At 60.8% G+C, this 52,651-nt stretch carries 64 protein-coding genes and 1 tRNA gene (1 of these 65 only partly in view); 7 read left to right on the top strand and 58 right to left on the bottom strand.

Going from position 1 to position 52,651, the window contains the following annotated elements:
• Nucleotides 1-51: 51 nt before the first annotated feature.
• Nucleotides 52-354, bottom strand: coding sequence for a hypothetical protein (locus CLU93_RS26750; RefSeq protein ID WP_099764093.1), 303 nt, complete (start codon nucleotides 352-354; stop codon nucleotides 52-54).
• Here CLU93_RS26750 and CLU93_RS26755 point away from each other — a divergent pair.
• Nucleotides 353-598 (top strand): hypothetical protein, encoded by a 246-nt coding sequence (locus tag CLU93_RS26755; RefSeq protein WP_099764094.1) that lies wholly within the window; start codon nucleotides 353-355, stop codon nucleotides 596-598. The genes CLU93_RS26750 and CLU93_RS26755 overlap by 2 nt on opposite strands.
• Nucleotides 599-1,024: 426 nt before the next feature.
• Here CLU93_RS26755 and CLU93_RS26760 read toward each other — a convergent pair whose 3' ends face one another.
• The 5 genes from CLU93_RS26760 to guaB form a co-directional block, all read right to left on the bottom strand.
• Nucleotides 1,025-1,540 (bottom strand): FxDxF family PEP-CTERM protein, encoded by a 516-nt coding sequence (locus tag CLU93_RS26760; protein WP_099764095.1) that lies wholly within the window; start codon nucleotides 1,538-1,540, stop codon nucleotides 1,025-1,027.
• Nucleotides 1,541-1,602: 62 nt separating this feature from the next.
• Entirely contained in the window at nucleotides 1,603-1,803 is a 201-nt protein-coding gene (locus CLU93_RS26765; protein WP_143451833.1) for a hypothetical protein, read from the bottom strand.
• Between the two features lie 247 nt (nucleotides 1,804-2,050).
• The gene (locus tag CLU93_RS26770) at nucleotides 2,051-2,527 is read right to left on the bottom strand and encodes an Arm DNA-binding domain-containing protein (protein ID WP_099764097.1); all 477 of its coding nucleotides are present in this window, start codon (nucleotides 2,525-2,527) and stop codon (nucleotides 2,051-2,053) included.
• A 398-nt stretch (nucleotides 2,528-2,925) separates the two neighbouring features.
• Nucleotides 2,926-4,536 (bottom strand): glutamine-hydrolyzing GMP synthase, encoded by a 1,611-nt coding sequence (gene guaA, locus CLU93_RS26775; protein WP_071077664.1) that lies wholly within the window; start codon nucleotides 4,534-4,536, stop codon nucleotides 2,926-2,928.
• 66 nt (nucleotides 4,537-4,602) lie between these two features.
• Nucleotides 4,603-6,063 carry an IMP dehydrogenase gene (gene guaB / locus CLU93_RS26780; protein ID WP_099764098.1) on the bottom strand — a complete coding sequence of 487 codons (1,461 nt, stop codon included), beginning with the start codon at nucleotides 6,061-6,063 and terminating at the stop codon, nucleotides 4,603-4,605.
• A gap of 275 nt (nucleotides 6,064-6,338) precedes the next feature.
• On the opposite strand from guaB, the gene CLU93_RS26785 reads away from it, so the two are divergent.
• A complete protein-coding gene (locus CLU93_RS26785; protein ID WP_099764099.1) occupies nucleotides 6,339-6,653 on the top strand; it encodes a hypothetical protein in 315 nt (104 codons plus the stop codon).
• Nucleotides 6,654-7,052: 399 nt separating this feature from the next.
• Here CLU93_RS26785 and CLU93_RS26790 read toward each other — a convergent pair whose 3' ends face one another.
• Nucleotides 7,053-7,736 carry an SOS response-associated peptidase gene (locus tag CLU93_RS26790; protein ID WP_099764100.1) on the bottom strand — a complete coding sequence of 228 codons (684 nt, stop codon included), beginning with the start codon at nucleotides 7,734-7,736 and terminating at the stop codon, nucleotides 7,053-7,055.
• Nucleotides 7,737-8,115: 379 nt separating this feature from the next.
• Here CLU93_RS26790 and CLU93_RS28360 point away from each other — a divergent pair, with 379 nt between their 5' ends.
• The 3 genes from CLU93_RS28360 to CLU93_RS27990 are packed head-to-tail and all read left to right on the top strand — an operon-like array spanning nucleotide 8,116 to nucleotide 9,567.
• Nucleotides 8,116-8,505 (top strand): hypothetical protein, encoded by a 390-nt coding sequence (locus tag CLU93_RS28360; protein WP_143451845.1) that lies wholly within the window; start codon nucleotides 8,116-8,118, stop codon nucleotides 8,503-8,505.
• Nucleotides 8,489-9,010 carry a helix-turn-helix domain-containing protein gene (locus CLU93_RS26795; RefSeq protein WP_180287962.1) on the top strand — a complete coding sequence of 174 codons (522 nt, stop codon included), beginning with the start codon at nucleotides 8,489-8,491 and terminating at the stop codon, nucleotides 9,008-9,010. The genes CLU93_RS28360 and CLU93_RS26795 overlap by 17 nt, the downstream gene beginning before the upstream one ends.
• Nucleotides 9,010-9,567: a hypothetical protein gene (locus tag CLU93_RS27990; RefSeq protein ID WP_143451834.1), complete on the top strand. Its 558-nt coding sequence runs from the start codon at nucleotides 9,010-9,012 to the stop codon at nucleotides 9,565-9,567. Before CLU93_RS26795 ends, CLU93_RS27990 begins: the two co-directional genes overlap by 1 nt.
• Before the next feature lie 152 nt (nucleotides 9,568-9,719).
• On the opposite strand, the gene CLU93_RS26800 is transcribed toward CLU93_RS27990, so the two are convergent.
• From CLU93_RS26800 to CLU93_RS27010, 47 genes are all read right to left on the bottom strand, one after another.
• Nucleotides 9,720-10,232: a hypothetical protein gene (locus tag CLU93_RS26800; protein ID WP_099764102.1), complete on the bottom strand. Its 513-nt coding sequence runs from the start codon at nucleotides 10,230-10,232 to the stop codon at nucleotides 9,720-9,722.
• Nucleotides 10,229-10,693 (bottom strand): D-Ala-D-Ala carboxypeptidase family metallohydrolase, encoded by a 465-nt coding sequence (locus CLU93_RS26805; protein WP_099764103.1) that lies wholly within the window; start codon nucleotides 10,691-10,693, stop codon nucleotides 10,229-10,231. The genes CLU93_RS26800 and CLU93_RS26805 overlap by 4 nt, the downstream gene beginning before the upstream one ends.
• A complete protein-coding gene (locus tag CLU93_RS26810) occupies nucleotides 10,690-10,929 on the bottom strand; it encodes a hypothetical protein (protein ID WP_099764104.1) in 240 nt (79 codons plus the stop codon). Before CLU93_RS26810 ends, CLU93_RS26805 begins: the two co-directional genes overlap by 4 nt.
• Before the next feature lie 2 nt (nucleotides 10,930-10,931).
• Nucleotides 10,932-11,264, bottom strand: a complete 333-nt coding sequence (locus tag CLU93_RS26815; RefSeq protein ID WP_099764105.1) for a peptidase M48, Ste24p — start codon at nucleotides 11,262-11,264, stop codon at nucleotides 10,932-10,934.
• Between the two features lie 71 nt (nucleotides 11,265-11,335).
• Entirely contained in the window at nucleotides 11,336-13,348 is a 2,013-nt protein-coding gene (locus tag CLU93_RS27995; RefSeq protein WP_143451835.1) for a phage head spike fiber domain-containing protein, read from the bottom strand.
• The gene (locus CLU93_RS26830) at nucleotides 13,345-13,920 is read right to left on the bottom strand and encodes a DUF4376 domain-containing protein (RefSeq protein ID WP_099764108.1); all 576 of its coding nucleotides are present in this window, start codon (nucleotides 13,918-13,920) and stop codon (nucleotides 13,345-13,347) included. Before CLU93_RS26830 ends, CLU93_RS27995 begins: the two co-directional genes overlap by 4 nt.
• Nucleotides 13,917-16,928: a hypothetical protein gene (locus tag CLU93_RS26835; RefSeq protein ID WP_099764109.1), complete on the bottom strand. Its 3,012-nt coding sequence runs from the start codon at nucleotides 16,926-16,928 to the stop codon at nucleotides 13,917-13,919. The genes CLU93_RS26830 and CLU93_RS26835 overlap by 4 nt, the downstream gene beginning before the upstream one ends.
• Nucleotides 16,925-18,394 carry a hypothetical protein gene (locus tag CLU93_RS26840; RefSeq protein WP_099764110.1) on the bottom strand — a complete coding sequence of 490 codons (1,470 nt, stop codon included), beginning with the start codon at nucleotides 18,392-18,394 and terminating at the stop codon, nucleotides 16,925-16,927. Before CLU93_RS26840 ends, CLU93_RS26835 begins: the two co-directional genes overlap by 4 nt.
• The gene (locus CLU93_RS26845) at nucleotides 18,391-24,810 is read right to left on the bottom strand and encodes a phage tail length tape measure family protein (RefSeq protein ID WP_099764111.1); all 6,420 of its coding nucleotides are present in this window, start codon (nucleotides 24,808-24,810) and stop codon (nucleotides 18,391-18,393) included. The genes CLU93_RS26840 and CLU93_RS26845 overlap by 4 nt, the downstream gene beginning before the upstream one ends.
• 33 nt (nucleotides 24,811-24,843) lie before the next feature.
• A complete protein-coding gene (locus CLU93_RS26850) occupies nucleotides 24,844-25,107 on the bottom strand; it encodes a DUF1799 domain-containing protein (RefSeq protein WP_099764112.1) in 264 nt (87 codons plus the stop codon).
• A 47-nt stretch (nucleotides 25,108-25,154) separates the two neighbouring features.
• The gene (locus CLU93_RS26855; protein WP_099764113.1) at nucleotides 25,155-25,475 is read right to left on the bottom strand and encodes a phage tail assembly chaperone; all 321 of its coding nucleotides are present in this window, start codon (nucleotides 25,473-25,475) and stop codon (nucleotides 25,155-25,157) included.
• A gap of 112 nt (nucleotides 25,476-25,587) precedes the next feature.
• Nucleotides 25,588-26,229 carry a phage tail protein gene (locus tag CLU93_RS26860; protein WP_071076193.1) on the bottom strand — a complete coding sequence of 214 codons (642 nt, stop codon included), beginning with the start codon at nucleotides 26,227-26,229 and terminating at the stop codon, nucleotides 25,588-25,590.
• A 135-nt stretch (nucleotides 26,230-26,364) separates the two neighbouring features.
• Nucleotides 26,365-26,799, bottom strand: a complete 435-nt coding sequence (locus CLU93_RS26865) for a hypothetical protein (protein WP_143451836.1) — start codon at nucleotides 26,797-26,799, stop codon at nucleotides 26,365-26,367.
• 4 nt (nucleotides 26,800-26,803) lie between these two features.
• Nucleotides 26,804-27,154 carry a DUF3168 domain-containing protein gene (locus CLU93_RS26870; protein WP_099764115.1) on the bottom strand — a complete coding sequence of 117 codons (351 nt, stop codon included), beginning with the start codon at nucleotides 27,152-27,154 and terminating at the stop codon, nucleotides 26,804-26,806.
• Entirely contained in the window at nucleotides 27,154-27,612 is a 459-nt protein-coding gene (locus tag CLU93_RS26875) for an HK97-gp10 family putative phage morphogenesis protein (RefSeq protein ID WP_099764116.1), read from the bottom strand. Before CLU93_RS26875 ends, CLU93_RS26870 begins: the two co-directional genes overlap by 1 nt.
• Nucleotides 27,609-27,944: a phage head closure protein gene (locus CLU93_RS26880; protein WP_099764117.1), complete on the bottom strand. Its 336-nt coding sequence runs from the start codon at nucleotides 27,942-27,944 to the stop codon at nucleotides 27,609-27,611. Before CLU93_RS26880 ends, CLU93_RS26875 begins: the two co-directional genes overlap by 4 nt.
• Nucleotides 27,941-28,495, bottom strand: coding sequence for a head-tail connector protein (locus CLU93_RS26885; protein WP_099764118.1), 555 nt, complete (start codon nucleotides 28,493-28,495; stop codon nucleotides 27,941-27,943). The genes CLU93_RS26880 and CLU93_RS26885 overlap by 4 nt, the downstream gene beginning before the upstream one ends.
• A complete protein-coding gene (locus tag CLU93_RS28800) occupies nucleotides 28,492-28,605 on the bottom strand; it encodes a DnaT-like ssDNA-binding protein (RefSeq protein WP_306595314.1) in 114 nt (37 codons plus the stop codon). Before CLU93_RS28800 ends, CLU93_RS26885 begins: the two co-directional genes overlap by 4 nt.
• Before the next feature lie 16 nt (nucleotides 28,606-28,621).
• Nucleotides 28,622-29,308 (bottom strand): SGNH/GDSL hydrolase family protein, encoded by a 687-nt coding sequence (locus CLU93_RS26890; RefSeq protein WP_143451837.1) that lies wholly within the window; start codon nucleotides 29,306-29,308, stop codon nucleotides 28,622-28,624.
• Nucleotides 29,305-31,167, bottom strand: a complete 1,863-nt coding sequence (locus tag CLU93_RS26895) for a fibronectin type III domain-containing protein (RefSeq protein ID WP_099764120.1) — start codon at nucleotides 31,165-31,167, stop codon at nucleotides 29,305-29,307. Before CLU93_RS26895 ends, CLU93_RS26890 begins: the two co-directional genes overlap by 4 nt.
• 1 nt (nucleotide 31,168) lies before the next feature.
• Entirely contained in the window at nucleotides 31,169-31,342 is a 174-nt protein-coding gene (locus tag CLU93_RS28365; RefSeq protein ID WP_180287963.1) for a hypothetical protein, read from the bottom strand.
• 54 nt (nucleotides 31,343-31,396) lie between these two features.
• The gene (locus CLU93_RS26900) at nucleotides 31,397-32,584 is read right to left on the bottom strand and encodes a phage major capsid protein (protein ID WP_099764121.1); all 1,188 of its coding nucleotides are present in this window, start codon (nucleotides 32,582-32,584) and stop codon (nucleotides 31,397-31,399) included.
• Nucleotides 32,585-32,669: 85 nt separating this feature from the next.
• Entirely contained in the window at nucleotides 32,670-33,467 is a 798-nt protein-coding gene (locus CLU93_RS26905) for a head maturation protease, ClpP-related (protein WP_099764122.1), read from the bottom strand.
• Complete coding sequence (locus tag CLU93_RS26910; RefSeq protein ID WP_099764123.1) at nucleotides 33,464-34,774, bottom strand: phage portal protein; 1,311 nt, start codon at nucleotides 34,772-34,774, stop codon at nucleotides 33,464-33,466. The genes CLU93_RS26905 and CLU93_RS26910 overlap by 4 nt, the downstream gene beginning before the upstream one ends.
• Nucleotides 34,771-36,438, bottom strand: coding sequence for a terminase large subunit (locus CLU93_RS26915; protein ID WP_099764124.1), 1,668 nt, complete (start codon nucleotides 36,436-36,438; stop codon nucleotides 34,771-34,773). Before CLU93_RS26915 ends, CLU93_RS26910 begins: the two co-directional genes overlap by 4 nt.
• Complete coding sequence (locus tag CLU93_RS26920; protein ID WP_180287964.1) at nucleotides 36,435-36,911, bottom strand: terminase small subunit; 477 nt, start codon at nucleotides 36,909-36,911, stop codon at nucleotides 36,435-36,437. The genes CLU93_RS26915 and CLU93_RS26920 overlap by 4 nt, the downstream gene beginning before the upstream one ends.
• Nucleotides 36,912-37,072: 161 nt before the next feature.
• The gene (locus tag CLU93_RS26925; RefSeq protein WP_099764624.1) at nucleotides 37,073-37,465 is read right to left on the bottom strand and encodes an HNH endonuclease signature motif containing protein; all 393 of its coding nucleotides are present in this window, start codon (nucleotides 37,463-37,465) and stop codon (nucleotides 37,073-37,075) included.
• Between the two features lie 394 nt (nucleotides 37,466-37,859).
• Complete coding sequence (locus CLU93_RS26930; protein ID WP_099764126.1) at nucleotides 37,860-38,252, bottom strand: hypothetical protein; 393 nt, start codon at nucleotides 38,250-38,252, stop codon at nucleotides 37,860-37,862.
• Between the two features lies 1 nt (nucleotide 38,253).
• A complete protein-coding gene (locus tag CLU93_RS26935; protein WP_143451838.1) occupies nucleotides 38,254-38,613 on the bottom strand; it encodes a hypothetical protein in 360 nt (119 codons plus the stop codon).
• A 102-nt stretch (nucleotides 38,614-38,715) separates the two neighbouring features.
• On the bottom strand, nucleotides 38,716-38,862 hold the full coding sequence (locus CLU93_RS28370; RefSeq protein WP_180287965.1) for a hypothetical protein: 147 nt from the start codon (nucleotides 38,860-38,862) through the stop codon (nucleotides 38,716-38,718).
• Nucleotides 38,863-38,864: 2 nt separating this feature from the next.
• Nucleotides 38,865-39,110 (bottom strand): hypothetical protein, encoded by a 246-nt coding sequence (locus CLU93_RS26940; protein ID WP_099764128.1) that lies wholly within the window; start codon nucleotides 39,108-39,110, stop codon nucleotides 38,865-38,867.
• Nucleotides 39,111-39,112: 2 nt separating this feature from the next.
• Complete coding sequence (locus tag CLU93_RS28375; protein ID WP_180287966.1) at nucleotides 39,113-39,274, bottom strand: hypothetical protein; 162 nt, start codon at nucleotides 39,272-39,274, stop codon at nucleotides 39,113-39,115.
• Between the two features lie 86 nt (nucleotides 39,275-39,360).
• Nucleotides 39,361-39,558 (bottom strand): hypothetical protein, encoded by a 198-nt coding sequence (locus CLU93_RS26945; RefSeq protein ID WP_099764129.1) that lies wholly within the window; start codon nucleotides 39,556-39,558, stop codon nucleotides 39,361-39,363.
• An 85-nt stretch (nucleotides 39,559-39,643) separates the two neighbouring features.
• A tRNA-Gly gene (locus CLU93_RS26950) sits at nucleotides 39,644-39,717 on the bottom strand.
• Nucleotides 39,718-39,842: 125 nt separating this feature from the next.
• The gene (locus CLU93_RS26955) at nucleotides 39,843-40,187 is read right to left on the bottom strand and encodes a hypothetical protein (RefSeq protein WP_099764130.1); all 345 of its coding nucleotides are present in this window, start codon (nucleotides 40,185-40,187) and stop codon (nucleotides 39,843-39,845) included.
• Nucleotides 40,188-40,301: 114 nt separating this feature from the next.
• Complete coding sequence (locus tag CLU93_RS26960; RefSeq protein WP_099764131.1) at nucleotides 40,302-40,526, bottom strand: hypothetical protein; 225 nt, start codon at nucleotides 40,524-40,526, stop codon at nucleotides 40,302-40,304.
• Between the two features lie 209 nt (nucleotides 40,527-40,735).
• Entirely contained in the window at nucleotides 40,736-41,266 is a 531-nt protein-coding gene (locus CLU93_RS26965) for a zinc finger-like domain-containing protein (RefSeq protein ID WP_099764132.1), read from the bottom strand.
• A 72-nt stretch (nucleotides 41,267-41,338) separates the two neighbouring features.
• Entirely contained in the window at nucleotides 41,339-41,764 is a 426-nt protein-coding gene (locus CLU93_RS26970; RefSeq protein WP_099764133.1) for a hypothetical protein, read from the bottom strand.
• A complete protein-coding gene (locus tag CLU93_RS26975; protein WP_099764134.1) occupies nucleotides 41,761-42,273 on the bottom strand; it encodes an HD domain-containing protein in 513 nt (170 codons plus the stop codon). The genes CLU93_RS26970 and CLU93_RS26975 overlap by 4 nt, the downstream gene beginning before the upstream one ends.
• Before the next feature lie 88 nt (nucleotides 42,274-42,361).
• The gene (locus tag CLU93_RS26980; RefSeq protein ID WP_099764135.1) at nucleotides 42,362-43,435 is read right to left on the bottom strand and encodes a tyrosine-type recombinase/integrase; all 1,074 of its coding nucleotides are present in this window, start codon (nucleotides 43,433-43,435) and stop codon (nucleotides 42,362-42,364) included.
• Nucleotides 43,432-43,785 carry a hypothetical protein gene (locus tag CLU93_RS26985; RefSeq protein WP_099764136.1) on the bottom strand — a complete coding sequence of 118 codons (354 nt, stop codon included), beginning with the start codon at nucleotides 43,783-43,785 and terminating at the stop codon, nucleotides 43,432-43,434. Before CLU93_RS26985 ends, CLU93_RS26980 begins: the two co-directional genes overlap by 4 nt.
• 84 nt (nucleotides 43,786-43,869) lie before the next feature.
• Complete coding sequence (locus CLU93_RS26990; protein WP_099764137.1) at nucleotides 43,870-44,637, bottom strand: hypothetical protein; 768 nt, start codon at nucleotides 44,635-44,637, stop codon at nucleotides 43,870-43,872.
• The gene (locus CLU93_RS26995) at nucleotides 44,634-45,410 is read right to left on the bottom strand and encodes a hypothetical protein (protein ID WP_099764138.1); all 777 of its coding nucleotides are present in this window, start codon (nucleotides 45,408-45,410) and stop codon (nucleotides 44,634-44,636) included. Before CLU93_RS26995 ends, CLU93_RS26990 begins: the two co-directional genes overlap by 4 nt.
• A 34-nt stretch (nucleotides 45,411-45,444) precedes the next feature.
• Nucleotides 45,445-46,215, bottom strand: a complete 771-nt coding sequence (locus CLU93_RS27000; protein WP_099764139.1) for a hypothetical protein — start codon at nucleotides 46,213-46,215, stop codon at nucleotides 45,445-45,447.
• The gene (locus CLU93_RS28730) at nucleotides 46,212-46,343 is read right to left on the bottom strand and encodes a hypothetical protein (RefSeq protein ID WP_257225111.1); all 132 of its coding nucleotides are present in this window, start codon (nucleotides 46,341-46,343) and stop codon (nucleotides 46,212-46,214) included. The genes CLU93_RS27000 and CLU93_RS28730 overlap by 4 nt, the downstream gene beginning before the upstream one ends.
• Entirely contained in the window at nucleotides 46,340-47,527 is a 1,188-nt protein-coding gene (locus tag CLU93_RS27005; protein ID WP_099764140.1) for a DNA-methyltransferase, read from the bottom strand. The genes CLU93_RS28730 and CLU93_RS27005 overlap by 4 nt, the downstream gene beginning before the upstream one ends.
• A complete protein-coding gene (locus CLU93_RS27010) occupies nucleotides 47,524-47,997 on the bottom strand; it encodes a nuclease domain-containing protein (protein WP_218968367.1) in 474 nt (157 codons plus the stop codon). Before CLU93_RS27010 ends, CLU93_RS27005 begins: the two co-directional genes overlap by 4 nt.
• A gap of 71 nt (nucleotides 47,998-48,068) precedes the next feature.
• On the opposite strand from CLU93_RS27010, the gene CLU93_RS27015 reads away from it, so the two are divergent.
• Nucleotides 48,069-48,674, top strand: coding sequence for a hypothetical protein (locus CLU93_RS27015; RefSeq protein WP_099764141.1), 606 nt, complete (start codon nucleotides 48,069-48,071; stop codon nucleotides 48,672-48,674).
• Nucleotides 48,675-48,700: 26 nt separating this feature from the next.
• On the opposite strand, the gene CLU93_RS27020 is transcribed toward CLU93_RS27015, so the two are convergent.
• Nucleotides 48,701-49,126 carry a hypothetical protein gene (locus tag CLU93_RS27020; protein WP_099764142.1) on the bottom strand — a complete coding sequence of 142 codons (426 nt, stop codon included), beginning with the start codon at nucleotides 49,124-49,126 and terminating at the stop codon, nucleotides 48,701-48,703.
• Between the two features lie 35 nt (nucleotides 49,127-49,161).
• Here CLU93_RS27020 and CLU93_RS27025 point away from each other — a divergent pair, with 35 nt between their 5' ends.
• Nucleotides 49,162-49,497: a hypothetical protein gene (locus CLU93_RS27025; protein ID WP_099764143.1), complete on the top strand. Its 336-nt coding sequence runs from the start codon at nucleotides 49,162-49,164 to the stop codon at nucleotides 49,495-49,497.
• 2 nt (nucleotides 49,498-49,499) lie between these two features.
• On the opposite strand, the gene CLU93_RS28735 is transcribed toward CLU93_RS27025, so the two are convergent.
• From CLU93_RS28735 to CLU93_RS27045, 3 genes are all read right to left on the bottom strand, one after another.
• On the bottom strand, nucleotides 49,500-51,881 hold the full coding sequence (locus CLU93_RS28735; RefSeq protein ID WP_373629868.1) for a DNA cytosine methyltransferase: 2,382 nt from the start codon (nucleotides 51,879-51,881) through the stop codon (nucleotides 49,500-49,502).
• 86 nt (nucleotides 51,882-51,967) lie between these two features.
• The gene (locus CLU93_RS27040) at nucleotides 51,968-52,414 is read right to left on the bottom strand and encodes a MarR family transcriptional regulator (protein WP_143451839.1); all 447 of its coding nucleotides are present in this window, start codon (nucleotides 52,412-52,414) and stop codon (nucleotides 51,968-51,970) included.
• Nucleotides 52,411-52,651, bottom strand: the final stretch of a protein-coding gene (locus tag CLU93_RS27045; RefSeq protein ID WP_099764145.1) for a phage regulatory protein/antirepressor Ant. The gene runs 443 nt beyond the window's last position; the window shows 241 of its 684 coding nt (coding positions 444-684); its start codon lies off the right edge, out of view; it ends in the stop codon at nucleotides 52,411-52,413. The genes CLU93_RS27040 and CLU93_RS27045 overlap by 4 nt, the downstream gene beginning before the upstream one ends.

Raw genomic sequence — 52,651 nt, forward strand, 5'->3', positions numbered from 1 at the left:
CCGCTCGCTCGCACCTGCCACCAGATTCTGCCAGGTGATGACGCCTTCATTTCAGCATTTCAGCAATCGCACCACATCGAGACGGCCAGGGCTGAGGTCGCGTACGAACGGAATGCCGGACCCCACCTCGGCTTGGCTGGCGTATAGAACGAGGCTCAGGCTTTGGAGGTTGAGTCGCAGCATATGGCGCACGGCGCCTGGGAAAAAGAACGCAGCGAGGGAAAGGACCTGGTGCAGGAAAAGGAGCGCCTCGTTGCCGGTCTGGTCGAGGCGCAGGCCGCCGCTGGATTGGCGTCTGTGCGGGCGCAGGAGATAGAGCTCCGCGCTCTTGAGTTGCGAACGGAGCTCGACCATGCGCATCGAGGAACTGGCCACGCGCACGCTGCGTACCCGCCATCCCGGGCTGGCCAGTGAGTGGGATGCGCAGCAGCAGGCGCAGCGCTTGCACGAGCTGCTACAGGGCCAGAACGCGGAACAGCAGGGGCTTCGCCGCAGCTACTTGCCGCAATCCGCGCACGGTACCCGGCTGGGCCTGTCGCAGCATGGTCCATACGGCAGCCGCCAGGATCGCCAGGCAGCCAGCGGCGATATTCAATAGGACGATGGCATGCAAAGTATACATACCCCAAAGTGTGCTCTTGCCCGAGATATAGTCAGGGTTGGTGGAGACTCATCTTATGAAATCAGGTCCGGTTGAACGCTTGCTGAGTTGGACCGCCACGGTGCAGTGTCCTTGGCTTGGACGATGCGGGGGGGCTACCCGCACTGGTGGCAAACGCGGCGCAATAGTCACGCAATTGTGTTTGCTCGGGAAATCGGGACTTCACCTGACAAGTTCATGAATGGTATGCCACTGTTTGCCTGCAACGCGAGCAGCTATCGATAGCAATGCCTGAGGTCGGACGCCTAAGCCCATCCGATGACAGCATCGACGGTGGTCGCCGCAGCAGCGTCAGATTGTCAGTTGCCTCAGAAAAAAAGACGCCGAAGCGTCTTCGCGGCAGTGCCGGACGGCCTCAGTTGGTCAAGCCTGTTTGCGGCGGCGCGCGGCCATGCCAAGCAAGGCCAAGCCGCCGAGCAGCATGGCGTAGGTTTCAGGCTCGGGGACCGGGGCCGCCGCCATCAACACGTTGAGGTCGCCTCCGTAGGAACCGCCATCGGTGGCGTCGCCCCATACGCTCAGCGTAAGATTGCCGGCCGGAGCCAGGATGCTGGCCAGCGACCAGCGGTCGATGCCGGTCTGGGTGAAGGCGACGCCGTTCAATGTGGCGCCACCGAAGTAGATGATGGCGGCGCTGTCCAGGTCAATGCTGAACTCGGCGCTGGCCATGTTGCCAGACTTGTCCAGTCGCGTGAAGGTGAAGACGTCGGAGAAGATCCCCCTCGGGTTGTTGCCGAAATGGCCGCTGTATTGCAGCGGGTTCGTGCCGTTGGAGAGCAGGGGCACATCAGGCGTTGGCAGGCCATCGATGTTGCCCGCGTGGACCCCGGTAAATGACGCGGCCAGCGCGACCGCTAGCATGATTGTTTTTAGTTTCATATTTTTACACCCCGTAGGTACACCACAAACAACGAGCATACATCCAAATGCAATATAAATTATCAAATAGTAAAAAATATTGTTAATTCGTCATATGAAAGCGATATCGGGATTTGGTGGGCGGGCGCAGCTTGGCTCTTGGTTGGTGACACCGGAAGCAGGATCGTGACGACCTGCCCGCCGCCGTCGCGGTTGGCCATGGTGATGCGCCCTTCGTGGGCCTCGGCGATTTCGCGCGCCAGCGCGTCTCTGATCAGCAGCAACTCTACCGGCGTATCCTCGCACCGCCGCCATCCAGAGCCTGTGCGCCGCCCGCGAGCTAAACGGACTAGAGCCGGGGTCCGCCATTCCGACATCGCCTCAGCCATACGCAGTCTACAAACCTCTGCGTAATCTCAGTGCCGATGCGCATAGCTCACGTACCGTCTACCACATGACGCGACCACTACGCCTTGAGTTCGTCGGTGCTCTCTACCATGTTACTTCGCGCGGAGACCGGCGTGGCACAATTTACCGGGATGATACTGACCGCATTGCCTGGCAAGAAGTGTTGGCGCTGGTGCGCGCAATCTCATGCAGCAGGAGACTGCCAAATGGACGTTTCAGATCGCGTTCGTACACCGAGCGCCGCATATCCCGCGTCGACTCCGCCATTTTGTACTTTGTTAGCCAACGTTCGGCCCACACGCTGAATGGTTCTCCAGCGGCCAACTGATTGCGCGATTGGGCTTTGAGGCGCGACGGGGACTTGCCTTCCGATTGCGCTTTCTTCGCGTCCTGCAGGCGCTCCCTCGCCTCTTGCAAACTCAAGCCAACGGCCCCGTACCGTCCAAGCACCAAGGTTTCGTATCGGCCATTGACGCGGTAGTTATAGCGAAACGAGATCGTGCCGTTGGGGAGGACCGTCGCATACATGCCATCACGATCCGGCACCTTGTAGGCTTTCTCTGCTGGTTTCAGGTTCTTCAATTTCGTATCGGTCAGCATGGGTACCTCCCATTCATACTCAGTCTGTACTGGCACCGGATTCATTTCAAACAATCAATCACTTAGCCGAAAAAAAAGTTATATCGGCCGCCATTGACGAGGTCCAGATACCCTCGCCGCGACGAGTGTTCCCGAAATCGAAAATTATTTTTAAAATCAAATACTTAGCCTAAAAAATATCCTCACCGGTACCCTCGCCGAGGAGAATGGACAGTGGGATCCAAATGTTAAATATTCCAGGCAGCAAGTTGATTACCCATCAATATACCCACAAAAAAGCGTGCTTGGCTCTGCCGACGATTGCTTGCGTTTGCCAGACAAAATAAAAAAAGCCCCTGAAAAATCAGGGGCTTAGCTGTTCATTGACCCGGCGTTACCTTACGCTGCCGGGTTGAAAATTATTCCCATTCGATCGTCGCCGGCGGCTTGCCCGAGATATCGTAGACGACGCGGTTGATGCCGCGCACTTCATTGATGATGCGGTTCGATACCTTGCCCAGCAGGCTGTGCGGCAGGTGCGCCCAGTGGGCGGTCATGAAGTCCTGCGTCTGCACGGCGCGCAGGGCCACCACGTATTCGTAGGTACGGCCATCGCCCATCACGCCCACCGATTTGACGGGCAGGAAGACGGCGAAAGCCTGGCTCGTCGCTTCGTACCAGTTGGTCGGCACGCTGTCCTGATCGAAGCCAGGAACCACTACCGGCTCGTACGGCGTGTTGCGCAGTTCTTCGATGAAGATGGCGTCGGCGCGGCGCAGCAGGTCGGCGTAGTCTTTCTTGACTTCGCCGAGGATGCGCACGCCCAGGCCCGGGCCCGGGAATGGGTGGCGGTAAACCATGTCATGCGGCAAGCCCAGGGCCACGCCCAGCTTGCGCACTTCGTCCTTGAACAGTTCGCGCAAGGGTTCCAGCAACTTGAGCTTCATGGTGTCCGGCAAGCCGCCCACGTTGTGGTGGCTCTTGATGGTCTGGCCTTTCTTGCCTTTGCCCGCCGATTCGATCACGTCCGGGTAAATCGTGCCTTGCGCCAGCCATTTGGCGTTGACCAGCTTGCCCGATTCGACCTGGAACACTTCGACGAATTCGCGGCCGATGATCTTGCGCTTTTGCTCGGGGTCGGTGACGCCGGCCAGGTGGCCCATGAACTGCTCTTCCGCATCGACGCGGATGACTTTCACGCCCAGGTTCTTGGCGAACATGTCCATCACCATCTTGCCTTCATCCAGGCGCAGCAGGCCGTGGTCGACGAAGACGCAGGTCAGCTGGTCGCCGATGGCGCGGTGGATCAGGGCTGCGGCGACGGACGAATCGACGCCGCCGGACAAACCCAGGATGACGTCGTCGGTACCGACTTGCGCACGGATTTTTTCCACCGCTTCGCTGATGTAGTCAGGCATGTTCCAGTCCGACTTGCAGCCGCAGATTTCATGCACGAAGCGGCCGATCATGGCCTTGCCCTGCACCGTGTGCGTCACTTCCGGGTGGAATTGCACACCGTAGAACTGGCGCTCTTCGTCAGCCATGGCGGCGATCGGGCAGCTCGGGGTGTTGCCCATCAGCTTGAAGCCTGGCGGCATTTCCAGCACTTTGTCGCCGTGGCTCATCCACACTTTCAGCATGCCGTGACCTTCGTCGGTGACGAAGTCGGCAATACCGTTGAGCAACTTGGTGTGGCTGCGGGCGCGCACTTCGGCGTAGCCGAATTCGCGTACCAGGCCGTTTTCCACCTTGCCTCCCAGCTGGGCCGCCATGGTTTGCATGCCGTAGCAGATGCCCAGCACGGGCACGCCCAGCTCGAACACGGCTTGGGGCGCGCGCGGCGAATCGCCGTCCAGCGTGGAATTGTGGCTGCCTGACAGGATCACGCCGGCGGCGCCATAGTTGCGCACGAATTCGTCGCTGACGTCATACGGGAAGACTTCGGAAAACACGCCGGAATCGCGCACGCGGCGGGCGATCAACTGGGTGACTTGGGAACCGAAATCGAGAATGAGGATTTTAGAATGCATGATGGGGACTTTATCTGAGGTCATTACAAAACCGGCGCACTAGGCGCCGGTCTGGTCTGTCGCTAATTACTCTGAACGGTAGTTTGGCGCTTCTTTCGTGATCTGCACATCATGGACATGCGACTCGCGCATGCCGGCAGAGGTGATTTCCACGAATTCCGCTTTCTCGCGCAGTTCGTCGATGGTGGCGCAACCGCAGTATCCCATCGATTGACGCACGCCGCCCACCAGCTGGAAGATGATCGCCAGCACGCTGCCTTTGTAGGCCACGCGGCCTTCGATACCTTCAGGCACGAACTTGTCGGCCTTCATGGTGGCGTCCTGGAAATAACGGTCAGCCGAACCATCGGACATCGCGCCCAGCGAGCCCATGCCGCGGTACGACTTGTAGCTGCGGCCCTGGTACAGGATCACTTCGCCTGGCGCTTCTTCCGTGCCGGCAAACATGGAACCCATCATGACGGTCGAGGCGCCAGCGGCCAGTGCTTTCGAAATATCGCCCGAGAAGCGGATACCGCCGTCGGCGATACATGGCACGCCCGTGCCTTCGAGTGCTTCGGCGACGTTCGAGATGGCCGTGATTTGCGGCACGCCCACACCGGCGACGATACGCGTGGTGCAGATCGAGCCAGGGCCGATGCCGACCTTGACCGCATCGGCGCCGTATTCCACCAGCGCCCTGGCGGCAGCGGCGGTAGCGATGTTGCCGCCAATCACTTCCACTTGCGGGTACTTGGTCTTGATCCAGCGTACGCGATCGAGGATGCCTTGCGAGTGGCCGTGGGCCGTGTCGACCACCAGCACGTCGACGCCAGCGGCGACCAGCAGGTCGATGCGCTCTTCATCCTTGGCACCGACGCCGACGGCAGCGCCGACCAGCAGCTTGCCCTGGCTGTCTTTCGACGCGAACGGGTGGGAAGTCGACTTCTGGATATCCTTGACGGTGATCAGGCCGCGCAGCTCAAACGCGTCGTTGACCACCAGCACGCGCTCGAGGCGGTGCTTGTTCATCAGGCGCTTGGCTTCGGCCGTGTCAGCATCTTCATTGACGACGACGAGTTTTTCGCGCGGGGTCATCTTGGCGGAGGCTTCCGCGTCGAGTTCCTTTTCAAAGCGCAAATCGCGGTTGGTAATGATACCGACCACTTCCTTGCCCTTGACGACAGGGAAACCGCTGATGCCGTATTGTTCCGTCAGCGCGATCACGTCGCGGATTTTCATGTCCGGCGGAATCGTGATCGGATCGCGCAGCACGCCAGCTTCGAAACGTTTTACACGGGCCACTTCACGTGCCTGGTCCTTCGGATTCAAATTCTTGTGGATGATACCGATGCCGCCTTCCTGGGCCATCGCGATCGCCAGACGGGCTTCCGTCACCGTATCCATGGCTGCGGACAGCAAGGGAATATTCAGGGTGATATTGCGGGTCAGGCGAGTTTTGAGGGACGTATCGGCGGGCAGAACGTTGGAGTAGGCTGGGACGAGCAGCACGTCATCGAATGTGAGTGCTTTTTGAAGTAGACGCATAGCATTTCCTATTGGCGCAAAAGCAGATTATACAGAAATTCTTGATTCCTGTCTTAAACATTCGCAAACCTCCTTAGACATAGTAAGGATGCCGTTTTCGCCTCTTTCTAAATGTCTGGAAAAGTCTGGAAACGTCCACGTTTTCGCCCAAATTTCGCCCCTGTTTTGGCGGCTTCTTCGCCTCTTTCTGAGGCTGCACAAGATCAGGTAGGTAGGCGCCCAACATAATAGAAGGCACTGCCTTCTGTAAGCATAACCCAAAAGGAAAGATTGCAATGAAGCACTCGCTGGGCGCCCTCCTCTTGCTTGCACTGTGCAGTTGCACGTCCAGCGGCATTGTCGAACACCGCGGCGGCGATCTGATCGGGCTGGACAGCTTCGCACTCGCCACCCGCTACGGCACGCCCGCCAGCTACCAACACCAAGGCGAGTACCTGCAGCTCAACTATGGCAGCGCGGCCTTCGGTTGCCAGGTCATCGTGCTGGTCGACCAGCAGCAGCGTGTAGCCGGCTGGGCAACGTCAGGTGCTCGCTGCAACGGCGCTGGGCAAAATGGGAATGCAGAGCCAGACCTGGACGTACTGGACTAGTACCCCGTCTACTGTTTCGTTTTCATGCCCTTTGAGTATCAGGCCATCAGCATCCAAACGCTCCATCGTGGGATCAAAAAGCGGCCTACAAATGTTGGTCGAGCCAGCCGAGTTTGGCCGGCGCAACGAGGCAGAGCTATGGTGGCGCACGCATGCGCCCGTCCCGACGTGCTCGAAAACAAGCAGGCCGTCCAATGGCTCGGAGTCGAGCATTTCCTGGCGCGTAATTCGGCGCCCCTTCTTGCGCAGCATAATCACGCGGACAGGCATGCCCTGCCGCTCCTCCACTTTCGCCGGCCACTGATGCTTGTTTGTTGTGCCGTCCATAATGCAATCAATACACTGTATAAAAAGACAGTATATTGCCAAGGTTGGGAAACCAGAAGACGAAATTTGTAACTAGAAGAGCCCGCCCTGCTCCGCGCGCACAGCTGGTGCGGGTACTTTCGCCCGCGATCTCGGTTGCATGGGGTCGGGCTGCGCGACAAGCAGTTCCCCTGGATACTGCCGATAAACGTCCTCTTCGGTCACCAGCGAGCCGTCCAACCAGCCTTGGTACTGGTCCGGGTCCAGGATCATTACCATGCGCTTTTCATCGTCTGGCTTGTGGAAGCGCTGCATCAGCGGGTGCCCATCGGCGCTGATCGTCAGCATCGAGAACGACAACAGCTGATCCGCCGGGCGGTACTCCCATATGCCGGCGATCGCCACTGGCCCGCCGTCGGCGCGCTCGATGCGCCAGCGCACGGGCTTGCCGGTTTCGTAGTTGGGTTCGAAGAAATTGGCGGCTGGGATGATGCAGAACTGCCTGCGCTTCCAAGCGTTGCGGAAAGATGGCTTGCTGGCCACCGTCTCCGTGCGGGCGTTGTAGGTCTGGCGGGCCAGCTTGTGATCGGCCCAGTGGGGAACCATGCCGAACATAGCGGGAGCTACTTCCAGCTCGCCCGGAACCTTATGCGAGCCGCGCAGGATGGGGGCCATGTAGCCGGGCCAAGCCTCGGGCGGGAGGTCGAGCAGCGGGTATCCAGCCCGAAAGCTCTCTTCGATCTGCTCTTTGCGGCTGGGGGTGTAGTCGGCGCACATCAATGCATTCTACAAGCTGAAAATCACGTCGGAAGTTCTCAGTCTCGATAATGTCCTGTCAAAGCAACGTGGTCATAACGCTCACCTACAATGAGCCTGGGAATCGCTCATCCAACGAGCTGCCTCACTGCGTAAAATTTTACGTACTGGGCAAAAAATACATCGCTGCAGTCTTGTTCAAAATGCTTTTTTTGTCTCAAGCATGGCTGCTGCATCGCTACGGAGATCGATGACCACTAGCAGCGTTACATTTCGATAGTTTCCATGTCTTACATTCCCATATAATCATCTTTGCAACTTCTTGCGGCACATCAACTGTCGAGAGAGTCTTGTAACCAAACCGTACAACGCTACTAATGTATAATAAATTTATTATAAAATGAAATTTTCGATACACGACTATGTGAACAACAAGGGCGTCAACGAGTTTAAAAGGTGGACAGAGAGCTTGCAGCAAGTGCAGAGAGGCAAGCTACGTGAACGAATTGACAAGTTGATGTTGCATGGCGACACCCTATTTCCAGAGATGCTTGCCGGCACAAGTGTAGCGGGTGTTCAGAAGTTAAAAGTACATGGAAAAGTTCAATTACGCCCCCTCCTATGCAAGGGACCAATATACGTCCATCAAGAGTACACCATGCTGCTGGGAGCAAAAGAAGTAGGCAATGAATGGGAGCCAGGTGGCGCTCCTGAGGCCGCGAAAAGCCGAAAAAATGAGGTTGCAGCAGATCCCAAACAGCGGAGAAAAAGCCATGAAAGAGTTCGTTAAGGACTTAGTAGAAGAATTTGGCGACGCAGATTTTGCACATTCCTATATGCAAAGTCATGCAATAAGTCGCATTGCAGCGCAGATATACTCTCTTCGAAAACAAAGAGATTGGTCCCAATCTGAATTATCAAAGAGATCGGGAATCGCACAAGAGCGGATTTCGAAAATTGAAAGTGCTGATTTTGAATCCATAACCTTAAAAACACTACAAAAATTTGCTCGCGCTTTCGATATTGATCTCCGCATTACATTTTCAAGCTTCAGCTCAGGGATAATCGATGTAGTCAAATTGGATCCAAAACAGCTTGAGGTATTAGAAAGAGAAGTCGATTTAAAATATTTCAATCAACACGCCGAAAAAATCGTTATAACTCGGGAGCCAAGAACTGCAACCAGAGCGCAATCAATTAACACTGTTTCGACAGAAACCGTATCCATTGACGACATAAGTGTTTCCTATGGAACAGGACTTCGAGTCATATCAAAACAAACTCATTGTTTATAATGAACAAAATTACCGAAAAAGTACAGCCGCCCCTTACGTTGCGATCGATATACTTCCGTAGCGCCGAGAATAAAATATCTGACAATTTCGACCCACTCATTCCTGGTCAACGTCTCATAGGTCAGTTCATTACAACTCCAGATGACGCTCCCCAGCTCACTGAGGCGATGATCGGTAACGAATTACATTTAAAGACTGTTTCTTTCAATACAAAATTTAAGTTCAGGTACACAACTGAAGTAGAAAAAGCAAAATCAGGTGTTGAAATTGAAGACAGCGACGTAAGCGCATCTATATTTGCATGCATCATTGCTGATTACATAATAGACAAAGACTGGGAAGTCGATGGGGCATTTCTGGAGAGTTGGTCGCTAAGCGAAGTCATTAGTCATTCCTGGCCATATTGGAGAGAGTATTGCCACACCTCCTTACTAAAAATGGCTCTACCAAATACACACGTCCCTCAATTCAATACAAATAAAATGCCAAATGCACTGGAAGAGAAAAAGTCAGCCAGCAAAAAAAAGAGAAAAGTTAAATCTCCACCAGGGGAATAATTTAAAAAAATTCACTTGAATAAATACGAATAAATCCATTGATTCGAAAATACTTCAAATGGTTCGCTTTAGTCTCTTCCTCCTATGAATTTGAAAAATTCAAAGACGCTGATTGCCGCTGTGAATCCAGCGACAATCAGCGCTCTGCTGTCTTACATTCCCCTCACAAACGTTTGGCATGCCCTGCCCGTCGCAGCCACCTCTTCCGTCTGCAGGATCAAGGCTTGAATATCTCGCGCCACCGCGTCAGGAAGTAGCCCGCCGGCGGGATCGGCTGCAGCGCCTCCTTCGGCGCCGCTGGCACCGGCCGGGGCGGCAGGTCCAGCACTTGCACAGAAGGCGGGCTTGCGCATGCGCTCAGCAGCAGCAAGGCGAACGCTAATATCGTTGATTTCGTCATCGTAGACTTTCTTGATGGCCGCCGCTTTGGTGGCCTGTTGTCTGGCTCGCGCCAAGTTCTCGGCGGCGCGCTGCGCCACCGCATTCGTTTCCGCTGCCGCGCGGGTCTCCTTGTCGGCATCCCACAGCGCCTGCACTTCCGCCCGGCCCTGGGCGTTTCCGAGGAGGCGCTGGTACATCATGCCGGCGCTGGCCAGCACGTACAGCAGCACGGTAGCGTACAGCCAGCTCGGCACCTTGCCAGCGAGCTTGGACAGCGCGATCACGGCCGCACCTGCAAGATGCCGGCGCGCGTGCCGTGGCGGTCGATGGTGATGATGCGGTTGATCGGCTTGGCCACCATGCGCGTGCTGACATGCACCCAGGTCAGCTCGTTGATGATCTGGCCGATGCCGAACTCGTCTAATTTCGGCAGTAACGCCTGGCATACCTGGTAAGGCGTCATGCGCAACGCCTTGAAATCAGCAGCACAACCGCGCACGTGATCGCTGCCATCGCTGCTGCCGATGCCCCGATTCACCGGAATCGAGCGGTAGCCGCTGATATTGGTCAGCGGCGTATCGATGCCGGCGCAAGCCGTCAGGTAATTGCGGATGCGCTGCAGCAGCTCGGCCGTACGCTGCAGTTCGGCCAGCACGACGGCCGGCGGCGTGTTGTCGACGCCGTGACGCGCGGCCCAGTCGGAGGCGGTCAGTTCCTGCAGGGTAAAATTCTTGGTCAGGTTCATTTGGCACCTCGGCGATTGAACGTCATGTGCAGCGCCACGCCGGCGGCAATCAGCAGCTCGAACAATTGGCGGTCGGAGATCGCCGACATGATGCCTGCAGCTGCGCCGCACGACAGGGCAACGTGCCCCAGGCGCGCGACCATTGCTGTTCGCCGCGTCATCGTGTTCAGCTCGATGACACACAGGTACAAGACGTAGATCCAGATGACTGCCTGGACAATTGAAATCAGCGACATGGTTACTCCTTCGGGTCTGGTTGGTCGGGCAGCGTTGGAAGTTTCGCGTTGCGCGTGCGGTCGATCAGAGCAAAAAATACGGGCACAGCGCGCATGGCGCCTAGCCCCCAGAAAAACGCGATAGCACCGGCCAGCTCAGTCGGTGCATTCAGGTAGTGGATGGCCAGCGGCGTGGCCGCGCAGGCGACAGCGCTGCCGACCAGGAACGCCGTCATCGCCTGGCGCTTCGTCATTTCCTTGGCGTAGCTCAGCGACGCCGCTGAGCCGATAAATGCGCCGATCAGCACCGCGTAGGAAATGCCAGCCACGGTGCTGCCAGGTGTTTCAATTGCCATAGGGCCTCTCAGGTGGTGGAAATGAAAAAACCCGCCGAAGCGGGTTTGTGGTGATGCAAGCGGTACAGCGGTTAAAGCTCCTCGATCTCCAGCGGCATCGAGTAATTCTCGTAGTACGGAATGCTCATCGCCGAGACCGACGACAGCTTGCCGAAGATGGTGTGGTCGCGCTCGAGCTCCAGGTCGACCGATTCCGGGAACAGGCTGACCAGCATAGCGCCGGACATGCCATTGCGACGCACGATGCCGAACAGCGCCGTGCGGTCGGCCGCCGGCAGTGTGCTCAACTGCAAGGGCATCTTGCGCGAACGCGAGCCGGCGTCGGTCCACAAATCGCCAGCGCCGGTGCGGGTATGCGTGCTGGCGTCCATGGGCGTCACGGACGCGCCATAGTCCGGGTTATTGGTGGGCGACCAGTAAGCACCCGTCACCAGGCGACAGGCCTCGACATACCCTTGCAGATTGGCCGGGTCCTTGATGTCAATCGCCAGGCCCAGCGCCGGCATCTGCGCCGACAGCCAGTGACGCGCATAGGCGCCACCACCATTACTGTAAGCGCTGGCCGCCTGCAGGGGCGTGAAACCGTCGACCGCTGCGGCTGCGGCCGGACATGCCGGCAGCATGCCGCTGTCGTAGCTGTAGGCCTGCCAAGCGTCGATGTAGCCGGCGGGGCGCACGCCTGGCGCGGAGGGGGCGACGTCGGCTGCGCGCGTCACGGCGGCGGTCGTGGTCGGAATATATGAATCCGCATACAGCCCTACCTGGACCTGCCCGCAGGCGCACCATAAAGAATCGCCGACGAAGATGCCCTGTAGCCCAAAATAATGCACTGCGGTGGTGGCGGCCGTGTACGTGACGCTGTAGCGCGCCATCGGCGAATTGGCAGGAATTGTCGAGAACGCCAATACGGAACCGGAAGCGGGCCAAACCCCCAAGCTGCGCGGCGCGGTTCCAGCGGCGACCCACATGCTGAACGTGTAGGTGACGCCAGCTGTCAGGGAAATGCCTTGGCCAATGCCGGAGCCGCCGGAAGTCGGGCTGACCTTGTATGCCGGCGTGCCGTCTGGCGCAAGCACGGCGGGATCGGCCGCCACGGTAGCCGCACCACCCCAGCGCATGTTCCAGTTCGCGCTGGCGATATTGCCAGACTGCAGGGCAAGGTTCGTCGCGGCCGGCTCCAGCAGCAACTTCGGTGGAGCAGACAGATTTGCTGGGTTGTACTGCATCCTGGCCACGTTCGCTGCCGCCGTTTGCAGCAGGCCATTACTACCAAAGAAAGTACCGATGGAGGCACGCGACGTGAAGGTATCCAGCGAGGGGTAGTAGCTGGAGACCGCGGAACCCTCCGTGACACTGAGGCCCCATATTTTCGAGGTCAACGCAGTGAAAGTAATGTCGGGATAATATAAAACAGCGATACCGGCGCCAGCGCCGCTATTTACTACAGCCGATAACCTATAAACACCGGGGGCAGGTGTAGGGGCAAGCGTGGGAGCTTCTGCCCAGCCCGCTGGAGCACGAAGAGACGCAACGCCAGAAACCCAGTCAACTAACACAGAAGCAATGCCCACGGAAATAGCCGGGTTATAGATATAAAGACGACTGGTGGTGGAGCTTCCAGCCTTTATAAAAACAGAAACGACGTAATTCGTGGAGGGAGCCCCGGTAATAACTTTCTGGATGTAGGAAGTAACCGCTGTCGTTGATCGAAGTGTGCTCATAGTAAGGGATCCATCCGGCGCCACATCCGTATTGGGCAACACGACAGTCGGCCCAGGCCTGCTGTAGCCTGGTGCCCAAAAATCGGATGAATAGGTGTTCAGGTTCGTTGCCGCCGATTCATTCGACACGCGCACGCGCATCGACGCAGTCGGCGACAGGTTGCAGAACGGTAGGAACACCCCGCCGATGCGCTCGGGCACGGCCCAAGTGGCGCCCAGGCGCGCCGTGGTACCGGTGGCGCGCCAGGGACGGCCCTTGCGGTTGTTTTGCAGGTTGGCCACGCCCAGCGTGCCGGCCGTGGTGCTGGCCGTCAGCGCAGCACGGTCGGCCGCGTTGTCGTAGATGATGCGGAGATTGGTCATGCAGCATCCTCTGCAAATACAGCTGATTGAGCGTCCGCCTCGACTACAAGGCGCACGTCGGCACGCGATTCGGCCGCCGCAATGGCGGCCTTGAGTTCCCGGCAACGCGCATGATGCTGCGCGGCGTAGCGCGCCTTCGCCTCGATCATCGCTACCTCCAGGGCCAGCAATTGTGTGGGCGTCAGCAGCACATCGGCGTTGTCGAACGCCCGCCAGGTGATGCTCGATTGCTCCAGGTCCAGCGCAGCGCTGCGTGCCGCCAGCGTGATCGCTGCCTCGGCGCGGGCGTCGCCGTCATATAGCACGCCCTCGTAGGTGAAGCGGTCAAACGCTGCGAGGCGCCGATCTCGATCAGCGTTGGCATCCGCGATGGCGCCTGCCTGCACCTCGGCCAGCAGCACGTCAGGCAGATACGGCACCAGTGCGCCATCGATCATTCGCAGACGCGGGCACACCAACTCACCAGGCAGAAGCTGATGTAACGTCAGGCCTTCCACTGCGGAGGGGCAGTCGCCGGCCGCCCATTGCTGCACGTAACCGTCTTTATCGAGGTATGCGTATTTCAAACTCATGCTGTTGGGTTCTTTATGTTAGTGCTGATTTGCAGGGATGCATCGGTGCCGCTGGTACTGCTGCCCGTCCGGGTGGCGAGGGCTTTGAAATAGGCGCCAGACCCTGTGCGGGACGCATTGGCAGGAACTGAAACAGTCACCTGATCAACGAACGGCAATATCTCGTCCTCCCAGACGCCACTACCGAGGCCTCGCGCAGACGCCGTCCAAGATTTGATGAGCGTCGTTTCGCTGCCTGCGGCGCTGCCCCAATACAGTGAAATGGTGACGCTGGAGCCTGATGCGGCCGCCGTAGTCACCTGCCCATCGAGCTGCACGGTGACCTTGTGCGCCGCAGCGATACCGGTAGCACTGCCCAGCATCACTAATACGACAGGATAGTTCGTCATGTCGCTTTGCCCATACACCGGCCCCGTCGGGCGCCCTGTGATCGACAGAGCACTAAACTCAGCGGTGCCATCAGCGTTGATCATCCAGCCGTAGGTGCCCGGGTTGTATGTCTGCGAGCGGATCACGGTGCTGATAAGCGCCATGTCCGTGGCCAGATTCTCGGCCGTGACGTTACGACCTGTCAGGGTTCCACTAAATGAGCCACTGGCCGCTGATAGGCGGCCCGAAAAAGTAGCATTCCCATCTTTAATCGACAGGCCTGGAGCGTCTATTTGGCCATTCGCACCCGCCGAAAAATACTGTGCACCAGGCACGCCACCGTTATAGTCGCCGAACAGGATGCCTTTTTCGCTCAAGTGGAAGCCCTTGCCACCGCCGGCGCCCATCGGCCAGGCATAGGCGGGGGTCGGATAACCAGGGCCGCCATGAATGGTGGAGGCGGAGATATCGCCTGCTATCACCTTTCCCAGAATGCTGGTAATAGCGGATAGTTCGTCGACCGCCAACGCCTCCGCAGCCACCGTACCGGGTACCAGCAGGTTGCCATTCAGCACCATGCCGGCCTCCAGCCAAGCGCCATCAATATAGAACTTCGTCACCGCATGCGTGGCGTCGTACAGCGTCACCATGTCGCGGTTGATCGGGGCGCCGTAGCCGGCATGGCCCAACTCATACACGGCCGATGCATCCGACCAGGCCGGATAGCCGGACGCCGTCACCGTCACAGTGCCGCGCTGGCCGGATGGCCCTGCCACACCCTGGCCACCGCGAAACTTCGACCAGGCGTAATCCGCCTTGTTGGTGCTGGGGGCAGCACTGAGCTTGTTGACGGCCAGGCCCAGGTACATGGTGCTGTCGCGCGGCGTGTCGTACAGACCGGTGCCATCGGCGTTGTCCGCGTACTTGATCCAGGTGTAGGTAGTCTTGCCGTCCACTCCAGGGTCACCCTTCGCCCCGTCGCCGCCCTTGATCAAGGACCAGGCATAATCTGCCTGGTTGTCGCCCTCGACCGCCGTGGCCTTGTTATAGGCCAGGCCGATGTAAGTCATGCCCACGGGAGAATCGGAGAATCCGCCGCCTGCAGCGGTATTGCCATACTTCACCCAGGTGTAGGTCGTCACGCCATCGGCTGCCAGGCGTGATGCCGCCGACCATTCACTGGCAGGGATGTCATCGGTTGCGCCGCGCGATGCGGCCGTGGCGCCTGACGTGAAGAGGTAGGCGCCGCCCGACGTCGGCACCTGCGTCGACCAGCCGTTGTTTAAGCCCATCAGCGCACCCGTGGCAAACGTGAACGTGCATGCAGCACTCGGCAGCGCCGGTGCGATATTGGTCGCGCCGCGCTGGTAGATGCGCACCGGCGCCACGTTCAGGCCATCCACGCCGTTCGCGCCATTGCTGCCGTTGGCGCCGTCGGCCGCCATGCGCGCGGCCGCCGCCCATTCCACGGCCGGGATATCGTCGGTGGCGGCAGTCGACGCGGCCGTGGCGCCCGAAGTGAACAAATAGGCACCGCCGGCCGTCGGCACCTGCGTCGACCAGCCATTGTTCAGGCCCGTCAGCGCGCCCGTGGCAAAGGTGAACGTGCATGCCGCGCTCGGCAGCGCCGGCGCGACATTGGCGGCGGCGCGCTGGTAAATGCGCACCGGCGCCACGTTCAGGCCGTTCTGGCCAGCCGAGCCGTCCTGAGCCAGCAGCACGGCCGCCGTCCATTCGTTGGCGGCGATGGCATCGGTGGCGCTGCGCGAACTGGCCGCCGCCACGCGCACATACAGCGGCGCCGTGCCGGCCGGGATGGTCTTGCTCCAGCCGTTGGCCAGGCCGTTGCCGGCCGGCGTGCTGATGGCCGCAGTGGAAAAGGTGTAGACCACGTCGCCGGGCGAGTCGACGGGCGCGATGGCCGCGCGCTTGTAGGCGAAGGCCTGCGCCGTGTTCATGCCGTCGGCGCCGGCCATACCGGCCGCGCCATCGGCACCCGCTGCGCCATCCCTGGCCAGCAGCACGGCCGCCGCCCACTCATTGGCAGCGATGTTGTCCGTGGCGTTGCGCGAGCTGGCGCCCGCCACGCGCACGTACAATGGCGCCGCGCCGGCCGGGATGTTCTTCGACCAGCCATTCGCCAGGTCGTTGCCGGCGGGCGCGGTGATGGCCGCGCTGGCAAAGGTGTAGACCACGTCGCCCGGGGAATCGGTGGGCACGGCCGCCGCCCGCTTGTAGGCGAAGGCCTGCGCCGTATTGATCCCGGCCAGGCCAGTGTCGCCCGCCACGCCATCGAATACCTTACTGATGATGTAACTGGCAATATAGTCGACGCCGAATTCGCGGATGCGCGCCTGCACCGTGACCGTGTCGGTCGTCATGCCCGCAAAGTTGACCGTGGCCACGTTGCCGTCAATCACCAGCGTCGTGCCGGCCGACACCGTAAATACGATGTCGCCCACCACATTCACGGGCTTGGCGGTGATGGCAATCGAAGCGGGCGACCCGGCGCCGCTGCTGTCGACGCGAAACACGGGCGTGGCGCCGGACATCAGGATGGCCTTGCCGTCGGCGGTGGTGCTGAAACGCTCCGCCGACGCCTGCAGGCGCTTGTCACGCGTCCCTACGATGGCGCTCATACCAGCACTCCCACCGTCACACGGCAATCGAGCCACCGGCGCGAAAGCAGCACGACCACGCCTGCCACACCATTCTGCAGGCCGTAGCGACGGTCGCGCAGCACGACAGATTGTCCCAGTTCCAGCATCATCATCTCGGGCATTCCTTCAAATTCGTAAATGGTGCGCTGCACCTTGTTCAGCGCCAGGCGCCGGGCCGCTTCCGCCGCCGCATCCGACTCTTGCTTGAGGCAGGTCTCGATCTGCGGAGGGTCATCGGTCAGGCGGTAACGCGTGCGCACCGCCTCGTCGACCGCCGTGACCGTCAGCCATTCCGTCGCGTACATATCGGCATGCTCGGCCGGAATACTGGTGTTCAGGCTGGGCTGCAGCGTGTAGTTCCGGTCGTAGGCGATTTTCACGGCCGCCACCACCGGCAAGCGCTGCACTTGGCGCAGCGAGCCCTGGATCATCTGCGCGGCGCCAATGTCCACCGGCACGCCAGCCGCCGGCAGCGCGATCTGCACCAGGCGCAGCTGGCCGGTGCTCGACATGACCGCCTGCGCGCCGACACTCGCCGCCAGCTGCTGGATGGCCTGGGCCTGGTTCATCCTATCCGCCACATACAGACCCACCGGCTGCTGGTGGGCAGCATCGAACGCTGCCAGGTTAGCCAGGTCCAGGTCGGCCAGCGTGAAGCGGTCAGCCGCCTTGCCGTAGGCGGTGGCGATGCGCTGCACCAGCGGCGCGATGCGCGGCACGTAGCCGCCGCCCTTGTCGCCCTGGACGCTGACCGTGATCGCTGCCGAATAGGGTGGCGTGGTCAGGTTGAAGCGCCCGGCCTGGTCGTTCAAGGCCACGGCAATCGGCTTGCCATTGGTGCGCACCTCGAAGCTCGACTCGACAGCGCCGAGAAAGCCGTATTCCAGCGTCGCCGGGTTCGTCAGCAAGGGCGTGACGTTGTGGCACTCGCCAAACGGGACCGGCAAGGTCACATCCTTGTTGGGCGTGGCGCCGCCCAGCTTGGCCTCGGTGATCGGCGTGTCCAGGCGCCCCATCTTGTCGCGCAGCGCCAGGTTGATCGATTCGGGTCCGGCACTGCTGGCATCGGCGACCAGGCCGTCGAAGACCAGGCGGAATTCGCCGCGCGCCCAGCGTACGTCGCCGAACCAGACCTTGATCGGCCGATTGCGCCAGACGTCGGCAAGCCAGTTGTCGAGCGAACCGTCGGTATTGGCCAGCTCGATATCGCCGCCCGACAGCCCCGCCTCGCTCGTCAGGCTGATCTGTTCTGTAAAGGCCAGACCGTCCGTGACCAGCGCCAGATACGCCGTGTTGGGCGGCACATCCAGCGGACCGGTGACATACGAACGGGAGGCAATGTACCGCGTCACCTCCTCGCCTGCCACGTTCACCTGTACCTCGACCAGGGCCGTGCGATGGGCTGTATCGTCCTGCAGCCATTCTAAAAATTGCGCATCGGTCACTTCGAATACTCCTCTTGTTTTCCCCACACATCGGACTTGGTTGATTTTTCGACACCTGCCACGACGGTCTTGGCCGCTTTGTCGTTCGATTCGACGGTGCCTCGGATCAAGGCACCGGTCTGCTTGTCTTGATCGGCGCGCAGCCCTTTGACCTCTTCCCGCAGGCCCTTGATCTCAGCCACCAGGGCGTCGGTGTTGCCGCCGCCCTGGCTCGGTGCGCCGCCGAAATAGCGGCGCATGGCTGCCGCTGCTGGCGCGTCGACCACTACCTCACCACGGTGCAGCTCTGCCGAATAGCCATCAAACGGCACGTTGGCAAGGCCGCCGGCATGGGAACCGTCGAACTTGACGCCCAGCCCAGTGGCCGTGCCCATCGCCGAATGCAGGTTGGCGATGGCTTGCGCCACCGTCAGCACGCTGTCGTTGATGGTGATCAGGCCCGACACCTGAGCCTTGAGGGCATCCAGACTGGCCTGCTGCACGTCGACTTGGGCCGAGGCCCATTTCAATGCTTCGTCGTTGGCCGCCAGCACGCGGGCGTAATCTGCCGCGTAACGGGCGTCCGAGGCGTTGACCACCTGGGACGCCGTCAAGAAGGCCTGCTCGGCAGCCGACAGGCCGGACTGCGCCGTCGTGTCGCCGGCATTGGCCGCCGCCAGGGTTTTCTCGAACTGGGCCCGCGCCTCGGCGTACTTCTGCTCTGGCGTCAGGATGGACTGGCCGCCCAGCGCCAGGCTGGGGTTCAGGCCGTTGAGCGTTGCCACCCACGATTTCGATTTATCCAGCGCCGTCTGGGCCGCTGCCGCCTCTCTGTCGTAGGCCTTGCCCAGTGCGTCCTTGGCTGAAACTACTGCCTTGGCTGCCTGTACCTGATCGAACAGCGCCTTATTGACGTCGGCGATGCCAGCGCGCTGGATGGCCAGCAACGCCGTTTCGGTTTTCGTCAGCTCGTTTAGTTGGGTCTGCAGATCCTTTGCCTGGTCGGCAATCGCCTGCTGCGACATGGTCAGATCGTCGGTTGCTGCGGTCGTTTTGGCAAAGGCATCTGCCAGGCCCAGCAGGCCAGCGTAGGTTTCAGCGCCCGCCTTGCTGGCCAGTGCGCCGGAATTGGCCAGGCCCAGCACGGCGGCCTTGAAATCGTCGCGGGTATTGAGCCCGGCATAGCCCAGCGCCGCCAGTTGCGCGGTGACGTACTTTTGCACCGGCGCCAGGCGCTCCGCTTCGGTCAGGAAGTTTTCGGAGAACGAGGATGTCAGGGCTGTGAAATTCTCGATACCTCCGGCCAGGCCAATCAGGCGCTCGCGGGCGGCCAGGCTGGCCACGCCGGTGGCGCCGAACGTCGCGCCGATCGATGACAGGGCCGCGTCCAGCGTCGCATAGTTCGACGCAATGCGGATCACGGTTTCGGCGTAGCCCTCACCAACGGTGCGGAATTTATCGAACTCCGGAAAGACGGCCTGCGACATCTCGTCCATCGCCTTGGAAATCACACCATTGAGCGCGGCAGTCAGATCATCGCCCTTCAAGTCCTTGAGACTCACGGACGTCGTGGCAAGGGTCAGGCTATCCAGTACATTGGTGACTTGCGCGGCGCCAATGCCCATTCCGATGGCGGCGCTGGTCAAGGCGTCTTCCAAATTGGTGAAAATCAGTCCGAACTGCGCCGATAACTCATTATTCAGCCCCGCCGTCTGCACCGAATTGGATGTCTTTTTCGACAGCCCAAACCAGCTCGACTTCGTCGTATCGACACTGGCGTACTGTTTGTAACCCTCACCATCCTGCAGATCGCGCACGCTACCGCCGAACTGCAGCCCGGAATCCACAATCTTTTTAGTCGTTTTACCCCATACATTATTGATAAGTTTGGAAATGGAATCGCCAAGGCCGGGGCCAAAGAGACCCTTGGTGACCTGGGTCATGACGCCCGAGATTGCATCGGTGGCCTTGCCAATGTTGATCTGGCCGGTGGTGATGCCCATGTTGCTACCATCCGTCACGCCGTTGGCCCGCACGATCAGGTTGGCCAGTCCGGACATCGACGCCTCGATGCTGCGCAGTGCCGACAGCATTCCCTGGTTGATCGGGATCAGGCCGCCGGAGTTCTCGGCCAGGCGGTCCAGCGAGCGCTGGATGGATGCGGACTTCGCATCCGAATCGCCAAATACTGAGCCCGTTCCCTGCGCTGCCTGCGCTTCGGCAGCGGTCTGCCCGCCACCTCCACCACTACCGCCAACAGCAAACCCCAGAGCGGCCATTGCCGCCGCCATCGCTGCCATGCGCACCCATGCGCTGTACGGATCGCCCTGAGCTTGGGTTGCAACTGCCACCGCTGCAGCGGACGTGCCTTTGACGGTATCGGCAGCCAACTGCGTCGCCACTCCGGCTTGAACCGCAGCCGCTTTTGCCGCCTCGCCGCCCACCGTAGCTGTCGTGACAGCGGAAACGGTGAACAGTTTTTTCACCATCGACTCGACGGCCATGGCCATTTCATAGGCTCGGAATGCTTTTTCCGCTCCTTCCATCACTTTGTAGCCGGCCGTGTTTTCCTTGAAGAAGCCCTTTGCCGCAGTGGCCATGTCTGCGTACGATTTGACCTTGGCTGCTGCTGACGACTTCGTTGCAGCCAGTTCGGCCTGGGCGATCTTGTCGGCTCCACTTTTCGGGTCAGCCTTGATGGATGCTAGTTGCGCAGCGATCGTCTGCTGCTGCACCGCGTAGCCGGTCAAGGCCGTGGTCAGGCCGCCAATGGCGGAGCCGACACGGCCAAACGATTCAGTCATGCCCTGCGCGGCCTGCTTGGCTGCGTTATCGACGGCGACGAGGATGTCCAGCAACTCCTTTGCCTTGGCGACGTCAGTGCCGGCGCTCAAGCTCAAGCCGCGCGCCTGCTCTGCTCCCAGCGCACGCATGGCAGTCGCACTGGCGCGCAGAGCTGCTGCCTCGGATTCGCGCCCGATGATCGTATCAAGGATACCTGCTTCAACCTCCTTGCGTGCCGCCGCCTCCTCGACTAGGCTCTGGTTGAACTTGATTGCCTCGACCGCACTGAGGCCGATCAGGGTATTTGCATCTTTCTGCGCCTGCAATTGGCTCTGGATCGACTGTAGATCAGTGGCGCGCGCAGCCGCCAGGTCGGCGAGATTCGCCAAGCCCTGCTTGGTATCCTTGATGTCGAGGACGCGGATATCCTCTTTCAATTGCAGGGTGCGGGTCACCGCCTGGGCGTCCACTTCGGCGATCGCGCCGCTCAAACCGGCCTGCTCCTTCTTGCTATTTGGCTTGGCGGCCGTGAGCGCAAGCTCGGCGGACAACAAGGCCTTTTTGCGTGCAAGGGCGTCGAGGTCGATCTTTGCGACCTTATCGGCGTATTCGAACTCGGCCAGCAAGCTGGTGGCGAGGCCGGCGGCGCGATCGGCATTCAGCGTGATCATCGAGCGCTTGGCCGATTCCTCCTCTACCGCGCCGCGACGTTTCAGCAATTCGATTTGCGTGTCGATGGCGATATTGTAGGTATCGGCATATCGGAGCTTGATGGCGGCGAGACGCGCGTCGACCTCGCCCTGTTTCTTGCTATCAGCGGCAACTATCACCGCACCTAGTCTGGTCGTCCTATCAATTTCTTGATCGCGCAATTGCACTCGCGTGAGATATTTCTCCTCGTCCTGCGCCCATTTCAGCCCAGCCTCTCGCAGTTTGTTAGCAGCCTCTTTTGGCGCAATGGCGGCTTTTTCAGCAGCGATCTGGCCTTTTAGCGTCGCCTCGAGCGCAAGGTTGGCGGCCAAATCCTTGGCGTAAGCAGCGCTGCGCGTCTCGGCGCCGGCGGTCAGACCGTTGGGCAACTTGCCGCCAACCGCGCCAGCTGATGTAGTCAGACGCTTTTGGACGGCAGCAAGCTTCTCCTCCAGCGACTCCTCGCGGCCGACGTTCAGCATGGAGTCCCATGCCTCTTTGGCGCCGTCGCTCACAAATTTCCACGCTTTCTGCAGGCTCCCAAGATTTTCTGTGACCTTGCTCGATACATCGCCCAGCGTTTTATTCCACTCCTTTTGCGCCATCGTGCCGGCCTCTACGGCGCGCCCTTGCAGTTCCAGCGCCTTTACCTGACTGTAAATATCGGCCGTCAGGAAGTGGTATGTTTCGTCCAATTTCAGTAGTGTGGCAACGGGCGCTTTGCCCAAGTCAGCGAACTGCGCGGCGGTGTCGGCGACACTTTGACCGAGCGCGCGCTGCGCCTTGATGGCCGTGGCGCTGAATTGTTCCAGGTTGTCAGCTGTGACCTTACCGGTAGCGACCATTGCAACTACTGCCTCGGCAGCAGCGCCTTGTGTGCCCACGCCCTTGCTGATGTTGCGAGCCATGTCTGACAGCTGGCCAGACGTGGTGGTGGCGGTGTTGCCGGCCAAGATCAGCGCCTTGCTATAGGCGATTGCTTCGTTGCGGCCCTGGATAAATGCCACCGCCAACACCGCAACGGCTGCTGCAGCGATCGTGTATGGATTGATCAGCCCGAGAACATAGCCGCCCAGCGCCTTTGCTGCATTGCCGAGGCCGCCGAACATATCCTTCAACTGCCCACCCTGCTGCAGCAGCACAGTCAGCGGATTTTGCCCGCCCTGGATGCTGACGACGATGTCGGTGAACTGCGCCGGCACGCCGCGCATTGCAGCGGCGGTAGCGCGCGCCGACATACCTGCATGGTTCAGGCCTTGCTCAACTTCACGCAGTTTCGCGATGAATGGGGCGGCTTGCGCGGTCACGCCCATCTGAGCGGCTTGCAATTCTAATAATTCCGAGCGGCTTTTCCCGATAGCCGCGGCCTGCTGCTGCAATCCGGCGACGAACGAGTCGCGGCCGGTCTGCGCCATGGCGGCCTGGCGTTGCGCCTCGGCTGCTGCTTTCGCCGCCGCCGTAACGGCATCCTCAGCGAGCTTCAGGCGCGCCAGCTCTTGGATATGCGGCTCGGCTGCGCCAGCAACACCAGCCTGGGCCGCCTTGTAACGTAAGACTTCTTCGGTGGTTTTTCCATATAGCGCGATCTGTTCGCGCAAGCTGGCAACCATCGCCGTGCCAGCAACTTGCTGCTGAGCCGCCTGCTGCTGAGCGGCGGCGGCGAGCCGGGTTGCTTCCGCCACCGCATCCTGAGCCACTTTCTGGCGTTGCAGCTCTTGAATCAAGGGCTCGGCCGCGCCTGCGGCGCCAGCCTGGGCGGCGCGATAGCGCAACACTTCCTCAGTCGATTTACCATACAAGGCGATCTGCTCACGCAGTCCAGCCAGCATGGTGTCGCGGTTGGACTGGGCCTGGGCGGCCTGCTGCTGCGCCGCTGCTGCCAGGCGGGCGGCCTCCGTCACGGCCTCTTGCGCAATCTTGAGCTGTTGCAATTTCTGGATTTGTGGCTCGGCAGCATTCGCGGCGCCAGCCTGCGCAGCTTTATAGCGCAGCACCTCCTCCGTAGATTTTCCGTACAGCGCCACCTGCTCACGCAGGCTGATCAGGAATGCATCACCCTTGGCTTGCGCCTGTGTGGCTGCCTGCTGCGCGTCGGCCGCTGCTTTAGCAGATGCGGTTGCCGCCTCCTGCGTTGCCTTCATGCGGGTAATTGCCTGGATCATCGGCTCCGCGTCGGCTGCGGCGCCGGCCAGCGCGGCGCGGTAGCGCAACACCTCTTCCGCAGACTTACCGTGTAGCGCGACTTGCTCGCGCAGGGCCGACAGGAATCCATCCTTATTCGCCTGGGCCTGTGCGACTTGGCGCTGCGCCTGAGCCTCCAGGCGCGTCGATTCCGTAATAGCCTCATGCGCCGCGCGCATGTTTTGCAATTGCAGAATCAGCGGACCGGCCGCCTCAGCGGCGCCCGCTTGTGCAGCCCTGTAGCGCAACACTTCCTCGGTCGATTTACCATATAACGCGATTTGCTCACGCAGGCCGGCGACGTACGAATCCTTGCCAGCCTGGGCCTGCGCAACTTCCCGCAGGGCCGCCGCTTGCACGCGCGCCGCTTCCGCAGCCCCCTGCTGGGCTGCCGCAGCAGCTTCGGTCGCTGCCTTTGCCCGCGCCTGGGCCGCCTCAGTCTCGCGCAGCTGCGCAATCAGTGGAGCCAACTTCAGCATGTCAGCACCACGGCTACGGCCCAGCTCTTCGAAATATTCAGCGCCCGACTTTTTCCCGGAGATCAGGGCGGCATTCGCCCGCTCTACCGCTCCGGCAATATTCCGGGTTGCGGCATCAACACGATTGGCGGCCGCTGCCCCGCCGTTGCCGATACTGTCGAGGGCGCCGCCACCTTGGGTGCGCAGGCTGTCGAGCGTGCGGCCGGTGCGCTTGACGGCGCCGTCGACACGGTCGAGACCGGACTCGACGCCGCTGGAGTCAACCGCCAGTTCAATGGTTGCGCCGCCAATCGTGTTTGTCATAGGGTTCCAAAAGTAAAAACCGCCAGAAGACGGTTATGTTTTCTGATGCATACACGCCAGGGCAGCGCTTTCCATTATCTGGATGTCGCGCTCCAATTCGTCGTATTCTTCGGGCGCCAACAAAAGGCGATCCATTTTTCGATACACCACGTTGTAATCAAGGCCGGTTGCGCCGCTCATGCCAACGCGCCACTGTGTGCCGAGGAATGAAAAAATCTCGAAGGCAGCAAGGTTGTCTGGCCAAATATCCACAGGATCCGCCGCCACATCCTCGGCAGTGAGGCCGAACGCGGCCAACTCTTCCTCGTTCGGGCCTTGCTCATAAAGCGCTGTGGCGACGGCCTTTAGTTTTTTACCTTAGCCGCAGTCAGTTCGCTGATGTAAGCCTGGACGACGGCCAGGCCGGAGCCGATGTGGTTTTCGACCATCTGTTCGAGCGACTCGGCATCGAAGGCATCTTCCAGATCCCAGCCGCTGGCGATGTCCAGGATGACGTCCACGTCCTCGCGGTCGGTCAGGCTTTCGATGAACTTCTTGAACGCTTCGCGCGTGCGGTGCTTGAAGGTGAATTCGACGTCGACAGGCTTGCCGCCGGCCACTGGAATCGACACTTTGACTTTGAAGGTTGGGGATGCGGTCAGGCTGAATTTTGGTTTGATTGCCATTTTGTACTTTCGAAGGGTAGAAAAAGACCCGCAAGGTGCGACCAAGCGGGCGTAAAAAATGCCGCTGCGATTTCTCGTGCGGCATTGCGAAAACTGCTGGTGAAGCGGTGGATCAGTAGCGGACCGGGCGCCCTTGCAGGCTGAAGGTCGATTTGACGGCCATGATCGAGTTCTTCGTCAGCGACGGCGTCTCGTCCAGGGAGACGATGCCGTTGTAGAGGATCACGGAGTTGTTCGGCAGGGTGACGACCAGTGCGCGCGGGCTGCGCGTTTCGGCGGCCGCTTTCACGGCAATGAAGCCGGCCAGCGTCGGATCATCGGCGATGGAAATGGCGATCGACTGCGCGCTGGCCTGGGTTGGCAGCTGGGTCGAGAAGTCGTTTTCCAGCAGCGACACCTCGGTGAAGCCCATTTCGCCGCCCGAGCTGGTGGTTTCCAGAATCTGCGTGATCTGGGTCAGCGTGGTGATCTTGCGAACCGATCCGACGCCGCCGCCTGGGGTATAGGTCGTGGTATTGGACGAGTCCAGACCCTCCAGGGCGAACGTGCCGGCCGCAGACAGGCTGACGCGGTAGATGCGGTTGTTGATGCGGGACCAGCCAGAGGTAACCTCGACCAGGTCGCCATTGGCCAGGCCGTGGGCGGCGGCAGTGAGAACGGCTGGGTTAGCATTGCTTGCCGCCGTGATGGAAATGGCCGAGCCGTAGACGGTGGCCAATTTCAGCGTTGCGCCGTTAGGCAGGGAGATCGACATATTTAAAGCCTTTCCGGTCGCTTGACCGAGAGTGGTAACCCTCGCGGGCGTAAAAAAACCGCCCGAGTTTCCAGGGACGGCTCAAATGGAAAAGGCCAGCGGGTTAGGCTGGCCTCTATAAATTCTGCTGCTTGTTTAATCGACTTCGATGACCTTGCTGAGCACGGCCATATTGCATCTCTGCTCAGCGATTGATCCCGACGTAAAGCTGCCATTCATCAGGCCGTTGACCTGGGCGGTGAAGTAAATCAGCGAGCCGTCTGGCCGAGTCGCGCGGTAGCTACATGCCGATTCCAAGCCGACCATGGCGCGCAGCACGTCCTGGCCAGCGTCGGCAATGCGGATCAGTTCGACTTGCAGCGACAGCTCAGCCAGGCCGGCCATCGCTTGATACGGCCGGGCTAGGCCGATGCAATTTCGCGTGGACGTGGCGTACTGTGTGCCAACCTCGCCCACCACCTTCACGCCTTTGATCTGCGTGTAGCTCAGTGCGGCGAATCCGGCGGCGGTCACGTCGGCAGGCGTCGCCTGCGATACAGCAAGCGTGCTACCAGCAAGAGAAGTTGGCATATCGTCAAATCCAAAGGGAAAAATACTGCAGCGTGCCGCGCAGCTTCGTTTCGTCGTCGTAGGTTGCAATGGCAGCACCTAATACGGTCGGTTGCAGGGCTACCAAGGTGCGTAGGGCATCCTCGACCGAGCCGCCCATTGCGGTAGCCTGCAGGCGCGTATCGGCCCACGCGTTGATCTGCATGCGCGCGTTTTTCTTCGACGGGATGGTACTCTCAACGAAATTAACAGCATCGCCGCCCGTCTGTTGGTAGGTGATGTACGGGCGAGGCGTATTCTCGGGCGCGACGTCGGGAAAGACTCGGTCCGCAACCAAGCCGCGCAATGCGGCAAACAGTGCAGTTTCAATGCTCATTATCGGCCTTGTATTTCGTCCAGTTTCGCGGCCATCTGCTTCTTGCCGGCGGTGATTGCGTCATCTAAGCGCGACAACGACGGCCCCATAAATGGCTTGGCCGGCGCGCGCGAAGTGCCGAACTCGACCATGGCGCCATACGGTGCCTTGGTGTGGTTCCAGCTCACGCGGTACATTTTCAACGTGTCGCTTGATTTTTCCAGAGAGAAGACGCGGTAAATTGCATTCCTCAAATTGCCGGGGTTGAACAGGTATTTCGTGCCGCTTTTCTTGGAATTTTTGCCGTAAAAATAATGCGGCTTGCTCGAATCGCGCACATTTGCCCGGGCCTCTTCATAGATCACGCGCCCCATGCCGGCGGCGCCCTCGATGGCAACCTCATCCTTTACCGCCTCGCCATAGGCGCGCAGCTTTGCCCGCAACTCTTCGAGCCCAGCCAGATTGATATTGAAGCTCATGTTGCACCGCGTGAACACATCAGTGCAAGCGTGCGCTGATCCTGACCCAGCACCGCCTCGATGCTGTAGACGTCCGTTCCGTGTAGCACCCGCATCTTCGCCGCAACACCGGCGCGGTACCGGATGGTGATGGTCGTCAGTACCTGGTTCTGCGTGGCGCCGGCGGCGACGAACTCGCGGCCACTGACGTCGCGAACCTCGGCCCAGAGCTTGCCGTCACCGCTGGCGATGACGTTCGTCCAATCAGCGGGCAGCGGCTGGCCAGCCTCGTCCTGACCGGCCGTCAGCACCTGCAACGTGACGCGCTTGTTTAGGCGCGCGCCGAGGCTCATGCATAGCTCCGGCAGGCGTCCAGAAGCCGATCGACGAATGCCGACTGCACCGTGGCGCGCTCCAGGCGAGTGGCTGGATCAAACTGCTCCACGAGTTTCGCCAGGATGTAGAGCTGGACGTTTTCCGGCACATCCGCCGGCGCCGCGCCGTAGCCGCACACGACCTCGACAGTCACGTCAGCGCCGGCCAGCGTGGTCGGCCAGGCGCCGCCGAGCACCGGCATCAGGTGCGACTGGTATCGCGCGCGCCACAGACGATAAGCGGCTGGGGCCAGCGTCTGCTCGGCGCCGTCGACATCAAAGTACTTTACCGATGCGACCGACATAACTGGGTGCGGCAACTTGATCGCCTCAGGGAAGCAGTCGAGCGTCACGCGCCACATCTGCTCAATCAAGCACTGACCGATCTCGTGCTCCAGCGCGGCAACGATGCCCTTGATCCACGACGTGATCAGCGCATCCATATCGTCACCGTCGACGCGCATGTTTGCCTTGGCCGTGTCGAGGCTAACCGGAAGATTCTCCGGCGGCGTGATGCGGATAGCGGTCATGGCGCCGCCCAGGCAGTCAGGCCCAGACTGGCACAGCGCACGTCTGCTGCGGCGATGCTGGCGTAGGATTCGGCGTCAGGCAGGCCGGCGCCTGTTTCGATTGTGAGCATGTGGGTCCTTAAAAATTCAGCGGGCAGGCAGCGTCTTCAGGACGTCCGCCACATAACCGGCCAACACGGCGTCGCCGGCAGCATTCGGGTGTGTGCGATCACGCCAATAGGTCGACGGGAATCGAGCGCCGTTGTGCGAGTCAGTGAAATCGAAAATGCCGCCTGGGCGCCGCGACTCTACGAGGGCTGTTGCGCCCATCGAGCGGTAGTCCACCCGCAGTGCCGCGTTGGCGGCCTGCAGCTCCACCTCCCCGGTCTGCGCGGTATAGACGGCGCCCAGATAGTCGCCGCGTGGGATGGCCGTCTGCACAATCACGGTCCACTTCTGCCCCGGGTAGGCGGCAGCTACATCCGCCTGCACCGCGATGATATATTCAGCCAGATCGGCAATAGCTTGCAGGCCAGTTCGGGACACTCCGTTGAAAATACTGTTGGTGATCTCGAACACGATCAGGATATTGCGGCGACCGGGCACAAAGGATGCCAATACATCGCTGCGCGTCGCGATCATTTGCCGGATGGTCTGGCCCGACTTTCCGATATTGGAAATCGTCAGTGCATTGCTGATGGGCGGCATGGCTGCCAGCTGCAGTACCAGGTCGCCTGGCAGCGTCGGATCGATAATGCTGTTGCCGTCGTAGGTGATGGCTGTGCGGGACGGGTCATAGATCGTGCGCGCCGTTCCGGTCGGAATGATCATCATGCGGCACCGACAATCTGGCTGGCGGTGAGTACAGCAGATTTCGCAGCCTGGATATGATACTTAACTGCCGATGATGAGATGCCGCTCCATGAGTAGATGGTCGTCCATGTCGTGCCGCCGTCCTTCGATACCTGTGCGTCAAGATTCGCCCCTGTGACGCTGAGGCGCATGATATCGCCCACGGCGCAGGAAACAGCCACTGTTGCGGCCGTGCTAACTCCCCCAACGACCACACGATAGGTGCCCGTGTTTGGCGCGAACACCGCATAGTCCAGCGAAGTGTAGCCGACAGGGGTGGCAGAATTATCCAGCCCGAGCATTGCCTCGTGCGTTGCGTCGGTGGCCGTGCCAAGCACCACGGCGCAAGAGCCATCAGTCCCAACCACGCGAGATTTAGTGGCTATGCCACCCATTGCAGTACCAAATGCAGTGCCATTGCCTGTGTAGGCGTATGGGTCGGCGCTGCCGCTTTCGGTCGTGTTGACCAGGCTTGCGAACCGAGCATATCCTGCGGCCGGCACTGCTGGCGTAACAGCGACCGATGGTGCCGACTCGGCGCTGTTGCCGATATTGTTCACGGCGTGCACGGTGAACGTATAGGCGACCCCGTTCGTCAGGCCAGGCACAGCAATCGGGCCAGATGTGCCGCTGCCAGTAAATCCGCCTGGCGTTGATGTGGCCACGTAACCGGTGATGGTCGAGCCGCCATCGGCCCCAGGCGTATAGCTTACAGTGGCCTGGCCATTGCCGGCCAGCGCTGCAACAGCTGTGGGCGCAGCTGGCACGGTCACGACCACGCCGGCATTATTTGCAATCGCGCGGCCGCTAAACGACGCCACCAGATTGCCGGCCGCGTCACGCAAGCCGCCACTACCGGGCTGGGCATACGCCGCAATGCGCGCGGCCTCGCCGCTCACAAACGCCGGGGCAACTGTCAAGTCTGCGAAGGCTGCGCGCAAGGCCACCGCAGTCACGGTGTGGCCGTCGACCGTGAATGCGCCTGCGGTTGGAACAAAGCCGCTGGCCAGAGCCTCGCTGAAGCCGATGGAGAGTACTCCCGGCGAAGCTGCCGCGACGATAGCTGACGCCACGGTCGGCGGCATCAAATCTGGGGTCACTTGTACAAGGGGCTGCGAGACCGAGAAATAATTGCGGGTTCCGATGCAGAAAAACTGCACAAGGTTCGTAAATCCTGCTGTATTCAGCCAGCCGGATGACGAGGAATGCTCTTCAAAAGCCGCGAACGAAGGCGCATTCACGCCGTCGGCCAGCATCTCTGCAACGCATACGCCACCAGAGGTAGCGCCTGAAGGCACGAATGTCAGTGCCCCGTTCACCACCTTCTTTTCCATCACGACGTTACCACCAAGCGGAACAGCAGTCACAAATGGAATCGATCCGGCGGCGCCACCGCTCGACAGGTTCAACACATTTGACGCACTCACATCCACACGCCCCACAGAGCACGTCACTAGGAAGCGCTGCAGGCCGGCATACGGCCCGATGGGCGCCAGCGCACCGGCGCTGATGGCCCACGATTGCAGCGAGTTCGCCCCACCCAGCACCGGATCGAGCAGGTAGGCGACGCCAGCGGTACCCGGCATGCCGGTGACGGTCAAGGTCTGGCCCTCGGGTAGGGAAATGGTTGTGCGCTCGGCTGATTTCAAAGAAACCGGCTGACCGACGGCCATGGCTGGCACTGGCGCCGGGGCGATCACGTCGTAGAAGAATGCAATGCCGCCGGTCAAGTCTGCCGTCGCCATCTTTGCACTTATAAGACCAGCCTCGGTGCCTTGGTCGAGCGTGACAGTGGCATTTGCAGGGTAGATACCGTAGGCGCAAAGAAAGCGAATGGTCATGTTATTCCTTGATCAGGGATTCGGCGTAGGCTACGGCGGCCGGGTCGGTGTCGACGGTGCCGACGAGGGTGGTGGCGAGATCTGCATCGAGTTCGATGACGTCGTTGCATTCGCCGTGCGGGCCAGCGACCAGCACGCGCGCTTTGACGAGGGTTACTTCGGGCGTTTTTGCCATGATGTTTTCCTGTTTGGTGATGGAAGGCGGGCCGAAGCCCGCCGAGCGCGGGGTTTAAGTTGCCGAGTTGCTGTAGACCTTGACAGCCGAAGGCTCCAGCAGGTTGCCGCCGGAGCGGGTCCAGCCGCAGAAGCCGACCTGCCCTTTCAATGCAAATGCCGAGTCATCGAAGCGACGCATGGTCGTGCTGTCCTTGACGTCGCGGATGGTGTATTGCGAGAAGTCGCCGAACGCGATCGACTTGGCGTTGGCAGCCATGACAGCCATGTCATCGTTTGTCACGACGGCGTGACCATTCAGGCGGTCCGGGGCACCTTCGGTGATGGCCGGCACCCAGATCGGGCGGCCAGTGGTGTCCTTCAGCTTCGACACGGCCGCGATGGTCAGGTCGTTCATCATGTAGCGGCCGCCGACACGGTAGGCGCGGTTGACGGCGTGCTTCAGGTCCACCAGGTCGTCGTAGGTGACGGCGACGGTCTGACCGGTGGCGCCGACTTTGCCAATGCCCGACTGGGTGATCATGCCGGCTGGCTGATTGGTGCCGGTGCCGGTGGTGAAGTGGGCGTTCTGGATGCGGGCGATACGCATAGCCAGGCGGGCGACGACCAGGGCGATGACGTCGATAGCGCTATCTTGGATCAGCTCGACCGGCAGCGCGATTTGCTTTGAGCTGTACTTGTAGACCGGGAGGGCCACGGTGCCGAAGGTAACGTCGCCGGTGGTGGTGGTGATGTTCTCGGCGACGATTTCACCAATCTCGTTGGTGCCGTCGGACGTCGGGAAGTTCAGCGGGTTACCACCTGCGGTCGGCAGGATATAGGCCGCTTCGCGCATGCCGCCGAAGGCTTTCAGCTTTTCGATGACCATCGCCGCGATTTCGGCCGGTACGGTGAAGCCGCCCTCTGCCGACGTGGTGGTCGACATTGCATTGCGAATTTGGACGGCCTGCTCGTTGGTCACATTGGTGCCATTGCGCAGGTACAGCGCGACGGCGACCAGCGCATCGACCTGCACGCCATCTTCCTTCTTGGCCGGGGCCGCGTTGAAGAACTTGTCGGCTTCCAGCTCGCGCTGGGTTTCGATGTTCTTGACCTGCTGCTTGGCCGCGTTGATCTCGTTGACGAAGCCATCGAACTTGGCCTGGTCTTCGGGCGACCAGATGGCATCGCCCTTGTTATTCAGCAGGTTTTGCGACTGGGTGGCGAGGTTCGAAATCTTCTCGCGCAGTTCTTGAATGGTCATATTTTTCTTTCAAATGAAAAAGGGAGCCACATAGGCTCCCGATTGGGTGAGGTGACCGACCTCGGCGGGTGTGCGCGAGAGCGCTTTACGTGGCTTGCAGAAGGGCGAGCAGGTTGGTATTTGCTTGTTTCATGCACGGCGCCGGTGCGACTGGTGCCGGCTCGACGACCGGATCTATGACTGCGGGCGTGGGCACAGGCTCATCGACGGCAGTTGGCGGCGCGATTGCCGGTACGGACGCCACTTCCGGCGCATGGATAGCGACCGGCGCCTTGGCGAACGCGGCCAGGTTCCAGGTGTTGCCGACCTTGGCCGTGGACTGCAGGCGGTCAACGAAGCCGGCGGCGATGGCCTCGGCGGCGTCAAACCAGGTTTCAGCTTCCATCCACGCGACGATCTGCTCGACGGTCTGGCCGGTTTCCGCAGCATACTCAGCAATGATCGAACCCTCGACCTTCTCGAGCAGGTCAGCCGTCTTGCGCATGTCGGCCTTGTCGCCCCATGCCACTCCGCTGGCGTTGTGAATCATGAAGAATCCACCATCCGAGATCTCGACCTCGTTGCAAGCCAGCGCGATGCTGGTTGCGGCGCTAGCGGCCAGGCTGTCGATGTGGGCGATGGTTTTGCCAGCGAAGCGCTTGATGGCTTCGATAATGACGCGGGATTCAAAGACGTCGCCTCCCGGCGAGTTGATGCGGATATGCAGAGTCGCGGCATCGCCGGCCTCCGCGATGTCGGCGATGACGGTTTTTGCGCTGACGCCCCAGTACGAGTCGATCACATCGTAGATGTACATCGTGGCTTCGGACTCGTTGCGCACCAGATTGATGATCTGGCGCTCGCGCTTGGCGTTGTCCATACACAGTTGGAGAATTTTATTCATGGGGCTGGCGGTTCCTCGGTTGCTGATTTATTGGCCGGCTTTCCGGTGTCGCGCGGCGCGCGGTAGACTTCATTGCCGCCAGCGATCGGTGCCAGGCGCTTGATCCTGCGAACTTCGTTAATACTCATGTGCCCGTCACCGGCGCCGGGGCCGCCCAATGCAAGGCGGAAGTACTCGCCCTGCGCGGCTAGGTCACCCTCGGTCAGCGCATCGCGGTAGAACTCGACGAACTTTCCGATGTCGCGCGGGAATAGCTTGCGGTTCAGCTCCTGCTCAATCTTGCGCAGCCATGGCTGCAGCGTGTACTGGACGAAGGCACGGCCGATACTTTCGATGCCCGAACCCCAACTGGTGGCACCGGTCGACTCGTTGATCATGAATCCCGGCACACCGAATGCGCGGGCGACGTCGAGCACCTGGAACTTGCGGCCCTCCAGCAGCTGCGCATCCTCCGCGCTCAGGCTCAATTCCTTGGCCTCCAGCCCCTCGGTCAGCACCAGCGGCAGCCGGTGCGCGTTGCCTGGGCCCGAATACTTGCGCACAAACGCCGACTGCAGCAGTTCAATCTGTTCGGGATTCATCTTGGCTTTGCTGCTCAGCACGATGGAAGGATGGGCGCCGTTCTCGAAGAACTTGCCGCTGTATTCATCCATGGCCAGCGCGTTGCCGATGGCGTTACGGGCGCCGTACTGGATGACCGACATGGACCGCATCGTCTCGTCATCGAATCCAAGGCCGGGGAAATGCAGGATGTCGGATGGGTCGAACCAGGTCGAAATGCCGTGCGAAGTCAGGTTGACGTAGTAGCGCACGCCATCAGGCAGGCGCAAAGGCGACACCGAACCCCACGGCAACGGCAGGATCTCGCGCACATCGCCGCGAATGCTGCGGCGAATCAGGGCATAGGCGTCACCGCGGAGCAGTTGCGCCATGCTAACGCCCTCCCACATGCTGGCGGAGGTGTATTGCGGCGATGGCTGCTCGTTGAGTAGATACCAGAGCGGATCGCGTGGGAGACGATCCGGCACGTCACCATCTGCCATTCGGTAGATATGGATCGGCATACTGACGATGGCGCCGGCGATCTTGGCGACACACGCGGCCACGGCCGACACGCGCATGGCACTGGTCGCGGTGACCGTGGTGCCAGATGGATTTACACCGAACGCCTCCAGCACGTCAGGGCTGTAGGCGATATTTGAAACCTGCCGCGCGCTCTCGCGCTCAGCCTTCCATTGCGTCAGGATCGCCGAGCCAGGCACCGCAGCACGGCGCTGCACGTCGTCCCACGTTGTGTTTTTTGTCATAGCTCTACGAAACCTTGAGAAATAGTATTGCTGGTCGGGTTCAACGCTAGAAGCGTCACAGCATTAAATAGAGCGGCGAGCGGGTCGATCTTTGCCGTGCCGCTCGCCTGCTTCGTGATCGTGATCGCATTGCCTACCGCGACCACCTTGGCGTTGCCGACGCACCAGTTCATGAGGCGCTGGCCGCCGTGCCAGAACTCGCCGGCGGCCAACTTGCGCTCAGTTGTCTTGATGGCGCCATTCATTTTCCAGCCCTGCGGTATTCCGACGATCAGGTCGGCCGGGATGCCCTCGGCTTCCAACATGTCGAGGATAGTTCCCAGGCCAGCCGGGTCGACGCCGATTTTGTCCAGCTTGCCCGAGATCCAGACTTGCGCCGCGAGGCTGACCAGCTCGGAAACATCGTCGCCGATACGCTCGACCAGCGTCAGATCGCCGTCCTTTTCAAAGTCATGGAAGCGTGCCGCCTCGGATTTGCGCAACTCCAGAACCGAGGGGTGCGCCCATGCATGCGTCCAGGCGAACCACTCGCGCGTCGTCAGGCAGCGCCCGACAGCGGCAAATCCCAGCAAATCATCTAGGCCGCCGCCGTCGATACCCAGGTCTATGACTTCGCAGCGAGCGATAAGCTCATCCAGCGAGAGCTTCGGCAGCGCCTGATGCTCCCAGTGGTTGGCGCCAGCCCAGCGGTCAGACCGCAACGCCAGGCCGATCTCGACGTTCAAGTGCTTGGCAAGGAAGCCGCGAAATTCCGTTTCACCCTTCTCTTGCGCCTGGCGGTAGCCCCGGGCGATGAACTCCTCATCTACCGAGGCGCCCATGTTCGGGTTCGTCACATAGGCGTTTTTCACGTCGCGGTGCCCGCCAGCGTCGAGCATGTCCTGGGGGAACTCGTACAGGATCGGGTAGAAGGCCGGGTCAACAATGCGACCGTCGCGTACACCTCGCGCATACAGCAGGCGGGAGAGGAAGGCGCCGGCTGGCGGGTCGTCAGATTGCGTAGTAGCAAAGATAACGAAGCCCTCGGGCCGCGAGGCCAGGCCGCCAGTGGCCTCCAGCAACATCGCGTCAGCGCGTGGATTCTTACCGAACAGCCAGAGCTCATCGATGAAAACGCCGATGGCCTTCTTGCCTGAGACTGTCTCGCCGTCGGCGGCCACGACCTTGAGGGTGGCGTTCGTGGTCAGGTGTGTGATGGTGCGGATGTGATCTTGCACCTTCAGTAGCGCGACCAGCTCATCATCGGCGCGGATCATCGCGGCGATCGGCTTGTAGCTGTTGTCCGCGACCTCCTTGGTTGGCGCCAGGACGATGAACTCGCCTTCGAGCCTCCAGTTCAGCAGCAGCGCCGTCAGCATGATGCCGGCGGCTATTGTGCTTTTACCATTTTTCTTGCTGATCAGGAGCATGAACTCTTTGATCAGGCGGCGCCCGGTGTCGGCGTCGTAGGCGCCGAAGATGCCCTCGACGAACTCGCGCACCCAGGGCTTGACCACATCACCCATGCGCGGGCTGCCGGGCGCATCCACCATACGCAGCTCGGAGAAGATCGCCCAGGCTGCGGCGGCCTGCTCAGGGAACAGCGGCGGACACGGCGTCAGGCTCAGGCCGGCGACGATCCGCTCTTCCCAGTCAGGGCAGGCAGTTGTCCATGAGAAACTCATTTTTTACCGCCCACTATGAGCCGAGGCGGCGGTGGCGGAACGCCGAAGCGACCTTGGCTAGCGGTCTTGGCAGCCTCCTGCTTCACTACCTTCTTCCCGCCCTCGCCCAACTTCTGGTGTTCGAAGGGCATCAGCGCCTTGGCGCAATCAATGCGTTGACGCATATCCAGTTCCGGCGCGTTCATGGCCGCGCCGAGGAATTCTTTCGGGTCTACATAGTGGGCACCGTTCAGCGGATCGACGTCATCATCGCCCGATGGTGGCGCCGGCGATTTTGCCGATGCAGTTGGCGCGGCAGCGGAGGCTGTGCGGCGGCTGGCTAGGTATGCCGCAACCTCTGGATCTTTAACAAGACGCGATCCCGCTGCGGATGCCGTGGCGGCGCTGTATTTTGCCTCAATCGCCGCATCCTTATTGGAGCGGCCGGCCAAAACGGCATCGGCGAACACCCGCTTTTTGCCTGTTAAAGCCATTAACATTTACTCCAAAGGGAAATAAAATCTGCGCGTGGGGTACATGCGGTCTAGAGCGGCAAAGGCTCCAGAGATTTACTCCGCCCCGCCCCTATCGCTTCGGTGATGCGCCTGCGGCCTGACCAAGGCCTCATGGCGCCTCGACCGGGAGCCTGACCGCCTCACATACCCAATGCTTCTTCGCGCTGCTTGTCGCGGCTATGGTGCGGGGCGCATAGACTTTGCCAGTTGGCTGAATCCCAAAACACCTTCATGTCGCCTCGATGCGCGATTACGTGATCGACCACAGTGGCCATCGGCAGGCCTATGCCCTTGCCCATACACGCCAGCCCAACCGCTGTAGCGTCATCCGATATCGGAATGCCCGCCTCACGCAGGCAGTACACACAGAAGGGGTGCTTGACCAGGTAGGCGGCGCGGGCTTGCTGCCACTTGTATCCATAGCCGCGCTGGGTGCTGCTGGTCTTGTCGGCGCGCCAGGCACCGGGCGTCATCGTGGTGATGCGTGCAGGTGCAGCGGTGATGCGGGGTTTGAGGTTGTGCAGCTTAGCCATTTCTCGGCCTGGACTGCGCATAGTCGTTGATGATGCGCACCTCTTCATGCTGGCGCGAAGACAGCACGGCTGCGTGGTCAACAACAATAGTGTCTGCGCAGCCAAGCGAGCGACCCGAGCCAACCCATGATGGGCTGACTATTCGAATATCGGATCGCCCGAGGTGTCGAGCCAACGCGCGCGGGTAGCCGTGATATCCATTACACCAGACGAAAACAGCTTGCGGTGGCGCGGCTTGTATCTGCTGGGAGGTGCGGCCTGATTCTCGATCTCCACTCATGTCACATCCTAATCTTGGTTGAGCCAGGCCCATGCGCCTGGCGCTGCGCGATGTCGCGCTGCATGCCGAGGAGTTGGAGGTAAATGACCAGCCAGCGTCGGCAGTCGTCGGTGGTCATAAGTCCCAGCCCACCAGCTGCCGACCAGTAACTATGCCGCCGGGCGCGCACTTCTTGCTATGTTCGACGCTACCGCGCCGGACATGTTTCATCATGGCCTGGTGCGCAGCCTCAGTACGCTCGTGCATCCAGGCATCGAAGCCGATCGCTTCCGCGCAAAGCCAAGATCCATGCTTCACAATCCGCACCATGCCCTTGAGCACTTCGGTGGCAATCTCATCGCCAGCCAGATAAAGATTGCCCAACTCGTCCAGACTGGCGCGTATTACCTCGCCCGCAACGTCATCAGCAGCTATGACGCGATCAACGAGCGCACCATCCAGGTAGATGTTGGCGCCCATGTAGTCAGGATGGTAGTCGGGGCTGGTCTTGTTGGCGGAGATTCGCATATCAGAGTCCTGTCCGTATGATCTTCGGGATGTTGCTACCAATCGTTTCGATCAGTACTTCCCCCTCGCGCAGCTCGGGCGTGCAATGGCGCATGGGCAAGCCCATGTCACCACGCTCGAACACGACCTCCTGCGCAGGCCGGCGATGGATAGCGCCATTGACTTCGACCTTCATCAGGCCGTCGGAATCGATTGTGCACACGTCCATCCCTTCGGATCTTTTGAGGACGGAAAGTGCCTCGGTCAGTCGAGCGCTCGCAACCTCATACTTGGTCCTCGCCTCGATGTCGGCCTGAACCAGAGCTGCGTATCGAGCCTTATCCTCGGCGCGGCGCCGCATGAATTTAAATAGACCGAACATGTGAGCCTCAAATAGAAAAGCCGCCAACGCACGAAGGCGAGCAGCGGCGAAACCCGGCATGCCGGGCAAGGAGAACTGGAGCGCGCTGGCAGGTCGCAAGTGTTAGGCGGTAATTGCGTGCAGCGCTGGCTTGGCCATTGCCCACAGCCACGGCCAAGCCAGCAGCACGAGCGCGACGATGGCGCCGCCAATCACAGCACCCGCAAGGACGAGGCCCACGATCATGCGACCGATATCGAAGTTGAACATGGTCAATCCAGTAAAGTATGGCAGCGGCCGCACTGGTGACGCAGCTTCATAGGCGCCTCGTCGTGGATGCCGAAGATGCCGCGCCGCTTCCCCTCTTCGGTCTGCACGCCGTAGCAATGACCCTTGGCGGTCTGTCGCGTCTCGCGCTTGTGGTAGCCGAGCAGGCATTGCACGCGCCGCCAAATGGGCATCCCCTTGGGGAACCATGGCATGCTTTCGTTGTGCAGCTTAATGTCATCGCCATCCATGATCAGTCCTTCAGACTCTTGACTTCGTCGACCAGCTCCTTTGCCGCTTCGGCAACAGGCTTTACTGCGGCTGCCGCGACGTCAACGACCATTTCAACAGGGGCAGCAACAACCTGCACCACATCGGCAGCGAGGCTGCTCAAGGATTTCAGTAGACTGAACATGTGAACCTCAAATAGAAAAGCCGCCAGCGCAGTGATGCGGCTGACGGCGAAGGCCCGGCGAACCAGGCGGGGAGAGCTGGAGCGGATCAGCGAACTACTTCCGCATAGACCATGCCGAATGGCTGGAATTGCAATGCAAACTTGTTATCATCTGCGTGCTGTCTGTATTCGACTGGCAGAAGCTCCCCGGCGCCGTTGGTATCGAAGACGCGCACGATCTTTCCATTCGCCTGGTACTCGAACGCGCCTGGGTTCACTGAGGTTACTGGGGTAATTACGTTCATGATTTGCGTGCCTCAAATAGAAAAGCCGCTGACATGCGAAGGCGATCAGCGGCGAAGGCCCGGCGATTGCCGAGCGAGGAGACTCTGGAGCGGGTGAAGGGAATCGAACCCTTGTCGTAAGCGTGGAAGGCTTCGGCTCTACCATTGAGCTACGCCCGCATGATGTTTGTGGCGGCCGACGCTGCGATCCTCCGGCTTAGTATGACTGCGTGATCACCACAATAAAGCCGCCTGGATCGCAGTTGGCTTTATTGTGAAGCCGGTCACCCGGCTAGCAGTGGCAACTAGGCCGACGTTCGACGCTCGGCCTCGCGGCCTGCGTGGATGCCGTGCGTGTCAGCGTGATTGCCGATGTCGAGCATCAAGGTGCGCGGCAAGTAGCTGGCGCCCGGCTTGGGCTTGGGCATGTCCGACATGCCGCCAATGACGCCAATGTCTTTCTGCTCGATGGCAGCGATGGTGATGTCCAGACCGACAGGTGCTGGGGTGGCGGCCTGGGTCGAGGCGACCAGGACAGTGGCTTGCGGGTGATCGGCTGCCGATGCGGCCGGCATCGCCATGGCGAGTGTAGCGAATGCAATCGCGCAGGCAGCCAACATCGAATTGGTAAAGCGTTTCATGTATTTCATGATTTCCTTGCGGTTTGTGGGTAAATGAGTGGTGACTACCACGAGATTCGCTACTTCACTTGGCACCTCCTTTTCAGACCTGCGGCGGCATGATCGCGCGCGCATCCGGCCATTTCAGTTTCGTTCTTCGCCCTCAGCCTCGGCCTGGCGCTCAGCGGCGATCAAGTTCCAGCCCAACTCCCTGCGTATTTCGTCAGGCGTAGGAGGCGGGTCTTCCGAGTGCGTGCGCCGCTCCAGGTACTCGCGTACCGTTTGTGGCGATGGATGTGTGGTATCGGTCACGGCGTCCTCGAAAAGTGAATCGCCAATGCAAAAAGCCACCGCAAGGGTGGCTTTCATTTGCTCCCGCGCTATCTGCGTGGTGAGCTATCTGTGAATTTCAGGGCGAACAGGTCCGGCGCTGGGTCGGGGTGCTGCCGCAAGTTTCGGGTATGGGCGCCTTGGCCTTCGCCATTCGTTACGATTCCGAAAGAATTTTACTGAAACACAACTTAGGTATTTACTATACACGAAATACTGTTTTTACGACCAGTTCGCACAAATATTTTTTAGTCAGTCGTGCGCAGCCTCGAGCTGGCCCGGCGTGCGTGGCTATCGTACATCGCGGTCAGCTCGCTCACCATGTCGAGCACGAGCCTCTTCTCGTACTCACGCATCCCGCTAATCTCGCTGATGCCGGAGCCCTTGCAGGCCGAGCACTGTCGATTTCCCAGCAAGGCAGTAACGCCAGTTCCTGAGCATTTTTTGCAGTGGCTGTCAAGCCAGTGCGCCAGCGATGCCTCGGCAACGCGCTTGTACAGAGGATATGCGATCAGAATGTCCTCGTTCTTCACCCAGTATCGAGCCTTACCCTTTTCGATCACGGCCGCCGTCCAGATGCGCAGCAGTTGCGCCAGGTTCTGCTGGTTGCCCTCAAACATGCGGTTGAGCGTGCCGTCAGCGTACTTCACGCGGCACAGCAAAGCGCCGATGTCGCCCGCCAGCGCCGCGGCTGCCAGCGGGTCCGTCTGGTGGTGAAGCGCATCGTCCATCAGGTTGGTCGATCCGATTGAAGCGATGTAGCGGTCAGCGAAGCCCATGTATGCCTTTCAGTTGTTGGCCAATGTTAACACCCATTTTTAGTTTCAAATAGCCCTGTCCTGGATGATTTTTCATACCCTCAATACCCCTGTTTTATTGAACTCGCGGATAGCCGCCAGTGAAGCCTTGGAAATGTCGTAATTCGACACGCTGCGTAGGAAAACCATCGTTTTGCCGATGCCATCGCACAGCACGCGCATTTCGTCGCCGTTGACGCCGAAGGTGCCGGTGCGTTGGGCGCGCGCCTGGATTTCGGCAACCGCTTCGACCATTGCCTGCGCCACCGGCAGGATGGCGTGGCCATCTGGCGCAATGCGGCGGGCCATATCGGCGTTGCTCAGCAGGTCGTAGACGTGCTGCTCCTGGAAGTGGCCCTTGCCCATTGCTTCGCTGGCCTGGAAACCGGGCATTTCGAAGGCAAAGTCGCGGCGCAGGCCTGTAGGCAGCACGGCTGGCTTCGGGATGTAGCGCTTGCGCGGCTTTTTGTTGGTGCTCATGGCGCAGCTCCAGCCTGCGCCATCGCCAGCGCGCGCAGACGCGGATCGGCGCGCACCATCACATCCAGCAGCAAGCGCTTTTCCTCCACGTAGGTCACGGCGAATTTCGGATCGTACATCACGATGCTGGACGTATTGCTGATCAGGTCCGCGCACTTGATCGTCTGCACCCAGCCAGGCGCGGCGGCCAGGCGCTTGCGGCCGACGGCCTTGCGCTCGACGCGGTTACCCACTTCCAGATCGGACAGCAGCATGACGCCATCGGCGACGACGGGGCCGAACTGGCGGAAGAGCTCCGCGTATTCGACGCCCTGATCCTCGATGCAGTCGTGCAGCCAGGCCGTGGCCATCATTTGGTCAGGATGGATCAGCGATGCCTGCCAACCGACAGACATGGCAATGCCGGCCACCTCGGCCAAATGATCCGAATATGGGTTGCCCGTGTATTTTCGCTGTTGCGCGCGGTGCGCGTGACGCGCAAACATCATTGCTTCATATGCGAGGTTCATTTCGTCTCCAATTTCAGAATTTGTATAAACCAACTCGGCCGGTGGAAATCGAGGCGCCGGAACATTTGCAACCGATGACTCTTGATAATCATGAAGTTGAAGATTCATGCGGCTTTGCGGGGTGGTGCTCGCCACTTTCTCGCCGAGCAAACCCAATCTTTCCGGCAATAGATTCTTGCGCCAGCGCAGCCGTGTCCATGCGTTTTTCCAGGTAGGCCATCGTCGTCAGCGGACTCTTGTGTCGCATGACACCCTGGATGGTCTGGATGGGCACGCCAGCCTCGGATAGCAACGTGGCGAACGTGCCACGCAAGCGGTGAGGCGTAATGCCTTTGACGGCGCAATGGGCGTTGGCGATCCTCATGGCCTTGCGGGCGAAGCCTGCTGGGTGCTGGGCGCCGTCGCGGCCGGGTGCGATCAGGCCCTCGGTCGCCCGATGCGGCGCGAGGTGCTCGATCAGCCATACGGGCATTGGCACAGGCTCGGCCTCGCGCCCCTTGGTGATGCCTGGCGTGTATGTGGCGCGCTGCCAGTCGATCCATTCCCATCGGGCGCCGGCCGCTTCGCCCTCTCGCAGGCCGAGCCCGAACATCAGGCGCACCGCAGTACCGACCGTTGGCGTGCGCACAGACGCAGAATCCACCGCACCAAACCAAGCCTTGGCCACGTCGAGCGGCAACGTCGCCCGTGGCCGTTTCTGCACCTTCAGCATGGTGACGCGCCACGGCAGGTGAGCAATGATGCCGCGCTTGACCGCCCAGTTGGCGATCAGCTTCATGACGCGCAGCCAGTGGTTGGCAGTGGCTGGCTTGTGTTCAAGCAGGTGCTGGTTGCGCGCCAGCTCGATGTGGGCGGTGGTCACGTCGGAGACGGCCAGTCCACCCAACTCGTACATGTGCAGGCGATGCACAACGTCGACGCTGCGCACATGGGCGGCGCTCGACACCGGCCCTTGCACCTGCAGCCATGCCTTGAACAGCTCATCGAGCGTCGGCACGGGATGCCCACCGTTGGCGCGTGTGACGGCGTCGGCGTAGGCGCGGGCCGCCACCGGCTCGGCCTTCGCGCGTGTACGCTCCCTGGTGCTGCGCTGCACGCGTGCGCCACCAACCTGGAAACGGAAGTGCCAGACCTTCTTCACGCGAAACAGGGCCGGGCTCACGGTTCCGCCCCGTCCGCAGCAGCGCGGCGAGACAGCCGCTCCGCGACCGCCTTGACGATCGCGAAGCGGAGCGCGGCGTCATGGCACGGGAAAGCATTGAACCTCACGTACACGCCCCCGGCGACGCACCCGGCGCCCATCGACTCAACCATCAGGCCGTGTTTGCCGATCAGCGGCCCAGCCTCCGCCCAGTCACCAGCCCAATCCGGCACCTTCGCCTGGCCACGGCTTTCGGCGGCGCCCGCCGGCGGCGTGCCGACCAGGGCGCCGCCCACTTCGACCAAGTTGGACCAGCCAAGCAGGCCAGCTAAGCGTTTGTTTGCTGCGATTTTGATTTCTTGATTTTTCATGTATAGCCTTTTAAGCCGTTTTTTATGATGGGTAGGTCACTTGGTAGCCGCCACACCTATTGCGCAGCGTGGCAGCACCTCTGGTCAATCCTGTGAGTCATTCGCCCTTGTCTGCTCAGGTGCATTTCTGTTGCCAACCATGTAAAGCTGCACGCGCTCGGCGGTCGACCGCTTGAACTCCTCGTCGGCCAGGCGCTGCTGCTCAACGCGCTGCAGGCGTGCCGCCTCCTTCGCGGCTGCGCCATCGGCAATCATTTTTTTGATCGTGGCAAGCTGGGCGCGCGCGGCATCGTCCGGCGTTTGATCCTGCTTGCCCTGCAACAAGCCAGCCACGGCAGGCGCAGGCAGCAGCCCTGCCCTCACCGCGTTGCCCAGCACCTCGACGTGCCGGTTCTTGTCCCAGCCCACGGATGCCACCCAGTCAGCCGGGCGCCGCGCCGCGCGGGCAGCGGCAACGATGCGCTCGTAGGCCTCCAGGAATGGCTTGCGCGCGCTGATGGCGCCGCTGGAGTCGAGCACCGGCCGGCAGATGCGGAATGCCTCGGCGATTTCGGTCGTCCAGACCACGCTGGCCATTTCGTCCTGGCTGGTCAGCGCGATGGCCCAGGCCTCCTCTGCACCTGGGCGACCGTCCATGAGCTTGCAGCGCTTCGCGATACCGGCCGGTACCGGCGCAAATTCCCCGTTCTCGTCGCGGTAGGCATGCATGGCCGCCTCGACCGTGCGCAGCGGATAGGGCTCAAGGTTGGACATCCAGGCGCGGACCATCGCAGTCTCCGGCAGCGGCTTGCCGTAGGCAGCCAGCGTTTCAGCCAGCACCTGCATGAAGCGCTGCGTGTCGGCGGCGTTCATGCGTGCACCATGTCGATGATTTCGCCGACAGTCGATCCGCCGCCCATCAACTCACGCATCACGCGGGCATTCGTGTCTTCGATCGATTCGCTGCAGGCGTTTGCGCGAGCCTGGCCAGCGTCGTTGCGGATGAAGCGGTCGATATGGTCAGCATCCCGCAGAATCAGGTCCAAGCCGTTGTACTTCGTTTTCTGCGCATTCTGACCCATGTTGTGTGGCGTCTTGGAGCAGCCACGGATGGCTTTGCAGATGTCGGCCGGCGTATAGCCTTTGAGCGCCTTGGTGATGACCCGCTTGCGTTTGTCGTCCAGAACCGACCTGGGCGAGTCCATGACTTTTTGCCAGAAAGCGAAGATCGTTTTCACGGCGTCGAGCTGGGTTTGCTCGACAGTGGTGTTTTCCTGTCCTTCGATCCTTTCCTCTGATCCTTGATCCTTAGATCCTTGATCCTTGATCCCACCACGAGCATTCGCGACATTTCGCGAGGGTTCCACGAATTCAGGTATTTTTGACTTGCTCGGCTTGTCAATCTTCTGATGATTCAACCACTTAGCGATTTGCATGTAGGTCGAACCCTCGACGGAATAGACGTAGACGCAGCCTTCAGCGACCAATTCTGCGATCCACCCGTCGATCAGGCTCGGCGCGTCGTCATCGTAGGGAAAAAGAAGGCTCGCGAGCATTCGCGAACTTCCGCGAAGCCTCCCCTCATCGTCGGCGAGCGTCCAGGTCAAGATAAAAAGCAGGCGCGCATCGCGGCTGACTTTGCCCATACTTTCGGATTGGGGGAGTTCTGGCTTAATTGATCTAATTCGAGCCATGCAAGGCCTCCATAAACAGTGATTCTTGAATCGGCGCCGCCTTGCGGCTCCAGAATGTGAGGGCCTGGTGCGACTCGATCCGCTCGCGCATGATGGCCGCCCTCGCCTCCTTGGTTGGCGGCGTGTAGGTGCCGCGCCAAGCCGAATCGATACCCACGTTTTGCCCGATGTTCGTGCTATCAGCACTGGCGAACGGGAAGCGCGAGAAGATGGCTGGGTCCAGCATGCGCAGGCCGTGCAGCTTGCATGCTGGCCGGCCAGCCTTGTCGCAGATGACGTCCATCGCCTGTGCCATGCGCGTCCACCAGGCCGTTGTGCCGATCTGCGCAAACTCGCCCGAGCTGCCAAGGCAGATGCGCGGCCATTCGTTGACGAGGCAGTCCAGGCGGCCCAGCGATTCGTGCAAATGCCACACTGGCGCGCCAACATGCGGTGCCGACGTGCGCCAGGGCCATTCGGCCAGCAACGCGTCGTTGTCGACCTCGCTGCCATCGATGACGTCAGGGATTACCGCGAAATCGAAATTTGGGTAACGGTGCAACTCGCCCACCCATTCGTAAAAAAGTGACCAGTCTGTGATCGGCTGGCCGCTGCGCCAGGCTGAAAACGCCCCATTGTCGACGGCGAACGACTGCGCCACCTCCAACGCTATGGTCAATTGGTCTGGATGACGGAACGAAACGAAGGCATGCCCGCCGCTGACGGCGCGCACGGCGGCCGTGGCCGGCGTGATGGGCAGTCCGTGATAATGGATCATGGGCGAGCCTCCTGCACGCGCACCGCGCCGAACAGCGCAGCCACCAGCGGATCACCCACGGCGCCCGCCTTGCGGATCCAGTACTTGCTGCGCCAGTGCCGCTGAATGATAGATTGTGATTTGCTCATACTGCTTCCATTTCGAATATTGTGATTTGCCGAGGGTCGACCTCAGGAATCAGTGACAAGTGCGCTTCGCCGACACGAGGCGCAGGCGTGCCGACCACCACCTGGACGTCTGCGAGCAAGCTTGATTCCCCTTGGATGCGCTTGCGCGCGATCTCGGCGTAGGCCGGGTTCAGTTCGATGCCAATGCAATCGCGCTGCAGGCGATCTGCGACAAGGCCGGTGGTGCCGGCACCGAAGAAGGGATCCAGCACCGTGCCGCCAGGCGGGCAGCCAGCGCGGATGCAGATTTCCGGTAGTTCGGGCGGAAACGTGGCGAAGTGGGCCTCGGCGAACGAATGCGTGGCCATGGTCCAGACGCTACGCTTGTTGCGCATATCTGGGCGGGCTGCGGGATCCTCACGGAAGCCGGCGCCACCGCCCATGCGCGCGGCCGTGCGCAAGCCCTGCTCGTCGCGCCCGTCGTCCTTGCTGCAAGCCATGACGCGGCCACGTTGACGCGCATCGGCATCGGTGCCATGACCAAACCCGACGCCGCGAGCTGTGCGCTTCTGCGGTTTCTGGCCCGGCACGTCGTAATTCTTGGTGCCGAAGCTGTTTCGCGGGTGGTCTGCGGCGCCAGCGGCCGGCTCCTTGATGGCTTCAGCGTCGTAGAAATATTTCTCGCTCTTGCTGAGCAGGAATATGTATTCGTGTGACTTGGTGCAGCGGTCGCGCACCGACTCCGGCATCGGGTTCGGCTTGCTCCAGACGATATCCTGGCGCACCCACCAGCCGGCGTCCTGCAATGCGATGGCCAGGCGGTGCGGCATCATGCATAGATCCTTGTGCTTGAAGCCCAAGGGGATGCTGCTGGAACGACGTGCATGCGCCGTGCGCACAGCCACGTGCGGATTGTTGCCCTTGTGGCCGCCAGCACCTGCTGGGCCGTTTGGCTTGCTCGCGTAGCTGTCGCCCATATTGATCCAGCAAGTGCCGTCAGCGCGCAGCACGCGCCGCGCCTCATTGAAAACGTCGACCATCACCTCGATAAACTCCGCAGGGGTGGACTCCAGACCGATCTGGCCGTCGACGCCGTAGTCGCGCAAACCCCAATATGGCGGGCTGGTGACGATGCAGTGCACAGATTCGGCTGGCAGCGCGCGCAGCTGCTCGCGCACGTCGCCAATCATTATTGTTACAGTCATAAGAGTCCCTCAGCTTTCAGGATTTCGTGTGTGCGGCCAATGGCCGCGCGAAAGGCAGCCTCCAGGCCGGCCAGCGACAGATCAGCCGGGCGCGGGCGCCGGCCGTCGAGCACGTCGTGGCATGCGCTGCAGCCGAACGCGGCGGCCGTGTCTGGCGCCTTCAGGCCCATGCCCTTCCCGTCTGCCAGGAAATTGCTGTGGCAGAGCACAGTGGTGTCGGGGTCGAAGTTGCAGACGGCCAGGCGCAGCGTGCAGTCCTGGCCGCGCGCGGCGTTCCGGATCGGCGTCGAGCGCGGGCCTTTGGTTTTCAAGCCGGCCTTGCGCTTCGGCGCCGTGCGCTGGTGCGACTGCACGGAGAGCATGCCTGTGCTGGACATGGGCGAGGTGCGCTTGAGCTTTGACACTTCGCGCGCCTCGATGCGCTCGCCGCGCGCGAAGGCCGTGCGCTTCAGGCCGGTGCCGGGCTTCATGGGTGAGCGCTTCATTTCCCACCACCAATACTCAACGTGTTACGATTCCGCCAACTTAAATTGGAGGCGGAATGGCTTGGTACGATAAGTGGGCGATCATGGTTATAGCCGCCGCCATAGGCGTAGCCGGATATAACGGCATACCTTGGTGCAAAATGGGCGTCGCGGAGTGGGCTTACTGGATAGCCGCAATCGGAACTACAGGGACATTGCTCGGAACAATCTGGCTTGCGACAGCCGAAAAGCGGGACAAATTGAGTCGAGAAAGAGATCTCGCTCTCATTGTTTGCGCAGGCATTATTCTGAAGATCGCAGAAATTCAAATCAAAGTGAAAGCAATCGGAGAAAATCTCCAAACCACTAAGGTCGGCGAAATTGGCCGGGTAAAGTGGTGCGCGGATATGCTCGCTGGACTTCCTGAAATTTTGTTTACCGATGTCGCAGCGCTTATAGTTTTGCCCAATAATGTCGCCGCTAAAGTGGCAACCGTTTTGACGGAACTTGATTGGTGTAAAAAAGAAATCACTCGTCGCGGCAATGAAGGTGAAATCGACGAGGACATTGTTTATATGTGCATTCATACTGGTAGGCGAATGATTGACGCCAGCGACCGACTCACGGGATACAGGAATGAGATCGATGCTTTTCTGAGCCATAACGAATGCAGCATTGTGTAATTCAAACGGTTCGGATCTCTTCACCGTCAATCCTCCATCGCGCGCTTGATGCCAGCACCATCGAGGCCAGCAGCCTTGCAGCCCAGGCGGGTGGCGTGGAAGTACGTCATTTCATTGGCGGCGCGTCCGGCCGTAGCCAGGCCGGCGGACACCAGGCGCTGCATGGCCTCACGCGCCTGCCCGCCGCCGGCGGCAAAGTAATTGCGCAAACCCCAGTGATACTTCGGCTTGCCCTTCACGGCGCCCAGCATGTGCTGCAGCTTGGCGAAGTCGCCAGGCAAGATCGCGTCGCGTACGGCGGCCAGCGCGCAGGCGGCGCATTTGCCGTGCTGGGCCAGTTGCTTGGCGGTGCTGGCCTTGCCGCAGGCGCAGACCTTGCGGACAAGAGAATAGGCCGGTGCAGACTGATTGGCGATATGAGCGCGGTCGTTTCTGGCCAAGTCGTACATCATGATAGGATTCCTTTTCGCCAACCTTGGAGATTTATATGTTTGCTTATCACATTGGACCGATCGATAACGGATGGGGGAACTTGGAGAGTGTCCAAGCGGCCGTGACTCGGCTTAAGAACGACATCACCAAACTTCGATTCGGGCCTCCCGGACCAAAAGGCATTGATCCCGATGAGTTTATGGAAAGTGTTGAATTGGCTGAAGCCGCTGCCGCCAGAGTCGGCTGGGAAGGCGATTACAAGCAGGGGCCTAAGGTATTTTGGGTACCTATTGATGACGCATTCACTTGGGGCTTTGTGTTTAAGCAGGGAAACAACGGAAGCACCTTTGTGATTTCCCCTATTCCGATGCCTCACTTGACTAAGATATAAAATCACGCCACCCTCGCAATCTCGCGCTCATGCGCGAAGTTGGCGAGGATCAGTGCCTTAGCCATGGGTGGGCAAACTGAGTTGCCGCACATGCGCACCTGGGCCGACTTTGTCAGTTTCAGGCCCTGGGACGGGTCGTCGCCGATGATGTAATCGTCGGGGAAACCCTGGGCGCGAAACAGTTCGCGCGGCTGCAGCATGCGCAGGCCGATATCCACGATCTGATAGTCCTGGCCTTGGATAGTCACCAGGCCGAACCTGTCGCGGCTCGTGACCGTATTGAGCGGGTCGGTGAGGCTGTGCGTCTCGCTGGCGCCGTAGTAGGCCAGCAAGAACGAGCGCACCTCGGCGTGGTGCTGGCCGCCAGCGCTGACGGTGCCCAGCGGCTCGTCGGTGCCGGCCGCTGTGCTGGTGCCGCGCAGCTTGATCATGTTGCTCGTGACCAGCGCCGCCTTACCGCCGCCTCCGGCCGTGACCGTGCCAAGCGGCGCATCAGCGGCGTGGCCGACACTGGCGCCCATGTCGCGCTGGATGTGTGCCGTGACGATGCCCAGCGCATGCGGCGCTCCAGCTGGGTTTTCCTTCGGCCCGGCGGTGATCGTCGGCAGCGGCGTGTTCATGTCGCTGCCGGTGGCGCCGGTGCGGAATTTGGTGATATGCGCCGACACCATCGAGAAATGTCCACCCTTTACCTGGGCGCAGATCGTCCGCAGCGGCGCATCAACCGGCATCACGCGCTGTGTGCTCGCATTGGCATGCTCCGTCAAGAAAGCTGTCACCAGGCTGTGGTGGTCGCATGCGGTGACCGTGCCGATAGGGTCGGCCAGGTCGGAGCCCACGACGCCCGTATAATGCTTGGCCAGGAACGCGGTGGCCACGGCCTTGTTGCCGCTGGCCGTCACGGTGCCCAGCGGCGCCTCGACGTCGTGCGCGCCGGTGCCCCAGCGCTTTGCGCCGCTTGGCGATACCTCGCCGTGGGCGGCATCGACCAGCACCGCCGTGATCAGCGCCGCGTCAGCCTTCGAGGTCGCCGTCGCCGTGGGCTCGTCCACGCCGCGCGGACGGCTCTGGCCGGCCCGGCCGCCGACGCCAGTCAGCAGCGCCGATACCAGCGCCTGGTTGCCGGCAGCGGTTATCGTTGGTACCGGCATGTCGGCGCCGGCGCCGGGATGGCCGGTGGTATTGGTCATGACGAATGGCGCAAGCTCTGCTTCGATCAGCGCATGCTTCGATGCCGCACCCACCACCGTGCCCAGCGGCTTTTCAATGTCGAGCGCGCGCGGCTCCTGTGCCGCGTGCACCAGCACGACGTTTTCCTCTTCCCCGCAGCGCGGGCATTCGGCGGGCGCCAATCCGCCGGCGCCAGTAGCGTGCTGGTCGTGGAATTTGTCGCCGCAAGCCTTGCAGTGGTAGAGCGTCGGCCGTTCGCCATATCCAACCTGCACCAGCGTGGCCACGCCCAGCGCCTTCTCGCCGCGGTGTGCGCCGGTGATGGTGCGGAACGGCTCGCCGATTGATTCCGTGCGATCGCCGCCCTGGTGCGTGACCGGGACAATGGTCGGCGCGCAGAAATAGCTGTCATTGCGCGCCAGCAGCGTGCCGAACGGCTTGGCCGTCGGGCGTGGCTCGCCAGCACGTGCCGGGCCGCCGGCGCCGACGATGAACGGATCCGCCGCGTCGACCACATACCGCATGATCCCCTTGGCGATACGGCGCAGCGTGGCCGGCGCCAGCGGCCGGTCGCGCTCGAAGATCGACGGGCACGGCAGGCTGAAGTCGATGCACTCGGCCGCCGTGCGGTACGGCAGCAGCTTGCCGGCGCGCACGCCGATGCTGTCCGGTGCGCCATGGGTAGGCTCCGGCCACTTGATGGCGATGCCGTCGCGGCGCGCCACCAGGAAGAAGCGCTTGCGGATGGTGGGCGTGTCGTGGTCGCAGCCGCGCATTTCGCGGTAGTCGACGGTATAGCCGTGCGCGCGCAGCTGGCGGATAAAGCTGTCGAAGGTCTTGCCCTTCTTGGCCGGGTCAGGCTTCGCGCTGCCGTCGGCGGCGATCAGCAGCGGGCCCCACGTTTTGAATTCCTCGACGTTTTCCAGCATGATCACGCGCGGCTTGCACTTGGCCGCCCAGCGCAACGTCACCCAGGCCAGGCCACGGATGCGCTTTTCGACGGGCTTGCCGCCCTTGGCCTTGCTGAAGTGCTTGCAGTCGGGCGACAGCCAAACCAGGCCGACTGGGCGATTGCCCGTCACCTTGATCGGGTCGACGTCCCACACGCTCTCGCACAGGTGCGTGGTATGTGGGTGGTTCGCGGCATGCATGGCCAGCGCTTCGGGATCGTGGTTGATGGCGATATCGACCGGCCGGCCGAATGCCTGCTCCAAGCCGGTGCTGGTCCCGCCTCCGCCCGCAAAGTTGTCGATAATTAACTCTGTACCCAGGTCGAGGGACATGGTGAAAGCATCGCGCTTCATGGGCACCCCCCGGCAAACTCTGGAGCAAAATGAGCGCATGGCGGACTGGAAGTGATCATTGTCACCGGCGCGCCGAAAATAGCTGCCACCAACGGATCACGGCCGTGCTCGCCGCGCGGCCAGTTGCTGCTGCGATTGCGATAAAGGTCGAATTCGTCCTGGTCGTCCAAGTCAGGCATGCCGTACAGGGCGCGAACGTGCGCAGCAGCTGGCTCGATCAGCACCAGTTGACCGGCCTTGACCAGTTTGGCCAGGCGCTTGCGCACGGTTTCGCGGTGAAGCGTCAGGTCTAGGGCGATATCGCCAATGGTTGCGGCGCCGCAGCGCTTGACCGTGGCCAGGATATCGGCGGCGCGGTCGGCGTTGGCGGAATTGCGCGTGGAGGCTATGTCAGCTTGCGCGCCAAGCAAGCACGCCGCTTTAGTATTTGAGCGGTCATTCATGATTCCGCCTCCCCGGCTTTCGCGTATTTGCGCACCAGGAAGACCTGGCCAGCACCGGTCACCATGGCGGTGAAGGTGGGATGCTCGACGCCCTTGCTGTCGCGAAAAGGGTTGCCTTCGATGACTGTGAAATAGCCCTTGTCGATGTATTTCTGATATGGCAGGTTGCTACCACTGATCAAAATATGATCCTCGCGCAGGCGGCGGAAAAACTTGGTGCGGCCGATACCGATGGTC

The sequence above is a fragment of the Janthinobacterium sp. 35 genome, assembly GCF_002754575.1.
Taxonomy (GTDB): Bacteria; Pseudomonadota; Gammaproteobacteria; order Burkholderiales; family Burkholderiaceae_D; genus Janthinobacterium; species Janthinobacterium tructae.

What these genes read in the sequence shown, in the direction of transcription:
- CLU93_RS26805 (WP_099764103.1), bottom strand. Translation starts at nt 10,693, where the DNA reads ATGAACCTGACCAAGAATTTTACCCTGCAGGAACTGACCGCCTCCGAC.
- guaB (WP_099764098.1), bottom strand. Translation starts at nt 6,063, where the DNA reads ATGCGTCTACTTCAAAAAGCACTCACATTCGATGACGTGCTGCTCGTC.
- CLU93_RS26755 (WP_099764094.1), top strand. Translation starts at nt 353, where the DNA reads ATGCGCATCGAGGAACTGGCCACGCGCACGCTGCGTACCCGCCATCCC.
- CLU93_RS27995 (WP_143451835.1), bottom strand. Translation starts at nt 13,348, where the DNA reads ATGACCAATCTCCGCATCATCTACGACAACGCGGCCGACCGTGCTGCG.
- CLU93_RS27040 (WP_143451839.1), bottom strand. Translation starts at nt 52,414, where the DNA reads ATGAATGACCGCTCAAATACTAAAGCGGCGTGCTTGCTTGGCGCGCAA.
- CLU93_RS28360 (WP_143451845.1), top strand. Translation starts at nt 8,116, where the DNA reads ATGAAATTTTCGATACACGACTATGTGAACAACAAGGGCGTCAACGAG.
- guaA (WP_071077664.1), bottom strand. Translation starts at nt 4,536, where the DNA reads ATGCATTCTAAAATCCTCATTCTCGATTTCGGTTCCCAAGTCACCCAG.
- CLU93_RS26845 (WP_099764111.1), bottom strand. Translation starts at nt 24,810, where the DNA reads ATGACAAACACGATTGGCGGCGCAACCATTGAACTGGCGGTTGACTCC.
- CLU93_RS26995 (WP_099764138.1), bottom strand. Translation starts at nt 45,410, where the DNA reads ATGGGCAAAGTCAGCCGCGATGCGCGCCTGCTTTTTATCTTGACCTGG.
- CLU93_RS26835 (WP_099764109.1), bottom strand. Translation starts at nt 16,928, where the DNA reads ATGAGCGCCATCGTAGGGACGCGTGACAAGCGCCTGCAGGCGTCGGCG.
- CLU93_RS26880 (WP_099764117.1), bottom strand. Translation starts at nt 27,944, where the DNA reads ATGAGCCTCGGCGCGCGCCTAAACAAGCGCGTCACGTTGCAGGTGCTG.
- CLU93_RS28365 (WP_180287963.1), bottom strand. Translation starts at nt 31,342, where the DNA reads ATGGCAAAAACGCCCGAAGTAACCCTCGTCAAAGCGCGCGTGCTGGTC.
- CLU93_RS28370 (WP_180287965.1), bottom strand. Translation starts at nt 38,862, where the DNA reads ATGTTCAACTTCGATATCGGTCGCATGATCGTGGGCCTCGTCCTTGCG.
- CLU93_RS26750 (WP_099764093.1), bottom strand. Translation starts at nt 354, where the DNA reads ATGGTCGAGCTCCGTTCGCAACTCAAGAGCGCGGAGCTCTATCTCCTG.
- CLU93_RS26865 (WP_143451836.1), bottom strand. Translation starts at nt 26,799, where the DNA reads ATGCCAACTTCTCTTGCTGGTAGCACGCTTGCTGTATCGCAGGCGACG.
- CLU93_RS26930 (WP_099764126.1), bottom strand. Translation starts at nt 38,252, where the DNA reads ATGCGAATCTCCGCCAACAAGACCAGCCCCGACTACCATCCTGACTAC.
- CLU93_RS26770 (WP_099764097.1), bottom strand. Translation starts at nt 2,527, where the DNA reads ATGCTGACCGATACGAAATTGAAGAACCTGAAACCAGCAGAGAAAGCC.
- CLU93_RS26920 (WP_180287964.1), bottom strand. Translation starts at nt 36,911, where the DNA reads ATGGCTTTAACAGGCAAAAAGCGGGTGTTCGCCGATGCCGTTTTGGCC.
- CLU93_RS26790 (WP_099764100.1), bottom strand. Translation starts at nt 7,736, where the DNA reads ATGTGCGCCGACTACACCCCCAGCCGCAAAGAGCAGATCGAAGAGAGC.
- CLU93_RS26760 (WP_099764095.1), bottom strand. Translation starts at nt 1,540, where the DNA reads ATGAAACTAAAAACAATCATGCTAGCGGTCGCGCTGGCCGCGTCATTT.
- CLU93_RS26925 (WP_099764624.1), bottom strand. Translation starts at nt 37,465, where the DNA reads ATGGCTAAGCTGCACAACCTCAAACCCCGCATCACCGCTGCACCTGCA.
- CLU93_RS26910 (WP_099764123.1), bottom strand. Translation starts at nt 34,774, where the DNA reads ATGACAAAAAACACAACGTGGGACGACGTGCAGCGCCGTGCTGCGGTG.
- CLU93_RS26830 (WP_099764108.1), bottom strand. Translation starts at nt 13,920, where the DNA reads ATGAGTTTGAAATACGCATACCTCGATAAAGACGGTTACGTGCAGCAA.
- CLU93_RS26855 (WP_099764113.1), bottom strand. Translation starts at nt 25,475, where the DNA reads ATGGCAATCAAACCAAAATTCAGCCTGACCGCATCCCCAACCTTCAAA.
- CLU93_RS27020 (WP_099764142.1), bottom strand. Translation starts at nt 49,126, where the DNA reads ATGATGTACGACTTGGCCAGAAACGACCGCGCTCATATCGCCAATCAG.
- CLU93_RS26970 (WP_099764133.1), bottom strand. Translation starts at nt 41,764, where the DNA reads ATGAGCACCAACAAAAAGCCGCGCAAGCGCTACATCCCGAAGCCAGCC.
- CLU93_RS26860 (WP_071076193.1), bottom strand. Translation starts at nt 26,229, where the DNA reads ATGTCGATCTCCCTGCCTAACGGCGCAACGCTGAAATTGGCCACCGTC.
- CLU93_RS26940 (WP_099764128.1), bottom strand. Translation starts at nt 39,110, where the DNA reads ATGGATGGCGATGACATTAAGCTGCACAACGAAAGCATGCCATGGTTC.
- CLU93_RS26885 (WP_099764118.1), bottom strand. Translation starts at nt 28,495, where the DNA reads ATGACCGCTATCCGCATCACGCCGCCGGAGAATCTTCCGGTTAGCCTC.
- CLU93_RS26875 (WP_099764116.1), bottom strand. Translation starts at nt 27,612, where the DNA reads ATGAGCTTCAATATCAATCTGGCTGGGCTCGAAGAGTTGCGGGCAAAG.
- CLU93_RS26990 (WP_099764137.1), bottom strand. Translation starts at nt 44,637, where the DNA reads ATGAACGCCGCCGACACGCAGCGCTTCATGCAGGTGCTGGCTGAAACG.
- CLU93_RS26810 (WP_099764104.1), bottom strand. Translation starts at nt 10,929, where the DNA reads ATGTCGCTGATTTCAATTGTCCAGGCAGTCATCTGGATCTACGTCTTG.
- CLU93_RS27025 (WP_099764143.1), top strand. Translation starts at nt 49,162, where the DNA reads ATGTTTGCTTATCACATTGGACCGATCGATAACGGATGGGGGAACTTG.
- CLU93_RS26890 (WP_143451837.1), bottom strand. Translation starts at nt 29,308, where the DNA reads ATGATGATCATTCCGACCGGAACGGCGCGCACGATCTATGACCCGTCC.
- CLU93_RS26895 (WP_099764120.1), bottom strand. Translation starts at nt 31,167, where the DNA reads ATGACCATTCGCTTTCTTTGCGCCTACGGTATCTACCCTGCAAATGCC.
- CLU93_RS26785 (WP_099764099.1), top strand. Translation starts at nt 6,339, where the DNA reads ATGAAGCACTCGCTGGGCGCCCTCCTCTTGCTTGCACTGTGCAGTTGC.
- CLU93_RS26985 (WP_099764136.1), bottom strand. Translation starts at nt 43,785, where the DNA reads ATGAAAAATCAAGAAATCAAAATCGCAGCAAACAAACGCTTAGCTGGC.
- CLU93_RS27000 (WP_099764139.1), bottom strand. Translation starts at nt 46,215, where the DNA reads ATGATCCATTATCACGGACTGCCCATCACGCCGGCCACGGCCGCCGTG.
- CLU93_RS26945 (WP_099764129.1), bottom strand. Translation starts at nt 39,558, where the DNA reads ATGAACGTAATTACCCCAGTAACCTCAGTGAACCCAGGCGCGTTCGAG.
- CLU93_RS27015 (WP_099764141.1), top strand. Translation starts at nt 48,069, where the DNA reads ATGGCTTGGTACGATAAGTGGGCGATCATGGTTATAGCCGCCGCCATA.
- CLU93_RS27010 (WP_218968367.1), bottom strand. Translation starts at nt 47,997, where the DNA reads ATGAAGCCCGGCACCGGCCTGAAGCGCACGGCCTTCGCGCGCGGCGAG.
- CLU93_RS26905 (WP_099764122.1), bottom strand. Translation starts at nt 33,467, where the DNA reads ATGAATAAAATTCTCCAACTGTGTATGGACAACGCCAAGCGCGAGCGC.
- CLU93_RS26965 (WP_099764132.1), bottom strand. Translation starts at nt 41,266, where the DNA reads ATGGGCTTCGCTGACCGCTACATCGCTTCAATCGGATCGACCAACCTG.
- CLU93_RS26900 (WP_099764121.1), bottom strand. Translation starts at nt 32,584, where the DNA reads ATGACCATTCAAGAACTGCGCGAGAAGATTTCGAACCTCGCCACCCAG.
- CLU93_RS26795 (WP_180287962.1), top strand. Translation starts at nt 8,489, where the DNA reads ATGAAAGAGTTCGTTAAGGACTTAGTAGAAGAATTTGGCGACGCAGAT.
- CLU93_RS26815 (WP_099764105.1), bottom strand. Translation starts at nt 11,264, where the DNA reads ATGGCAATTGAAACACCTGGCAGCACCGTGGCTGGCATTTCCTACGCG.
- CLU93_RS28375 (WP_180287966.1), bottom strand. Translation starts at nt 39,274, where the DNA reads ATGTTCAGTCTACTGAAATCCTTGAGCAGCCTCGCTGCCGATGTGGTG.
- CLU93_RS27990 (WP_143451834.1), top strand. Translation starts at nt 9,010, where the DNA reads ATGAACAAAATTACCGAAAAAGTACAGCCGCCCCTTACGTTGCGATCG.
- CLU93_RS28800 (WP_306595314.1), bottom strand. Translation starts at nt 28,605, where the DNA reads ATGCTCACAATCGAAACAGGCGCCGGCCTGCCTGACGCCGAATCCTAC.
- CLU93_RS26975 (WP_099764134.1), bottom strand. Translation starts at nt 42,273, where the DNA reads ATGAACCTCGCATATGAAGCAATGATGTTTGCGCGTCACGCGCACCGC.
- CLU93_RS26915 (WP_099764124.1), bottom strand. Translation starts at nt 36,438, where the DNA reads ATGAGTTTCTCATGGACAACTGCCTGCCCTGACTGGGAAGAGCGGATC.
- CLU93_RS26955 (WP_099764130.1), bottom strand. Translation starts at nt 40,187, where the DNA reads ATGAAATACATGAAACGCTTTACCAATTCGATGTTGGCTGCCTGCGCG.
- CLU93_RS26870 (WP_099764115.1), bottom strand. Translation starts at nt 27,154, where the DNA reads ATGAGCATTGAAACTGCACTGTTTGCCGCATTGCGCGGCTTGGTTGCG.
- CLU93_RS26960 (WP_099764131.1), bottom strand. Translation starts at nt 40,526, where the DNA reads ATGAAAGCCACCCTTGCGGTGGCTTTTTGCATTGGCGATTCACTTTTC.
- CLU93_RS28730 (WP_257225111.1), bottom strand. Translation starts at nt 46,343, where the DNA reads ATGAGCAAATCACAATCTATCATTCAGCGGCACTGGCGCAGCAAGTAC.
- CLU93_RS27005 (WP_099764140.1), bottom strand. Translation starts at nt 47,527, where the DNA reads ATGACTGTAACAATAATGATTGGCGACGTGCGCGAGCAGCTGCGCGCG.
- CLU93_RS26935 (WP_143451838.1), bottom strand. Translation starts at nt 38,613, where the DNA reads ATGTTCGGTCTATTTAAATTCATGCGGCGCCGCGCCGAGGATAAGGCT.